Below are 56,539 nucleotides of genomic sequence, written 5' to 3'. Positions count from 1 at the left end.
AAGGACTCCCTCGTCCTGGAGAGCGCCGACGGCAACCCGTACGCCAACTTCCTCGCCGTCAAGGAAGGCAACGAGAAGGACGCCCGCGTCCAGAAGCTGGCGAAGCTCCTCAACTCCGACGAGGTCAAGAAGCACATCGAGGACACCTACCAGGGCTCGATCATCCCCGCCTTCGGCGAGCCCGCCAAGTCCTGACCTCCACAAGGCACTTGCCCGACGAGCCCCGTACACCCGCAGGACGGTGTGCGGGGTTCCGCCGTGCCGGACCCGGTCATGCACATCCCCGGCCCCATGCTGCATGCTGTGTGTTTACACGGTCTTCGGCATGGAGCTGCGCATGACTCACACCTTCCCGTCCATCTCCATCAGCACGGACAGGTTGGTGCTGCGCCCCTTCGACATGGCGGACGTCCCGGCGTACATCGAGATGATGAACGACGAACTCGTCACCGCCTGGATCGACGGACCGCACCCCTGCACCCAGGTCGACGCCGAACGGTGGGTCCGCAGGATCGCCCCCGCCGAACGCACCCAGGGCCACGGGATCGTCTTCGCCGTCACCGAATTCCTCACCCAGCGCCTCGTCGGCTCCGTCCGGCTCCTCAACACCGACTGGCGCACCCTGTCCACCGAGGTCGGCTACATCACCGCCCCCTGGGCGCGCGGCGAGGGATACGCCACCGAGTCCGTGCTCGCCGTCGCCGAGTGGCTCTTCCGTGACCAGAAGTTCGAGCGCATCGAGCTGCGTACCCCCGCGGACAACACCTCCTCCCAGCAGGTCGCCCAGAAACTGGGCTGCATCAGCGAGGGCGTCCTGCGCAACGCCCGGATAGCCCGGACCCGGACCGACAACGGCACGGACGGCGGCTGGACGGACATCAGGACCGACCTCATCGTCTGGGGACTCCTGCCCGAGGACCTGGAGGGCGTCGCCGAACAGCTGGCCGACGCGGGCGGCTACGGCTCCTACGACGACTGGAACTGAGCGCCTCCTCCTGGCTCCAGGAGCCCCTGGCCGGCCCCGGGTACGGACCGGATACGCTCACCCTGCTCCGCCCACCCCGCGGAGAGTCCCGCCTGCTACACCCCCAGGAGACTGACGAAGATGGCCGACCGGGTCACGGTGATCGGGTGGGACGGCTCGCCACTGACCGGAACGGCCACGGCGGCGCTCTCGGCCGCCACGCTCGTCGCCGGAGCCGCCCACCACCTTGCGCTCCCGGAGATCCCGGGAAGCGCCGAACGCATCCGCCTCGGCAGCGTCGACCTGGCGGCCCGCAGGATCGCCGGCCACCGGGGCAGCCCCGTGGTCCTCGCCGACGGCGACCCCGGCTTCTTCGGCGTCGTACGCGCCCTGCGCGCGCCCGAGCACGGCCTCGAGGTCGAAGTCGTCCCCGCCGTCTCCTCCGTGGCCGCCGCCTTCGCCCGCGCCGGAATGCCGTGGGACGACGCCCAGGTCGTCGTCGCCCACCCGCGTACCCTGCGCCGCGCCGTCAACGTCTGCCGCGCCCACCACAAGGTCGCCGTCCTCACCTCCCCGGGCGCGGGTCCCGCCGAACTCGCCCTCCTCCTCGACGACGTCCACCGCACCTTCGTGATCTGCGAGGAGCTCGGCACCGCACGCGAGAGGGTCACGGTCCTCACCTCCGACAAGACCGCCGACCACACCTGGCGCGACCCGAACGTCGTCATCGTCATCGGCAGCGGACCCGAGACCACCGCCACCGGTGCCTGGATCGCCGGGCGTACCCCCGCCTCCCCCGGAGGCGTCCGGGGCTGGGCCCTGCCCACCGGGGCGTACGGGGCGGAAGGCGGCGAGGGGGAGGCTCCAGGTCTGCGCGCCGCACAGCTGGCCCGTCTCGGACCGCGCGCCGGCGACCTGGTGTGGGACATCGGCTCCGGCGGCGGCGCCTTCGCGGTGGAGGCGGCCCGCTTCGGCGCGGCCGTGCTGGCCGTGGACAGCGATCCGGACGCCTGCGCCCGCACGACGGCCGCCGCCCGTACCTTCCAGGTGGCGGTCCAGGTGGTCCAGGGCCGGGCCCCGCATGTACTGGAGCGCCTGCCCGAACCCGATGTCGTACGGATCGGCGGCGGAGGTGCCCCCGTCGTGACGGCTGTCGCCGACCGGCGTCCGGAACGCATCGTCACCCACGCCTCCAACAGGGACGAGGCCGAGTCCCTGGGCGCGGCGCTCACCGAGAACGGCTACACCGTCGAGTGCGCGCTGCTCCAGTCGGTCGAACTGGACACCTCCGCCTGGGCGGAGCGGGAACGATCCGTCGTGTTCCTGCTCTCCGGGGTGCGTTCCGACCTCGCCCCCTGAGCCGCTCGCGGCCGAGCGCGAGGTAGGCTGACCGATTGTTGTACCGCGCCTGGCCGTTCGACGGTTCGTTCGTCAATGTCCGGAAAAGTGGACCGTTTTGGTCCGCGATGTGGTACAGCGCAACCGGGGGACGCGCAACGTGGCGCAGTCCACAGCGAGCCGTGGCGGAACTGTCTGTCGCGGCGGCGAACGACCGCGACAATGTATAGCTCCGCGCGCGTTTCGTGCCGCGCGGAGAGCCTGCTCGTTCTTGTTGACGAGCACCGGCGTGCCGTGGTTCGGGCATCCCGGCTAAGGGCCGAAGGAGCACTGACGATGGGCGAGGGGTACGCATGACTGACACCGGCCAGATCCCGGGCGAGGGACTGCCGGAGAACGCAGGCATGGTGGAGCAGCCGGGCGTCCCCGCCCTGGACTCCTACACCTTCCTCGACCCCTCCGAGCAGGCCCCCGCCCCCGAGGACGACGACCTCCTGCTGATGCCCGCGCCCCAGGGCGCCTGGAGCGACGCGCCGCTCGCGCCCGAGCAGCAGCCGCAGCCCTCCGCGCAGGGACCGGTCACGAGCGGGACGCACGAGTCCGGCTCCGTCGACCTCGGCGGAGTACGGGTCCCGGCGCACGCTTCCGCCCAGGTCCCGGTGGCCGCCCAGGCCGCCGCCCCGACACGGCGCCCGCTGCACCGCGGTCCCGCGTCCCCCGAGGCCCCTTCCTACGGAGGGACGCCGAGCGGCGGAGTGGTGCGTTCGCTCGCGGACCGGGGTCCGGCCGGGGCACCGCACAACCCGAGGCCCGTACGGCAGGCGGGGCCGCCGACGACCGGGCCCGAGTACTACGACATCCCGGCGGAGGACCCGGCCCGGCTTCCCGGCCCGCAGCTGGGGGAGATCCCGCCGCAGGGCGCCGCGCCGTGGGGCGCTCCGGCACCGGAGCCGGTGGTCCAGGCGGAACCTGCCGCTCAGGCGGAACCTGCCGTTCAGGCGGAGCCGGTGGTCCAGGCTGAACCTGCCGCTCAGGCCGAGCCCGTGGTCGCGCCCGTTCCCACCCCGGCGCCCGACCTCGTTCCCGAGCCGGTGGCCGACCTTCTTCCCGAGCCGGTGGCGCCCGCAGAAACGGTCGTCCCGGAGCAGGTCGCCGTGGAGGCGCCCGCAGAGCCCGCAGCGCCGGTGGAACCGCCCGTGGCGGAGCCGCTCGCGGAGGCAGTCGCGGAGGAGATTTCGGTGGAGGTACCGGCGGACGCTCCGACCGAGGCTGCCGTCGAGGCCCCCCTGGCGCCGCCCGTCGCCGAGACGCCCCTGAATCCGGACGTGCCCGCCGAGGCACCTGATCCGGCCGTGGCCGCAGGACAGTTTGTCCCGGAAGGCGCCCTACCGACCGTTCCGTACCTCGCCCCGGAACCTGTGTCCGAGGCACCGGCGGCTCCCGCCGAGGCCGCACAGCCGGAGGCGGCCGAGGTGGCCCCTGCCCAGCCGGAGCCGGTAGTGGTCGTCGCACCGGAACCGGAGCCGGAAGCGGTCGTCGTGCCCGAGCCCGAAACGGCTGCGGCCCCCGAGCCGGGTGCGGTCGTCGTGCCCGAGCCCGAAACTGCTGCGGCCCCCGAGCCGGATGCGGTCGTCGTGCCCGAGCCCGAGCCCGAGCCCGAGTCCGAGCCCTTGGTCGCGGCCCCGGTCTCCCCGGTCGTCGTCGAGCCCGAGCCCGCTCCGGCGGATCCGGAGCCGGTGGCAGCCGAGGCTCCTGAGACACCTGAGGTCCCGGAGTCCCCGGAGGGTGCCGCTCCCGTGGCGGTAGAGGCCCCGGCACAGCCCGGGCCCGAGCCCGGCCTCGTACCGCAGGCCGAGGCCCCCGCCGAGCCGGAGCCCGGCACCGGCCCCGAGATCATCGAGACACCCGAGGCCGTGGCACCGGTCCCGCCCGCCTCCCCGCCCGCCCCCGGTTACGACGACGTCGAGCGTGAAGCGGTCCTGCGGGTCATGCGTGAACGGCGCGACATCCGCAACGGCTTCCGCAGCGACCCCATCCCGCACGAGGTCCTCCTGCGCGTCCTCGAAGCCGCGCACACCGCCCCGAGCGTCGGCCACTCGCAGCCCTGGGACTTCGTCGTCATCCGCTCGGCGGAGACCCGGCGTTCCATGCACGAGCTGGCACAGCGCCAGCGTGAGGCGTACGCCAAGTCGCTCCCCAAGGCCCGGGCCAAGCAGTTCAAGGAACTGAAGATCGAGGCCATCCTCGACACACCGGTGAACATCGTCGTCACCGCCGACCCCACCCGCGGCGGCCGCCACACCCTCGGCCGGCACACCCAGCCGCAGATGGCCCCGTACTCCTCCGCGCTCGCCGTCGAGAACCTGTGGCTCGCAGCCCGGGCCGAGGGCCTCGGCGTCGGCTGGGTCAGCTTCTTCGACGAGCGCGAGATGGTCCGTGCGCTCGGCCTGCCCGAGCACCTGGAAGTCGTCGCCTACCTCTGCGTCGGCTACGTCGACGAGTTCCCCGACGAGCCCGAGCTGATGCAGGCGGGCTGGGCCAAGCGGCGCCCGCTGTCCTGGGTCGTCCACGAGGAGACGTACGGCCGCCGCGCCCTGCCCGGAGAGGAGCCGCACGACCTCCTCCAGGAGACCATCGCCAACATCCGGCCGCTGGACGCCAAGGCGCTCGGCGAGGCCTGGGAGCGCCAGAAGCGGATGACGAAGCCGGCCGGGGCGCTCGGCATGCTGGAGATCATCTCCGCCCAGCTGTCCGGCCTCTCCAGGAAGTGCCCGCCGCCGATCCCCGAGCCCGCGGCCGTCGCGGTGTTCGCCGGTGACCACGGGGTGCACGCCCAGGGTGTGACCGCGTGGCCGCAGGAGGTCACCGGCCAGATGGTCGCCAACTTCCTCGGTGGAGGCGCCGTCTGCAACGCCTTCGCCGCCCAGGTCGGCGCCGAGGTCTGCGTGGTCGACGTCGGTGTCGCGTCCGATCTGCCCGCGACGCCCGGCCTGCTGCCCCGGAAGGTCCGTGCCGGAACGGCCGACTTCACGACCGGCCCCGCACTCACCCGCCAGGAGGTGCTCGCCGCTGTCGAGGTCGGCATCGACACCGCCCGGGACCTGGTCGCGGCCGGCAACAAGGGGCTGCTCACCGGCGAGATGGGCATCGCCAACACCACTGCTTCGGCCGCGCTGATCTGCGTGTACACCGGCATGGACCCGGCGGAGGTGACCGGGCGCGGCACCGGGATCAACGACGAGATGCACGCCCGCAAGGTCGACGTGGTCCGCCGCGCCCTGGAGCTGCACCAGCCCGACCCCGCCGACCCGATCGGGGTCCTGTCCGCGGTCGGCGGCCTGGAGCACGCCGCCATGGCGGGCTTCCTGCTGGGCGGCGCGTCCCTCCGCACCCCCGTGATCCTGGACGGTGTGAGCGCGGGCGCGGCGGCCCTGGTCGCCCGGGCGATCGCACCCGAGGCGCTCGCCGCCTGCATCGCGGGGCACCGCAGCGCGGAACCCGGCCATGTCGCCGCCCTCAACAAGCTGGGCCTGCGCCCCCTGGTCGACCTGGACCTCAGGCTCGGCGAGGGCACCGGCGCGCTGCTCGCGCTCCCCATCGTGCAGAGCGCGGCCCGCGCGATGCACGACGTGGCGACCTTCGACTCGGCAGGAGTGACGGAGAAGTAGCGGGCACCGGGGTACGGGTGCGAGGGCACGAGATCAGGCCCGTCCGGCACGGGAGGGGGCGGGCAGGGGATCAGGCCCGCACCCGCCCCCGCCCCCACCACCCCGTATCGTGGTCCCACGCTTCACCCAGCCAGCCGTACGTCACCGCCGCTCCACCGCCGCAGCGGCCCGCAGCACACCGCACCCCGCACGAGGAGTCCGCGCGACCATGGCCGAGTACGACGATCACCCTGCCTACCCCGTCGGACTGCGCCTGAACGGGCGCCGCGTCGTCGTCGTCGGCGGCGGCCAGGTCGCACAGCGCCGGCTGCCCGCGCTCATCGCGGCCGGTGCCGACATCACCCTGGTCTCCCCGTCCGCGACCGCCTCCGTCGAGGCGATGGCCGACACCGGCGAGATCCGCTGGGAGCGCCGCAGGTACCAGGAGGGCGACCTCACCGACACCTGGTACGCCCTCGTCGCGTCCTCCGACGCCGAGGCCAACGACGCCGCCTCGGCCGAGGCCGAGCGCACCCGTACCTGGTGCGTCCGCAGCGACGACGCGGAGGCGGCTACCGCGTGGACGCCGGCCACCGGCCGCAGCGAGGGGATCACCGTCGCCGTCCTCACCACCACCTCGCAGGGCCGCGACCCCCGCCACTCCGCCGCGGTCCGCGACGCCATCGTGGAGGGCCTGCGCGACGGGACCCTCGCCGCCCCGCACCACCGCACCCGTGCCCCTGGCGTCGCCCTGGTGGGCGGCGGTCCGGGCGACCCCGACCTGATCACGGTCCGGGGCCGCCGCCTCCTCGCGGAGGCGGACGTGGTCATCGCGGACCGGCTCGGCCCGCGTGACCTGCTCGACGAGCTCCCCCCGCACGTCGAGGTGATCGACGCCGCGAAGATCCCGTACGGCCGCTACATGGCGCAGGAGGCGATCAACCAGGCGCTGATCGACCACGCCAAGGCGGGCAAGGCCGTCGTCCGGCTCAAGGGCGGCGACCCGTTCGTCTTCGGCCGCGGCATGGAGGAGGCCCAGGCACTGGCCGCCGAGGGCATCGCCTGCACCGTCGTGCCCGGGATCTCCAGCTCGATCTCCGTGCCGGGAGCGGCCGGAATCCCCGTCACCCACCGCGGCGTCGCCCATGAGTTCACCGTCGTCAGCGGACATGTCGCCCCCGACGACCCGCGCTCCCTGGTCGACTGGGCAGCCCTCGCACAGCTGCGCGGCACCCTGGTCCTCCTGATGGCCGTCGACAAGATCGGCGCCATCGCACGTGCCCTCATCGCGCACGGCAAGTCGCCGGACACCCCCGTGGCCCTGGTCCAGGAGGGCACCACGGCCGCCCAGCGCCGGGTCGACGCGACCCTCGCCACCGTCGGGGAACGTGCCGCCGCGGAAGACGTACGCCCCCCGGCCGTGATCGTCATCGGTGAGGTCGTGGCCGTCGGCACGGAGCCCTCCGGGCGCCCCGCCCAGTAGCCCCGGACAGCTGATATCCGCACCCCGGCAACCCGCACACCGGACAAGGCAGTGCCCCCCATGGCTGAACCCATCACCGTCGACGACCCCGACGACCCGCGTCTGGGCGACTACACCGGCCTGACCGACGTCGCACTCCGGCGCCGGCGCGAGCCCGCGGAAGGCCTGTTCATCGCCGAGGGCGAGAAGGTGATCAGGCGCGCGGCGAACGCCGGATACGCGATGAGGTCCATGCTGCTCTCCGCCAAGTGGACCGACGTGATGCGCGACGTGATCGACGAGGCCACGGCCCCGGTGTACCTGGTCGCACCGGAGCTCGCCGAGCGGGTCACCGGCTACCACGTGCATCGCGGAGCCCTCGCGTCCATGCAGCGCCAGCCGCTGCCCGACGTCCGTGCGCTGCTGTCCCCGGAGTCCGGGAACGTCCGCAGGGTCGCCGTGTTCGAGGACATCGTCGACCACGCCAACCTCGGCGCCGCCTTCCGCAACGCCGCCGCACTCGGCGTCGACGCCGTCCTGCTCACACCGCGCTGTGCCGACCCGCTGTACCGGCGGGCGGTGAAGGTCTCGATGGGCTCCGTCTTCCACGTCCCCTGGACCCGGCTCGATGCGTGGCCCGGAGACGTCGGGCTGCTCCGCGAGGCCGGCTTCACCACCGCGGCACTCTGCCTCAGCGATCAGTCGATCACCCTGGACGAACTCGTCGCACGGCAGCACGAGAAGCTGGCACTGGTCTTCGGTACGGAGGGCGACGGTCTCACCCCCGAGGCACTCGCCGCGGCCGACGAGCACGTCCGCATCCCGATGGACGCCGGAGTCGACTCGCTCAACGTCGCCGCCGCCTCCGCCGTCGCCTTCTACGCGACGCGCATCACGGCCGGCTGACGCCTACAGCCCCGGCCCGTGCGGATACTGCCCGGGCAGGTCGAGCGTCGTCCGGGAGGTGCCGGCGCCCAGCCCCTGCGCCGGTCCCTGGCAGCCCTGGGCGGCGGCGATCCCCAGCGCCACCAGCAGCGTCACCACGACGAAGACCACGAGCCGCTGACGCAGGAGCCGTGGATTCGCCGGGCGGGGAATCCCGCTCCGGCCCGCCGACGTCGTCCGTACCCCGGGACGGGTCCCCGGACGGCTGTTCGTCACGTTCGCGCCGTTCGTTCCGTGCGGGCGCTTCCCGGACCGTGCGGCCTGGGATCGCGAACCGCCGGTGCGGGGCGCGGCCGAGCGAGACGGGGAGGCACGCCTGGCCGAAGGACGCGGCGCGGGAGTGGGACCACCGGCCCGCCGGGTGTGCTGCTCGGCGTACGGCGGGCCTTCGAGCCGCCCGGTGGGCCGGTCCGGATCCGGCTCGGTCCGCTGCGCGGGAGGCCGGCGCTCCTGCAGTCCCTGCGCCTCGCGTGCCGCGATCTCCTTGAGCCGCATGGAGAGCTGAAGGGTGCTCGGCCGGTCCTCGGGATCCTTCGCCAGACAGGCCCGGACCAGCGGAGCGAGCGCATCGTGCACATCGAAGAGATGCGGCTCCTCGTGCACCACGCGGTAGAGCATCACCTCGGAACTGCCGTGCCCGAAAGGCGAGTCGGCCATCGCCGCGTACGCCAGGGTCGCGCCCAGCGAGAACACGTCCGTGGCCGGCGTCACGGCCGCGCCCCGCACCTGCTCCGGCGCCAGGAATCCGGGGGACCCGACCGCCGTACCGACATGGGTGAGCGTGCTGGCCCCGGTCGCCCAGGCGATGCCGAAGTCGATGATCCGGGGGCCCTTGGGCGAGAGCAGGATGTTCGACGGCTTCAGATCACGGTGGACGACACCGGCCTCGTGCACCGCCACCAGCCCCTCGGACAGTGCCGCGCCGATCGAGGCCACCTCGGCCGCCGACAGCGGACCCTCCTCGACGACCTTGTCGTGCAGCGACGGGCCGGGCACGTACTGCGTCGCGAACCACGGGCGGTCCGCCTCCAGGTCAGCGGCCACCAGGCGTGCCGTGCAGCCGCCACGGATCCGCCGGGCGGCGGACACCTCGCGCGCGAAACGCGAACGGAACTCCTGGTCCTCCGCCAGGTCCGGACGGATCACCTTGAGCGCGACCCGCTGGCCCCTGCGGTCGGAACCCAGATAGACGACACCCATGCCGCCCGCGCCGAGCCGGCGGTGCAGCCGGAACGAGCCGACGACACGCGGGTCCTCGCGCCGGAGCCGCATCATCGCCATCGTCTGCCCATCCCCGCTGCCTGGTCCGCCTGACGAGGCACAGCTTACGTACCCGCGGCGCGGCGCGCTCTCAGGCCGCGCCCTCGCCGGCCCTTCGATTGTCAGTGCCCGGTGGGAGAATTGAGGAGTGGTCAGAGAGCCGGGGATCCAGGCCCTGTGGCCCGTGCGAGATCTCAAAGGACCGTCGCAGAAGGGGGATTGGATCAGTGAAGGGCGATCGCGTGGAGATAGTGGTGGACGCGGGAGACACGACGCGGACGTACGAGGTGGTGGCCTCCAGGGCAGGCCGCCGGGTGGAGACAGCGGTCCGTCGCGGGGTGGTGGAAGTGAGTGAAGTCACCCGAAGTGGATCAGTTGTCCGCACCGCCCGCTTCATGGCGACCAGGGTGCTCGCCCTGGTCGAACAGCCGGTCCCCCGGGAGGACGCCTCCGAGCGCCCCCTACGGGTCGACCCCGAGGCCTGGACCGTGTCCGCGGAGTCCCGCCGGCCCGCGGCACCCTGACCCGCGCGCCCGGGACCTTCCCGGGCGCCGCTCCCCGCCGGAGCAGGGGAGGGGCCCGTGTTCCACCGCCCTCCAGCACCGGCCGGGCGCGTCCGGCACGGGACGGACAGCGCCCCTCGCGGCCGCGCACGCGGGACGCCGCTCCCTGACCGGACCGAGGTCTTCGGCGTCCTCCCCGCAGCGCGTCTCCACCCAGGGGAGTACGCCGGAGGCAGCCGGCTCATCCTCCGGGAGGCCCGGCAATCGGTACGCGGGCATGACGCCGGACGCCTCCCGCCTCCCTAATGTTGAAGTCAAGCGGCGGGCGCAGAACTCGTCCCCCGAGGTCACACGCCCGCCGCTCCGGAACAGGTCAGGAGAGGAACCATGGCGGACACGGCTGCGCGGACCATGATCCGTACGCGGGGACGCAGGGTGTACGCCTCGTTCGGCACCCGCCCGTCGCGTCGTCACCCCCTGGTGGCGACAGCCATGGTCCTTCCTCTGGCGGCCCTGCTCGTAGTCGTCTTCGGCGGCTGGGACGCGGTGGTCACACAGGCGTCGTCCGTGGGCGTGATGCTGGGGCGCTGAGCGGCGCCCCGGGTCCGGAAGAGCGGTCCGGACCGGGACATCCGGCCAACAGCCCCGTGGGGACGGGGGTGCGGCGGACGGCAGCGATTGTCCGGCCAGCTGGGGAGCTGGCCGGACATCGCGCTGTCCGGGGCAGATTCCCGGCGGGCGAGGCCGGGCGGTCCTCCCGGCGGGCGGGCCCTCCTGGCGGTGCCGCGTACGCTCGTCGCCAGGGCCGGCCGTGGAGTCGGCCGATCACCGCCGGGGGAGCAGAGCCGATGACCACCACCCCTGTCGTACGCGTGCTGGGCGAGCTCGCGCACGACAGCGCCCACGCGCGTACCGTCCGGTGCGACTGTGCCCCGCCCCTGGTCCTCGCGGACCGCCCCGACGGCACGGTGGTCCGCAGCGGCCCGGTGGTGGCCAAGGCCCACGCGCCGGACACCGACGCCCCGGCCCTGGCGGCCCGCCGGGCCCTCGCCGCCGCGCCCGGGCTCGCCGGCATCCTGCTCGCCCCGCTCGGCGCCGCAGCGCCGGCCGGCCGAGGGGGGCCTTCCGACGTGACCGGCCCCGGGACGGGTGGTGCGTACGCACCCAGCACCGACGCACACACGGCTGATGCCCGCACCGCCCACGGCCTCACGGCTGACGGCCGCACCGTGAGCCTCTGGCCGTACGGCGAACCCGTCGACCCCTCGGACCCCGATGCCGCCCCCTGGGAAGAGGCCGCACTCCTCCTCGCACGGCTGCACCGCACTCCGCCGCCCCATCCGCTCCCGCCGATGCGCGGACCGGCCAAGGCGGCCCGGGCCGTCGCGCGGATGTGCGAGGCCCGGCCCGGGGACCCGGACACCGCTCCCGTGCTCGCCGCCTGGCGCGGCCTGCCCGCCTGGGCGCGCGGAGAGGACGGAGCACCCCCGCACGCCCGGTCCGGCTTCCTCTGCCACGGCGACCTGCACCTCGGCCAGCTCGTGCGGCACCCCGCCCCGCACGGCCCCTGGGTGCTGATCGACATCGACGACGCGGGCCTCGGCGACCCGGCCTGGGACCTCGCGCGGCCCGCCGCCTGGTACGCGGCCGGACTCCTGGACCCCCAGGTCTGGCTGCGCTTCCTGGACGGCTACCGGAGCGCGGGCGGGCCCGCCGTGCGGGCCACGGGTGACCCCTGGCCCGACCTGGACGTCCCGGCGCGCGCCCTCACGGTGCAGACCGCCGCACTGGCTCTCGCCAAGTCCGCCGTGCAGGGGCGTGGTCCGGACGAGGTGGAGCAGATGATGATCGACGCCTGTGTCCGAATTGCGTCCCTCCCGCCCGAGTTGACGGCCGAACACGCGTCGTAGGGTGAACCGACGGCCGCCGGGCATGCATTCCGGCGACGCGTAACGACGGTGAGGAGCCGACCCGATGATCCAGTGTCCCAAGTGCCACGCCCAGATGAACACGTACAACCGCAACGGGGTCCAGATCGAGCAGTGCAGCGGCTGCCGGGGGATATTCCTCGACTACGGCGAGCTGGAGTCGCTGACCCGTCTGGAGTCGCAGTGGGCGCAGCAGGCCCCGCCCGCGCCGCCCGCCCCGCAGGCCTACCCCGGCCAGGCCCCGCAGGCCTATCCCGCCGCCCAGGCTCCGGCCTGGGGTGCGCCGCAGCACCAGGGCGGGCACTACGGGGGCCACCACCGTCAGAAGAGCTTCGGCCGGATGCTCTTCTCCTCCTGACCGGGGCGGGCCGCCCCCACCCCAGGGGGGCGGTCCGCGGGTCCCCCTCGTCCAGGAGTTCCCCGACCGCCCCCGTGACGACGGCCGGCATCGCCGCCCTCACTCCCGGTCGGTGGGCACGCCCGACCCACGGGGCACCGGTAGGAGTCCCGCGCACAGCACGACGAAGCCCCCGGTCGTCGAGACGACCGGGGGCTTCGGCTGGTGCGCGATACTGGGATTGAACCAGTGACCTCTTCCGTGTCAGGGAAGCGCTCTCCCGCTGAGCTAATCGCGCAGGGTGACCCTGCGTGTACTGCGTGCGCGATACTGGGATTGAACCAGTGACCTCTTCCGTGTCAGGGAAGCGCTCTCCCGCTGAGCTAATCGCGCGGGGGTCCTTGCGGACCGGTGGACGATACTGGGATTGAACCAGTGACCCCTTCCGTGTCAGGGAAGTGCTCTCCCGCTGAGCTAATCGTCCTTGGAGGTGGAGACGGGATTTGAACCCGTGTAGACGGCTTTGCAGGCCGTTGCCTCGCCTCTCGGCCACTCCACCAGGGATGGGGGTTCGGGAAGATCCCCCACCTTCTGCGAGCGGACGACCAGGTTCGAACTGGCGACCTCAACCTTGGCAAGGTTGCGCTCTACCAACTGAGCTACGTCCGCTTGTCATTCCCGATCGGCTTGCGCGTCCCGGCGACGTGTTGAACTCTAGCGGATTCCCGGGCCAGCACAAAAACGCGTTTGTGCAGCGTGCTGCGGTACCTCCGCCCCGCCGCAGGTCACCGCGTACCGTCCTAGACTCATCAGCGTGCACGACCTCGCCCCCATGGCCCGCTTCGGCGGCCTCGTCGCCTCCGGTCTGCAGGATGTGACCAGCGATCCTGCGGCGCTCGACTCATCCGGATTCTGGGCGGTATCCGCCGATTTCGAAGGGCGTCTCGTCTGCGCCCGCTTCGCCACCGTACGGACCGAGCGGGTTCCCCTCCCCGTGCCCGGCGCCTGGCAGGGGCCGATGCCGGGGGACTGGACGTCGTCCCTCGACGAAGCCGCCTACCTGGCCGGCGTACGGCGGATCCGTGAACACATCGCGGCGGGTGAGGTCTATCAGGCCAATCTCTGCCGGGTGCTGTCCGCGCCGCTGCCCGGCCCCGCCGCCGACGTGGACGCCCTCACCGCCCTGCTCGCCCGCGGCAACCCCGCCCCGTACGCGGGAACGATCCGGCTGCCGTCGCACGGGGTGGAGATCGCGACCGCGTCCCCCGAACTCTTCCTGCGGCGCGACGGCCGGACCGTCGAGTCCGGGCCGATCAAGGGCACCGGACGCACCGAGGCGGACCTGCTGGACAAGGACCACGCGGAGAACGTGATGATCGTGGACCTGGTCCGCAACGACCTGGGGCGCGTCTGCGCGACCGGCAGCGTGAGCGTCCCCGACCTCTGCGTGGTGGAGAAGCACCCCGGGCTCGTCCACCTCGTCTCCACCGTGCGAGGCCGTCTCGCCGATGGCGTCGGGTGGCCGGAACTGCTCGGTGCGGCGTTTCCGCCCGGATCCGTCACCGGCGCCCCCAAGGCCAGCGCGCTGCGGATCATCGAAGCGCTCGAGACATCGGCCCGCGGGCCCTACTGCGGAGGAATCGGCTGGGTGGACGCCGACCGGGCCACCGCCGGACTGGCCGTCGGCATACGGACGTTCTGGATCGACCGCACCGGCCCCGCGCCCCTGCTGCGCTTCGGAACCGGAGCCGGAATCACCTGGGGCTCCGACCCCCGGCGCGAGTGGGCGGAGACCGAGCTCAAGGCGTCCCGGCTGCTCGCGGTAGCGTCTGGTGCCTACGAGGACACCTACGGGGTGACAGGAAGGACCGCGTCATGAGGATTTGGGTCAACGGCGAACTGCGCGACGCCGATGACGCGCGGGTGTCCGTGCTCGATCACGGACTGACCGTGGGAGACGGCATCTTCGAGACGGTCAGGGTGTCCGGGGGCCGCCCCTTCGCCCTCACCCGGCATCTCGACCGGCTGACCCGCTCGGCCCGGGGCCTGGGGCTGCCCGACCCCGGCCTCGACGAGGTCCGCCGTGCCGTGGCCGCCGTCATCGAGGCCAACCCCATGCCCCTCGGCCGGCTGCGGATCACCTACACCGGCGGCCTCTCCCCGCTCGGCTCCGACCGCGGCGACGCCGGGCCCAGCCTGGTCGTCGCCCTGGGCGAGGCCCCGCGCCGCCCGGACAGCACCGCGGTGATCACCGTGCCCTGGACGCGCAACGAACGCAGCGCACTGGCCGGGCTCAAGACCACCTCGTACGCGGAGAACGTCGTCGCCCTCGCACGCGCCCACGAGCACGGCGCGACCGAGGCGCTCTTCGCGAACACGGTCGGGCAGCTCTGCGAGGGCACCGGCTCCAACGTCTTCGTCGTGCTGGACGGCCGGATCCACACCCCGCCCGTCACCTCCGGCTGCCTCGCCGGGATCACCCGTGCCCTGGCCGTGGAGTGGACCGGGGCACAGGAGACCGATCTTCCGCTGGACGTCCTGGAACGTGCCGAGGAGATCTTCCTGACCTCCACGCTCCGCGACGTCCAGGCCGTCCACCGGGTCGACGGACGGGAACTGCCGGGCGCACCCGGGCCGGTGACGGCGAAGGCCATGCGGATCTTCGACGAACGCGCCGACGACGACCTCGATCCCTGAACCCGATCCGCAAAAGCGGGTGACGGAGCGCCGCCCAGCGGATAGAACACCCGTGATGACCACGACCCTCCGGCCGACCGGGCCGATCCAGCAAGGCGCCGACGGCGCGCGGGCACGCACGTACGACGTGTGCGACAACGGGCGTGCCGTCGGCGCCGTCGGCATCAACACCGACCCGCTGTTCGGCCCGTCGGCGGGTGTCCTGCACTCGCTGCGGATCGAGGAGCCGGACCGCAGACGGGGCCGCGGCACCATCGCCGCCCTCGCAGCGGAGGAGGTGCTGCGCGACTGGGGCTGCACCCAGGTACGCCTGGTGGCGCCCGCGGACAACGAGGCCGCCCGGGCCCTCGCGGGCGTACTCGGCTACACCGAGCGCAGCCGGAACATGCTCAAGACGCTCCGCCGGACCGCCCCCGCACTGCCCGCCGGGTCCATCGGGCGCCCGATGTCGGAACAGGAGTTCGCCGCGTGGGAGGCCACCTGCGTCGAGGCGTACGCGCAGGACTGGATCGAGCAGGGTGTCCCGGAGGACCAGGCCCGGCGCAAGTCCGAGACGGACCACGCCGCGGAACTGCCGGACGGCCTCGCCACCGCGGGGATGCGCTTCGAGGTCCTCGTCCACGGCGGCGACGTCGTCGGCCATGTCTGGGTGGCCCGGCACGAGACCCCGGCGGGCCGGCCGACCGGCTACGTCTTCGACGTCGAGGTACGCGAGGAGCACCGGGGCCGCGGTCACGGGCGGGCGCTGATGCACCACGCGGAGGACCTCACGCTCGACGCGGGCCTCGGCCTGCTCGGCCTGCACGTCTTCGCGTCCAACACACCCGCGCTCCGGCTGTACGAGTCGCTCGGCTACCGGACGACCCAGTACAACCTGGCGAAGGCGCTCTAGGCGGTCTCCGCCCGCGCCGACCCCGCGGAGGTCAGTCCCGGCCGGCGAGCAGCCGGTCGGCGATCTCCTCGATCCGTCCGCGCAGCCCCACCTGGCTCTTCCCGCCGTCCAGCCGCTCGTCGCCGATCACGTACGTCGGCGTTCCGGTGACACCGATCGCCTTGCCCTCGGCCTGGTCCGCGTCGACGATCAGCAGATGCCGGCCGTCGATCAGCGCCGTGTCGAACTCCTCGGCGTCCAGACCCAGTTCGCGTGCCACATCGAGCAGGAACGGCTCACCGGCGCGGGAGAGGTCGGCGGTACGGGCCAGCACGGCCTCGATGTACGGCCATCCCTTGCCCTGCTCGACGGCCTCCTCGGCGGCCTGTGCCGCGGCGTACGCGTGCTTGTGCTTGTCCAGCGGGAAGTGGCGCAGCCGGACCTCCAGCCGGTCGCCGTAGCGGGCGCGCAGGGCGTGGACGTCGGAGAGGGCCTGATGGCAGTCGGGACATTCGAGCTCGCACCAGATGTCGAGGACGACCGGCGCTGCGGAGGTGGAATCGCTCATGGAATCAGTCTTTCAGGCCGGACCGGCGCGTCCCAATCGGCACCTGGGAAGGAGGACACCCCTGAAATGTCCCCGATGTGGCCCCCGGCCGTGGCCTCCGTGGCGGCGGCCGTGCAGGATGGAAGGGACACGTTCCGACTGCGGGAGGCCCCGATGCTCGCCGAGACCATCTGTTCCGCGGTGTCGGCCGCCGGCCTGGGCATCGCCGCGATCACCGCGTACCGCAGGCGTTTCCTCGCGGCCACGCGGATCGCCGCCTATTCGCTCGTGCCGGTCGGACTCGTGATGACGGGTGTCGTCGCGTGGGTGACCGACATCGCCTTCAAGCCGAGCGTCTGGATCGGGTTCGGCCTGCTGGCGTCGGCCTGGCTGCTCCTGGTGACCACCCGCGCCGTGGAGCGCCGCGGTGGTGGCACCCGGAAGGAACGGCGGGCCGCGCGGGCGGCGTCGCGGGATTCCGCCGTCGCCCCTGCGGCGTCGGCGCCCCTGCGGCGTCGGCGCCCCTGCCGGCACCCGGTGCCGCCGCAGCGGCCCCGCAGTCCGAGGGGAGGCCCGCGAAGAAGCGGCAGGCCGCGGCCGGCGACGACTTCAGCGACATCGAGGCCATCCTGAAGAAGCACGGCATCTGACGCCGTCCCGGTCCGGGCGGCTCGGCCGAGGCCTTGGGGTGAATCGATTCATGCCGATTCCCGCCCTGACCCGCGTGCCCGGGGGCGGCCCTCGGGTGTCGCGTCTCGGTATATTCGGTTCGCGTCCCCTCGATCTTGACGGTATCCCGGGGGCGGGGTTAGCGTCCCGGACGGATTGAAACAATTCAACCCGAGGCGTGGAGCCTGGAGGACGACGCGTGACGGACCTCGCCGGACGTCCGAACGGCTCCGTCCGTACGACCTGGGGACACGCCGTGCCGACGCGCGGCGGCCGAGTGCATCAGTGGGGCAGGGCAAGTGGCGCGTGTGGCAGGGATCAAGGACGTGGCCCGGCAGGCCGGAGTCTCGGTGGGCACGGTGTCCAACGTGATCAACCGCCCGGAGGCGGTGCTCCCGGACACCCGCGCCCGGGTGCTGGCGGCGATCGAGGAGCTCGGCTACGTACGCAGCGAGTCGGCCAGGCAGCTCAGGGCCGGCCGCAGCCGGATCATGGCCCTGCTCGTCCTCGACATGGGCAACCCCTTCTTCGTCGACATCGCCCGCGGCGCCGAGCGCGCGGCCCGGGAGGCCGGTCTCGGCGTCATGGTCTGCAACAGCGGTCAGAGCCAGGAGGAGGAGGCCGAATACCTCGGGCTGTTCGCCGAACAGCGGGTCTGCGGCGTCCTGGTCACTCCGGCCGACGCCACGGGGGGCAACCTCGAAGCCTTCGCCCGCCACCGCATCCCGTACGTGCTGGTGGACCGGGTCGCGGCGGGCACCGAGACCTGTGCCGTCTCCGTGGACGACGTGCGCGGCGGGATGCTCGCGGTCGGACACCTCGTCTCGGCGGGCCATCGCACGGTGGCCTTCGTGAGCGGCCCCGGAGACCTGCACCAGATCAGGGACCGCCGGCAGGGAGCCCTGGCCGCACTCGCCGGGGCCGGGCTCGGCCCCGAGGCCCTCGTCGAGATTCCCTCCGACCGTCTGGACGTGGCGGCGGGACGGGACGCCGGCGCCCGCCTGCTCGGGCTCGTGCCGCGGCCGACCGCCGTCTTCTGTGCCAACGACCTGCTGGCGCTGGGTGTCCTGCAGTCGCTGTACGCCGCGGGTGTACGGGTGCCGCAGGACGTCGCGATCGTCGGCTACGACGACATCGAGTTCGCCGCCGCCGCAGCCGTGCCGCTCACCTCCGTGCGGCAGCCCGCCATGGTGATGGGCAGGATGGCGGCGGAGCTCCTCCTGGAAGAGGCGGACGACGAGGACGGGACCCACCGGCACCGCAGCGTGGTGCTTCAGCCGGAGCTCGTCGTCCGCGCGTCCAGCGCCGCCCCGCGCTGACCCGGTGGGCCGAGGGCCCGGCCCGTGGCCGGGTCCGAGCCGAAAACGTGGGGGACGACCGGACGCCGGAGCGAATCCTTGCAGCCCACGGGGGGTGAACTCACCGCGCGAAAAGGAGTGTTGATCGCCAACAGGGGTGCCTCTGCGTCATGATCACTACGAGATGGTGGACGTATCCCGGGGCGAGGCCCCCGTATCCCCTGCCGAAGAGCCGCGTGGCTGCCTCTTCGCGCTGTCCCAGCCACCCCTGATGATCTTCCTGACGGTGATCGGCAGCCTGCTGCTGATGGCCGCGCTGCATGATCTGTTCCTGCTGTGAACGCGCGCCCGGCCCGGTGGACCGTGGCCCCGTGCCGCACAGGCCCCTCGCCGCCTCCCGCGTCCCCGTGGTCGGCCGTCAGCCGGCCGCCTCCTTGCGCCTGGCCCGGTACGCGGCGACGTGCAGGCGGTTCCCGCAGGTGCGGCTGGAGCAGTAGCGGCGGGAGCGGTTGCGCGACAGGTCGACGAAGGCGCGCCGGCAGTCCGGCGCCTCGCACCGCCGCAGCCGCTCCTGCTCGCCGGCCACGACGATGAAGGCCAGGGCCATGCCGCAGTCCGCGGCGAGGTGGTCCGCGATCGAGGCGTCCGGTGCGAAGTAGTGGACGTGCCAGTCGTAGCCGTCGTGGTTCGTGAGCTGCGGCGTGGTGCCCGCGGCGGCCACCAGCCCGTTGACGAGGTCCGCGGCGGTACGGGCGTCGGGCGCCGCGAATATGTCCGCGAAACGGCTCCGTACGTCCTTCACGGCGCTCAGGTCCTTCTCGCCGAGCACGCCCACGCCGCTGATGAGATGGCGCTCCGCGAAGGCGTAGAGCGCGCCGGTGTCGGCGAGTCCGTCGCCCGGCTCGCTCTCCGGCGCGGTGTTCACCAGATCGACCACCGTGTCGAGGGCGATCCGGGTGTCGTGTGGGATCAGCACGCTTCGCTCCCTGGCCTCCGGCGGACGGGTGCCCGCCGATGCCGGCTGACTCTACTGGCTCGGCGAAGGCGCCTGGGGCCGGGTGCGGGCTTATGGGGGAGAGGGTGGCACTTTGTCGGCTGGACGCATCGCTGGAGCTCGAGGTGGCCGCCTGGTGGCTCCTGTGGCTGTCCTGGCGTCCCCGCCCCGGTGCCCGTGGTGCGGATGAGGCACCTGTGGCATGACGTCATGCCACAGGCGGCGCGGTTCTACGCGTCGCCGAGCCGCGACGGGGGCCGGCCGCCGCCCCGCTTGCCGCGGGCGCGCCGACGCCGTCGCCGCGGTGGGTTCCGCGGCGACGGCGTCGGTGTCTGCCGTACGGGGTTTCCCGCGCGACGCCGTCTCCCCGAGTCGGACGGCGTCCCGCAGCTCTCGGCCTGGCTCAGCTCTCGGCCAGGATGTGTGAGAGCTCCGTATCGAGGTCGAAGTGACGGTGCTCGGTGCCGGGCGGGACCGCGGCGTCGGTCCTTTTCAGGAACGACTCCAGGGCCCTGGCCGGCGCTTCCAGCAGGGCTTCGCCCTCCGGGGAGCTCAGTGCGATACAGACGACGCCCTGGCCGTGACTACGTGATGGCCAGACGCGGACGTCTCCGGTGCCGGTGGGCCGGTGCAGCCCCTCGGCCAGGAGGTCACGGGCGAAAACCCACTCGACCGTTTCCTCCGCTCCGGTGTGGAAGGTGGCGTGCACGGCATAGGGGTCGGCCGTGTCATACCGCAGGCCCGCGGGTACAGGCAGTGAGGACTCGCTCGACACAACGAGGCGCAGGTGCAGCTCGCAGCTGACCGTGGTGTTCATAAGCGCCAGGGCCTTTCGCTCAGTGTGCGCTCGGGGATTCGCACGTCGGCGAAATCGACATGCCACCTACGGTGGTGTTGTAAACCCCTCTGACCTATTTGTGATGCTTCGGGTCGCTCGTGCGGCGGTGTGTAACTTTGGGTCATGCGTCCATTCCGGTGACGAACGCCGTTCGGGTAGGTTGGGCCCATGAATGCGGAGAGTGACGAGCGGGAAGGGGTCGCCGCATCGGTGGCCGCCGACTCCGCTACGGGGGACGGGCAGAAGGCGGAGCGGGAGCTGGGGTCGCGGGCGCCCGGGTTCATCCGGGCGTCCAGGGTGCTTCACCTGAGCTGGCAGGTCGGGATCTTCGTCGTCGGCCTCGCCGTGGTCGGGGCGGGCGTCGTGATGCTGCCGCTGCCCGGCCCCGGATGGCTGGTGATCTTCGGCGGCATGGCGATCTGGGCGACCGAGTTCGTGTGGGCGCAGCTCGTCCTGCGCTGGACCAGGCGCAAGGTCACCGAGGCCGCCCAGCGGGCCCTCGACCCCAAGGTCCGGCGGCGCAACATCATCCTCACCACGGTGGGGCTCGTGATCGTCGCCGTGCTGGTCGGGGTGTACGTCTGGAAGTTCGGGATCACCATGCCGTGGGCGATCGAGCAGTGACCCGGCGCTGACCCGGAAGTGGTCCGGACGCACCGCTGACATGGGGTAATGTTTGCGATGCGCCGGGGCGATTAGCTCAGTGGGAGAGCGCTTCGTTCACACCGAAGAGGTCACTGGTTCGAACCCAGTATCGCCCACCCCGAACCGATGGCCCGGAAGCTTCACCGAAGCTTCCGGGCCATCGGTGTTTTCGCGTGTCTCCGCCGTAGTCGGCAGCCACCCCCGCGCCGCGGCCCCGCTGCCAAATTTCGTCCGAACCGTTGACGTGCCCGGTGCGGCTCCTTAACTTTGCCCAGCAAGCGCTTTCTAAAACGATTCAATCGCGAATGGTGGGGCGAGCTATGTCTCGGAACAACGGCATCGACCGGCGGCAGATGCTGAAGGCGGGACGGCCAGAAGGTCGCCGGCGACGTCGGTCCGCACGGCGTGATGTACCTCTACGACCTGATCCTCCGCCAGAACGGCAAGGCCTTCTTCACCGAGGACGGCATGGGCTTCGGCGAGGCCGAGCTGCTGCCGTACTGGACCGAGGCCCTCGCCCGGGTGAAGTCCGGCATCTACGCCGACCCCAAGAAGGTCGAACAGATCAAGCCCGCCTCCGCCCTCGCCCGGGGCATCGCCTCCGGAGAGTTCACCTGGGACAACTTCTCCATCCGCTACAGCGCGGAGGGCAAGAGCCGCTACGGGCTCGCCCCCATCCCCAGCAGCGACGGCAGGCGCACCGGCCAGTACCTCGGGTCGCTGATGCTCAGCGGATCCGCCCGCACCAAGCACCCCGCCGAAGTGGCCACCTTCATCGGCTTCATGACGCACGAGCCCGAGGTCGCCCGGATCATGGGCTACGACCGCGGTGTGCCTGCCACCACCGCCCAGTTCGAGGCGTACCGGCCCACCGACGCGCCGAGCAAGGCCATCGAGGCGTACGAGACCGAGATCGCCGACGCGGGCGTCCTGGAGCCCATCACCCCGCATCCCGCGGGCGCGGACGTGATCGAGGCGGCGTTCCTGCGCATCGCCGGTGACCTGTCCCTGGGCAAGGCCTCGCCGAAGGACTCCGTGAAGCAGTTCTTCTCCGAGGCGAAGACCGCCCTCGCCTCGAACTGAGAGGAACGCGGTGACTCACATCCAGACCTCCCCGGGCGCTCTCGCCCCCGGGAGCGACCGTTGCGCCGAGCGGCGCAACGGTCCCGGGGACAGCGCGCCGCCCGTCGGCCCGAAGCGGTCCGGGCGCGGCGACAACCTGGCCGGCTATCTGTTCATGTCGCCGTGGATCGCGGGCTTCCTGTTCCTGATCGCCGGGCCCATGGTGTTCTCGCTGTACCTCTCGTTCACCGAGTACAACCTGTTCGACGCGCCACGCTGGATCGGCCTGCGGAACTTCACCGACATGTTCGCCGACCCCCGGTGGCGCCAGTCGGTCGAGGTCACCTCGTGGTACGTACTGATCGGCACCCCGGTCAAACTGGCCGCGGCGCTCGCCGTCGCGATGCTGCTCGCGCAGAAGCGGTGGGGCCAGTCCTTCTACCGGGCGGCCTTCTACGCCCCGTCGCTGATCGGCGCGAGCGTGTCGGCGGCCATCGTCTGGCGCGCCCTCTTCTCCGACGACGCCGTCGTCGACCGTACGCAGAAGCTGTTCGGCGTCGGGTCCGGGGGCTGGATCGGCGACCCCGAGATGATCATCTATGCGCTGGTCGCCCTCACCGTCTGGCAGTTCGGCGCCCCGATGGTCATCTTCCTGGCCGGCCTCAAGCAGGTCCCGCGGGAACTGTACGAGGCGGCCGAGGTGGACGGAGCCGGGCGCTGGCGCAGGTTCTTCCACATCACCCTGCCGATGATCTCGCCGGTGCTGTTCTTCAACGTCCTGCTGGAGACCATCCACTCCTTCCAGATCTTCGGCTCGGCCTACATCGTCAGCAACGGCTCCTGCGGACCGGCCGACGCCACGCTCGTCTACACCTGCTACCTGTACGACCAGGGCTTCGTGAACAGCCGCATGGGCTTCGCCTCCGCCATGGGATGGCTGCTGCTCGTCGCGGTGGGCCTGGTCACCGCCGTGCTGTTCCGGTCCCAGAAGCGCTGGGTGCACTACGAGGAGGGCGGCCGATGAGTCTCCTGGCAGCTGCTGTACGACGCCGGGGTCCCGGCGCACTGGCCTGGCACCTCGGGGCCCTGGTCCTCCTCGTGGTGGTCCTCTACCCGGTGGTGTGGACGTTCGGGGCGTCCTTCAAGCCGAGCGCGGAGATCGTCGGCGCCCTGGACCTGTTCCCGGCCGACCCGGTGACCGACAACTACACCCGGCTCACCGAGGGCATCGCCGACATCCCGATCTCGACGTTCTTCCTGAACTCCACGTACATCGCCGTCGGTTCGGTGGTCGGAGTGGTGCTGTCCTGCTCGCTGACGGCCTACGCCTTCGCGAAGGTCCGCTTCGCCGGCCGCAACGCCATGTTCACCATCATGATCGGCACCCTGCTCCTGCCGTACCACGTGCTGATCATCCCGCAGTACGTGCTGTTCCAGAAGCTGGAGCTGATCAACACCTTCACCCCGCTGCTGATCGGCAAGTACCTCGCCACCGACGCGTTCTTCGTCTTCCTGATGGTGCAGTTCATGCGCGGCCTGCCCAAGGAGCTCGACGAGGCGGCGAGGCTCGACGGCTGCGGGCACCTGAGGATCTACTGGTCGATCGTCATGCCGCTCTGCCGGCCGGCGCTCATCACCAGCGCGATCTTCACCTTCATCAACGCCTGGAACGACTTCATGGGCCCGCTGCTCTATCTGAACGAGCCCGACAAGTACACCGTCTCGATGGGCCTGAAGATGTTCATCGACCAGGACACCGTGGCCGACTACGGCGGGATGATCGCCATGTCGCTGGTGGCCCTCCTGCCGGTGCTGGCCTTCTTCCTGGCCTTCCAGCGCTACCTGATCGACGGCATGGCCACCTCCGGCCTGAAGGGCTGAGGCGCGCCGTGACGACGAAGACCCGTACCGCGAAACGGCGTTCGCATGCCATGGACCGTTTCGGTCTGTTCTCCGAATGCCTGCTCACCGGCGTGTGGATCGCCGTCGCGGCCCTGCCGCTCCTCACGTTCCCCGCCGCGTTCGCCGCGGGGACACGGCACCTGCGCCGCCATCTGGCCGGTGAGCGCGGCGGCGTGCGGGAGTTCTCCGCCGACGTCCTCGCCGCGGCCCGCGGCGGCTGGCTCGTCGGCGTCTTCGTGTGGGCCGCCGGCGCGCTGCTCCGGCTGGACCTGGCGGCGGTACGGGCCGGACTGCCCGGAGGCCCGCTCGTGGGTGCCGTCGGCATCCTCGCCCTGATCGGCTTCCTGGTCGCCGTGGCACGCGCCGCCGCGTGCTGGGAACCCGGCGCCACCTGGCGTTCGCTCCTGGCCGACGCCGGCCGGCGCACGGTCCTCGACCCGGCCGGCTCGCTCCTGCTGGTCTGCGGAATGGCCGTCGTCGTGCTCTCCGGAGCTCTGGTGCTGCCGTTGGCCGTACCGGTCATCGGGGCCGTCGCGGCCGCCGCCACCGCCGTAGAGGCGCGCCGGCCCGCCCGCTGATCCCCTCGCACCACCTTCTCGCTGTCCCCGATCCGTACGGAGAGAGGCACAACCATGTCCAGGATGCCCCGCAGAACACTCCTGAAGGCAGCAGCTGCGGCCGGCGCGGCCGCACAGCTCAGCTGGTCCCTCGGCTCCACCACCGCCACGGCCGCCCGGAACGCGGACGGCGCCGTCGGCCCCGTCCCGCTCACCTGGCTCGAGCCGGGCGGCCTCGGCGCCGCCCCCGGATCCACCCTCGGCGTGCCCTGGCCCCAGGGGCAGCACGCCAAGGACCAGACCTTCGCACTGGCCACCGAGGACGGCAAGGACGTCCCCGTGCAGACCTGGCCGATCGGCTACTGGCCGGACGGCTCGCTCAAGTGGACCGCGCACGCGGTCGGCCCCGAGGTCACCGCCGAGAAGTTCGTCCTCACCGCCGGGAGCCCCGCCGCCCCGAAGAACAAGGTCACCGCCACACGCTCGGGCGGCCACATCACCGTCTCCACCGGCGTGATCACCGCGAAGCTCGGCACGAGCGGCTCCGCCCTCGTCAGGACCGTCACCCGGGGCTCCACCGAGATCGCCGGCAACGGCCGGCTCGTCCTGCTCCGCCAGAACGAGATCGAGGACGGCGACCAGGGCTACGAGAAGTACGAGCGTTTCGAGAGCGTCATCGACGAGGCCGCGATAGAACAGGACGGTCCCGTCCGCGCCGTCGTCCGCATCGACGGCAAGCACCGCAAGGGCTCCCGCTCCTGGATGCCCTTCTCCGTGCGCTTCTACTTCTACGCGGGCGCCGACTCCTTCCGGATGATGCACACCGTCACCTACGACGGGACCCAGGAACCCGGCAAGGCGAGCGGCGACTTCATCCGCGGCCTCGGCGTCCGCTTCACCGTCCCGATGCGCGACGCCGCCCACGACCGCCACATCCGTATCGGCGGCGACGGCACCGGGCTCCTGCGCGAAGCGGTGAAGGGCGTCACCGGACTGCGCCGCGACCCCGGCGCCGCGGTCCGCGAGGCCCAGTTCGCCGGCCGGAAGCTCCCCGACCCGGCCACCTGGGACCAGCGGGTCACCACGCGGCTCCAGTACATCCCCGAGTGGGGCGACTACACCCTCTCGCAGCTGTCCGCCGACGGCTTCGGACTGCGCAAGCGCACGAAGAAGGGCCACGGCTGGATCCCCGCCGGAGGCGGCAGGCGCGCCTCCGGCTTCGGATACGTCGGCGGGCCCACCGGCGGACTCTCCTTCGGGCTCCGCGACTTCTGGGAGAAACACCCCGCCCAGCTCGACATCCGCGACGCCCACACCGACACGGCCCAGGTCACCCTCTGGCTCTGGTCACCCGAGGCCCGGCCCATGGACCTGCGCTTCTACCACGACGGCATGGACCAGGACACCTACGCCGAGCAGCTCGAAGGCCTCAACATCACCTACGAGGACTACGAACCCGGCTTCGGCACCCCGTACGGCATCGCCAGGACCAGCGAACTCCTCTTCTGGGCCAACGCGTCCACCCCCGCCCCGGAGACACTCGCCCGGCAGGTCGACGCCGTCCGCACACCGCCCCAGCTCGCCGCCCCGCCCAAGCAGCTCGTCAAGGCAAGGGTCTTCGGCGGGCTCTTCGCCGAACCCGACCGGTCCACCGCCGCCAAGTCGAAGATCGAGGACCACCTGGACTTCCTCTTCACGTACTACAAGGACCAGGTGGAGATGCGCCGCTGGTACGGCTTCTGGGACTACGGCGACATCATGCACACCTACGACCCCAGCCGGCACCAGTGGTGCTACGACGTCGGGGGCTACGCCTGGGACAACTCCGAACTCTCGCCCGACCTCTGGCTCTGGTACGCGTACATGCGCTCCGGCCGTGCCGACATCTACCGCTTCGCCGAGGCCATGACCCGGCACACCGGTGAGGTGGACGTCTACCACCTCGGCAGATGGGCCGGGCTCGGTACCCGCCACGGTGTCCAGCACTTCGCCGACAGCGCCAAGCAGCAGCGCATCGCCAACACCACCTACCGCCGCATGTTCTACTTCCTCACCGCGGACGAGCGCGTCGGCGACCTCATGCACGCCAACGTCGACTCCGACGAGACCTTCCTGGCACTCGACCCCATCCGCAAGATCCGGACCGCGCCGTACACCCCGGACCGCCACGCCCTGTCCATCGGCTTCGGCACGGACTGGAGCGGCCTCGTCTCCGCGTGGCTCACCGAGTGGGAGCGCCGCGGACCCAAGTGGGAGAAGGCCCGGGACCGGGTGCTCTCCACCATGGAGACCATCGCCGCGCAGCCCAACGGCTTCGTCCAGGGCGTCGGCCTCTACGACCTCGACACCGGGAGGTTCGCCATCGCCGACAAGCCGGAGGTCGGAGTCTCGCACCTGTCGGCCATGTTCGGCCTCGTCGAACTCAACGCCGAACTCATCGACATGATCGACATGCCGGCCTTCAAGGCCGCCTGGATCGACTACTGCCGCTACTTCAACGCCACCAAGGCCGAACAGGCCGCACGCTACGGAAGCAACTTCGGCACCCTGCTGCTGTTCCAGGGCCACTCACGGCAGGACGCCTACGCGGCCGCCCAGACCGGCGACGTCACCCTCGCTACCCGGGCCTGGAAGCAGTTCTACAGCAGCAACGACGCCTGGGACTACAAGGAGAGCACCGACTGGAGCACCAAGAAGATCGAGGGCCCGACCGGGCTCGTCGAGGGCGGTGAAGCGGCCTGGGTGAGCACCAACTCCACCGCCCTGTACGGACTCGCCGCGATCCAGAACCTCGCGCTCGTCGGCGACAGGATGCCCTAACGCATCCGGCTCAGGGTCTCCCGCACCCGGCGCGCGTCGCGCAGCCGCTGCTCGTACGTGGCGCCGACCGCGAGCAGCAGCAGCCCGGCGAGCGCCGGGAACGCCCACCGGGGGAGCGCGTCGAACACCTGGACCACATGCGGCGCCAGCTCGTGCAGCCCGTCCAGCGCCAGGACCGCACCGCCCAGCACCAACGGGGCCTGAAGCCGGAGACGGGCGCCCACCAGCGTGACCACCAGCGCCGCCGCGCCCAGCAGCAGGGGCCGCAGCCAGCCGGGATCGTTCCACGCCACCATCAGGCTCGGCACCAACGTCATCGACAGGGCCGGGCCGTACGCCACCCAGGAGGACGCGGCCGGGTCCCTGCGGCGCCGCAGATGCCCCACCGCGAACGCGGCCACCGACACGGGCAGGGTGTACGCCTCCGGGTCCGACACCTCCGAGGCCGCCAGCCGCACCCACGCCGCCAGCACGAACAGCGCCCCCGCCAGGTACCCCGCGGCCGGCCGGCGCTCGGGCCGCACCGCGGTCCCCGCGGCCAGTACCCCGCACGACGCCAGCACCAGCGCGAGGAACGGCGCGTCCGTCACCGCGAGCCCCACGGCCACCAGCGCACCGAACGCCCCGGCCACCTCCAGCGACAACGCCACCGCCGCCACCCGCAGCCGGGCCCCGAGCAGCACGGTCACCGCCGGGACGACCAGCACCACCGGAGCAGACTGGTGCGCGCTCCACCCCAGCGACGCCCCGGCCGCCCACGCCATCACGATCGCGCACAGTACCGAGCCGACGGCGAGCACCGACTGCGCCACGACCGCCCTCGACCGCGACGCCGCACCCGCGAACAGCACCAGCAGACCCCCGAACACCGCGTACGTGGCCGGCTCGGCGGCCAGCGCGAGCAGCCCCGCACTCACCGCACCCACGAGCCCGCACACCAGGGCGGTCAGCGAGACGCCACCGGACCCCCGCCGCACGGCGAGCCCCAGCAGCCCCGCCACCAGCAGCAGCTCCACGCCCACCGCCACCCCGTACGGCACATCCGCCACCGCGAGCAGCGCCAGCACCGCACCCCAGGCCAGGACCGGCGCGCCGGCCCCCACGGCGACCCGCCACCCCGGCCGGGGCGACACGAACGTCCCCCGGACCCCCGCCCACCCGAGACGGAGCCCGGCCGACACACCCGCCACCACCACGAGCACCATCGGGGACGCGACCGACGCCGGCCACGACATCGACGGTCCCAGCGCGGCCCGGAACCCCTCCGGCGCACCGGACCACACATCGGTCAGCACGGACACCGGCCCCAGCAGCACCGCGGCCACCACAGGCAGCGCCCACACCAGCGCACCCGCCGTGACCGCGGCGGACGCCCCCAGCACACCCCGGCCCACCGGCCGCGGGACCCGGAGCCGCAGCACCGGCAGCAACGCGATGCCGCACAGCAGATACACCACGACCGACCAGTTCCAGGGCAGCCCCGTACGCAGCACACCACCCACCGCGGCCACCGAGGCCAGACCCGCCACGGCACCCGCGGCCACGGCCCACTCCTTCGGCGCGCGCCACGCCCCGGCCAGGGCCACCGCCGCACCCGCCAGCAGCAGCGCCCCCGGGCCCACGGCCGCGAGCGGACCACCGGCCGACACGGACAGCCCCAGACCGATCAGCAGTGCGAACGCCCCGGTCGCCGACGCCCCGACAGCCGCTGTCACCCGCACCGCGAGCCCCCGGCCCCACAGCGCCACCGCCACATCCGCCGCCGCCGTCACCAGCAGCGCCCACCCGAAGCCCTCCGCGGGCGCACCCGCGGCCCACGCCCCCAGCAGCAGCGGCAACTGGCCCGCCGCCACGGCCGCGGGCAGCGGCAGCCGCAGCCGCCCGAGCCACAGGCCGTACGCCGCCCACACCGACGCGAGCACGGCGGACGCGACGGCCGCGAACCCCAGCCCGTCCGTGTCCGGCGCCGCCACCGCGTGCAGCGCGTACGCGTCCAGCACCGTGAGCACCAAGGCCAGCGCGGCCAGCGCCTCGGCCGTCGAGGACAGCCCCCGGCGCAGCAGCGGAGCGGGCGCCACGAGCGCACCCACCGTCACCGCCGCCAGCACTGCCGAACGCCCCCCGATCCCCATCTCGCCCCAGCTGAACAGGGTGAACGCGATCGCCGCGATCGTCAGCAGCAGACCACCGAGGAGCAGCAGCACGTTCTGCACACCGGACGAGGCGGCGGCGGGCGCGGCGGCCCCGCCCGGCGGTCCCCAGGCGAACGGCCCGGCAGGGGGCCGCGCGGCAGGAGCCGCGACCGGCGGCCGCAGCACGCTCAGCAGCCAGGCACGACGGTTCAGCAGCTGCAGCCTGCGGGCGTCCAGCCGGACCAGTTCTTGGTCGAGGAGCGCCAATTCCTCGGCGGGTGGCGGCACATGTTCCATGTACGGGAGTGTGGCGGCGACCACACGCTCGTACATGCGCTCGGATACTCAGTTCCGGTACTGAGTAGGTCCGGCCCTGTACGGGGGCCGACGTCCGCGCACCGCTCCCGCGCCGCCTCGCCGGGCCCGGACGCCTCGGCTTCCGCGCCCGCCACACGCTCAGGATGCGCGCCGGAGGCCGCGGGCAGGGTTCCCGGCAGTTTGAACGTACCCCGCCGGGCCCTGTATGGTTCAACCCGTTCCCGGGCGATTAGCTCAGTGGGAGAGCGCTTCGTTCACACCGAAGAGGTCACTGGTTCGAACCCAGTATCGCCCACCCGGGAGAGGCCGGTCCGTCAGCATCACCGACGGACCGGCTTTCGCGTACCCGCCCTGGATCAGGCCGCCGCCGGCAGCTCAGGACGCAGCGGCCACGCCGGATCCACCGCTTCCGGCGTACCGCCCTCCTCGAACCACGCCTGCGGACCCCGTGCCTGCGCCGCGTGCCACACCGCCTGCAGCGAGTGCAGCTCCGCCGGACTCAGCCGCTCCAGCCGGGCGGAGAACCGCCGCCCCACCGCGCGCACCAGCTCCAGCGAGGCCGCCGCCTCGGCTGCCGCGTCACGCGTCCCGTCCCGCACCACCCCGTACAGCTCGCAGAGATCCGTCAGTGTGCGAGGGCCACTGCGGCAACGGTCCAGATGCTTGTCCAGGACTCGCGGATCCAGCACGCACAGCGGCGCGTTCACCAGATACGCGGCCAGCGACGACGCCCGGTGGCGCTTCAGCTCCCGGTCCAGCAGCGTCAGATCGAACGGCGCGTTCATCACGACGAGCGGACGCCCCTTCGCGCACTGCTCGGCCAGGGCCCGGGCCATCTCCTCGACGACCGGCGCGGGCCACCGGCCGTTGCGCTGCAGATGGTCGTCGGTCAGACCGTGGATCTCGGTGGCCCCGACGGGCACGGGAATCCCCGGACTGACCAGCCAGCGGGTGACGCGGGGCCGTCCGCCCGCGGTGTCCTGGACGACGAGAGCCGCCGAAACGATCCGGTCCTCCTCGACATCCACGCCTGTTGTCTCGGTGTGAAAAGCGGCCAGTGGCCCCTCGAACCAGTGCATCATCCCTGAACTCCTCGCACCAGCTTGGCAGATGGCGGTACCCTCTGCCCGATTCGGTGATACCCGCGCCCTTTGCCTGATACGCCGTTTGCGGCCTCCCTCCTGGAGTGAACGACGGAGTCGGCGGGAAACGAGGCCGGCCGGCCCGTCGGCGGACACCGGGCCACCGAGGCGTTCGGCAGCGCCGTCGCCGCCTGGGGCCGGCCGCGAGAGGACCGAGGCGTTCGTCGCCCCGGGCCGGGGACCGGAAGGCACCAGGACCACGCCGGACCGGGGCGCTCCCGCCGGAACCCCCGAGGCCCGCCCCGCACGGCCCGAACCCGCCGGATCCGCTCCCGGCGACCCGCCCGTCCCGCGCCTGGCAGGGGTGCGCCACCTCGAAGACGAGCCCGCCGTCCCGGTACGGGCCCGCACGTACGGACGGAGCCGGACGAGGAGGCGTACCGGACCGCGGGCCACGTCCGCCTCGCCGGTCTGTCGCCGGGGGCGGAGGGCCGGCTGGAGAACAGCAGCGGCCCGAGGCGTCCCGCCGGCGCCTCGGAGCCGGCGCCCGTCCGGGTCGGCGAGGCGGAGCGGCACCGGCTCATGGAGCCGCTCCCGCAGAACGTGGGCGCCTTCGAGGAGGCCCGCGCGGGGGCGAGGGGTGGCCCCCCGCGGTATCCCTTTCGCGTCCGGGGCCTCCGGCTCGGTACGATTCCTCTTGCGCGCGCAGAGGAAAGCGACGCACCCCCTCAGTCAGGAGAGACCGGTGTCAGACGTCCGTGTGATCATCCAACGCGATTCCGAGCGGGAAGAGCGCGTGGTGACGACGGGCACGACGGCCGGCGAGCTCTTCCCCGGACAGCGCACCGTCGTCGCCGCACGGGTCGAGGGCGAGCTGCGGGACCTCGCGTACGAGCTCAAGGACGGCGAAGTCGTCGAGCCGGTCGAGATCTCCTCCGAGGACGGGCTCAACATCCTGCGGCACTCCACCGCGCATGTGATGGCCCAGGCCGTGCAGGAGCTGCACCCCGACGCCAAGCTGGGCATCGGCCCGCCGGTCAAGGACGGTTTCTACTACGACTTCGACGTCGAGAAGCCGTTCACGCCCGAGGACCTCAAGGCCATCGAGAAGAAGATGCAGGAGATCCAGAAGCGCGGGCAGCGGTTCTCGCGCCGGGTCGTCACCGACGACGCGGCCCGCGAGGAGCTCGCGGACGAGCCGTACAAGCTGGAACTCATCGGCATCAAGGGCTCCGACTCCGTCGCGAGCGCCGGCGACGGCGCGGACGTCGAGGTGGGCGGCGGCGAGCTGACCATCTACGACAACCTGGACGCCAAGACCGGCGAGCTGTGCTGGAAGGACCTCTGCCGGGGCCCGCACCTTCCCACCACCCGCTTCATCCCCGCGTTCAAGCTGATGCGGAACGCGGCGGCGTACTGGCGGGGCAGCGAGAAGAACCCGATGCTCCAGCGCATCTACGGCACCGCCTGGCCCACCAAGGACGAGCTCAAGGCGCACCTGGAGTTCCTGGAGGAGGCCGCCAAGCGCGACCACCGCAAGCTCGGCAACGAGCTGGACCTCTTCTCCTTCCCCGACGAGATCGGCCCCGGCCTCGCCGTCTTCCACCCCAAGGGCGGCGTCATCCGCCGTGCCATGGAGGACTACTCGCGGCGCCGCCACGAGGAGGAGGGCTACGAGTTCGTCTACAGCCCGCACGCCACCAAGGGCAAGCTGTTCGAGAAGTCCGGCCACCTGGACTGGTACGCCGACGGCATGTACCCGCCCATGCAGCTCGACGACGGGGTGGACTACTACCTCAAGCCGATGAACTGCCCGATGCACAACCTGATCTTCGACGCGCGTGGCCGCTCGTACCGTGAACTGCCGCTGCGCCTCTTCGAGTTCGGCACGGTGTACCGGTACGAGAAGTCGGGTGTCGTCCACGGGCTGACCCGCTCGCGCGGCTTCACGCAGGACGACGCGCACATCTACTGCACCAAGGAGCAGATGGCCGAGGAGCTCGACAGGACGCTCACCTTCGTCCTGAACCTGCTCCGCGACTACGGTCTGACCGACTTCTACCTGGAGCTGTCCACCAAGGACCCGGAGAAGTTCGTCGGCTCGGACGAGGTCTGGGAAGAGGCCACCGAGACGCTGCGCCACGTAGCCGAGAAGCAGGGCCTGCCGCTGGTCCCGGACCCGGGCGGCGCCGCGTTCTACGGCCCGAAGATCTCGGTGCAGTGCAAGGACGCCATCGGCCGTACCTGGCAGATGTCGACCGTGCAGCTCGACTTCAACCTCCCGGAGCGCTTCGACCTGGAGTACACCGGTCCGGACGGCACCAAGCAGCGCCCGGTCATGATCCACCGCGCGCTGTTCGGCTCCATCGAGCGCTTCTTCGCGGTGCTCCTCGAGCACTACGCGGGCGCGTTCCCGGTGTGGCTGGCCCCGGTCCAGGCGATCGGTATCCCGATCGGCGACACCCACATCCCGTACCTCCAGGAGTTCGCCGCCAAGGCGCGCAAGCAGGGGCTGCGGGTCGATGTGGACGCCTCCTCGGACCGGATGCAGAAGAAGATCCGCAACCAGCAGAAGCAGAAGGTGCCCTTCATGATCATCGCGGGTGACGAGGACATGGCCAACGGTGCCGTCTCCTTCCGCTACCGCGACGGTTCGCAGGAGAACGGCGTCCCGGTCGACGAGGCCATCGCCAAGATCGCGAAGGCCGTCGAGGACCGCGTCCAGGTCTGACCCGCAGGAAGGAGGAGGTCCCCGGAGAGCTACCCGCTCCCCGGGGGCCTCCTCTCGTCCTCCCGGGCGAACACCTGCACCAGCCACGAGGAGAACGACCCCGTCACCGCCCCCAGCAGGGCGAGGCCGCACACCATCAGCAGCGCCGCGATCACCCGCCCCGCCGGCGTGACCGGTACGGCATCCCCGTACCCCACCGTCGTGAGCGTCGCGCACGCCCACCACGCCGCGTCGCCGAACGTGCGGATCGAGGTGCCGGGCGCCCCGTTCTCCTGCTGGTACACCGCGAGCGCGGCGCAGAAGCCGAGGAGCAGGGCCGAGAGGCCCGCGTACGACATCACCCGGGCGTACAGGCTCAGCCGTGGCCGTTCCTGGCGCTTCTGGACCGCCGCGTAGACCTGCACCACGCGCAGCGGGCGCAGCAGGGGGAGCACGAGGACGACCGTGTCCAGCCAGTGGGTGCGCACGAAGCGTCCGCCCAGACCGCTCAGGCGGAGCCGTACGCAGTAGTCCACGACGAAGACCGACCAGGTGCCCGCGACGAGGCCGAGGGCGACGTCCCGCCAGGGCTCGGTGTCGTGGGCGGCGAGGACGCGGACCGCGTAGCCGAGGATGAAGAGCAGCGACGCCGCGAGGAGCGGTACTTCCGTGCGCTGCTCCCATCGCGTGAGCCGGAGGGGTACGGGATCGGTGGGGCGGTCGCTCATGGCGTCAGCATCGCGGTGTGCCGCCGGGTGAGGACCCGGCGACACGCGCGGCGGGAGCGAAGCAATATGCTGACGGACATGACGAGTGAGCCGGAGCAGCAGATCGGAGTGGGGACGCCCGACGCGTTCCAGCGCCTGTGGACACCTCACCGGATGGCCTACATCCAGGGTGAGAACAAGCCGAGCGGCCCGGAGTCCGGGGACGGCTGTCCGTTCTGCGTGATTCCCTCGAAGTCGGACGAGGACGGGCTCGTCGTCGCGCGTGGCCGGAAGGTCTACGCGGTGCTGAATCTGTATCCGTACAACGGCGGGCACCTGATGGTGGTGCCGTACCGGCACGTCGCCGACTACACGGAGCTGGACGGTCCGGAGACGGCCGAGCTGGCCGATCTCACGAAGCGGGCGATGGTCGCGCTGCGTGCTGCCTCCGGGGCGCACGGTTTCAACATCGGGATGAACCAGGGCGCCGACGCCGGCGCGGGGATCGCCGCCCACCTGCACCAGCACGTGGTGCCGCGCTGGGGCGGGGACACGAACTTCATGCCGGTGGTCGGGCACACGAAGGTGCTGCCGCAGTTGCTGGGGGACACCCGGGCGATGCTGGCCGACGCGTGGCCGGCGGAGTCGCCGGCCGTCTGAGCGGATCATCGCGGCGGGTGGGCGGCCCTGGACGGGGCGGCCCACCCGCTGTGTCATGCGTCGTAGACGTCGGCCTTCTTCGGTGCGGCGTCCTGGACCATGCCGCTGAGGGCCATGGAGCGGCTGTTGAAGCGTTCGGTGTCGACGCCGTGGTCCTCCAGGACCCGCATGGCCGCGGAGTGCACCACGCGCAGGACGGGGGTGGCCGCCCGCATGGCGTCGTCGGCCATGAAGCGGTGGCCCCAGGGCTTGGCGGCCCAGGCGTGGCGCAGTCCGAAGGGTTCGGGCAGGACGATCTTGCCGCCGAAGTAGTCCAGCAGCGGCGGGTACCAGGTGAGGGGCGCGCGCAGCGAGAGCCTGACGACCTCGTTCGCCTTGACGAGGGGGAGTGTGATGGTGCGGGTCTCCCAGAAGCGGACGGACTTCTTCACGGTCTTCGTCTCGGCGGCGGGCTTGGACAGGAAGAGCGAGTGGACGGGGCCGAGCGCGTGTCCGGTGACCTCGACGCGCAGGGTCTCGTGGAGCACCGTGACGGTGATCAGCATGGTGATGACCAGCTGGCCGTCCCAGAGGGTGAACTGGACGCCGAGGTAGTGCCGGTCACCGCTGCTGAACTGCTGGTGGTTGCAGATGCGCTGTATCTCGTGGGGCTTGATCTGGAAGGTCGCCACGTCCTCGCCGGAGGGGCGGGAGACCGAGTCCGCGTTCTCCCCGACGGGTGAGACGATCCAGTGCTTGACGGAGGGGGTGGGGAAGCCGCCGGTGTTCAGGGGGCCGCGTTCCAGCATCTTCAGCTGGTCGTGGATGGCACGCACCACGTCCCAGCTGCGGAACTGGTGGATCTCCTTGGTGGGGTCCTTGGGCACCAGTTCCTCGGCGAGCTGCCAGCTGCCCCAGCGGGTGCCCATGCCGAGGACGCCCTTGGCGCCCGCGTAGAAGACCGAGTTCGACTGCTGTTCGGCGGAGAGCTTCTCCAGGCCCTGGCGCAGGGCCTCGCGGGCGGTCTCGTTGGGGTTCTTCGGGACGGCCTCGGGGATCTTGGCGCTGACGCCGCTGCCGGAGAGGAGACCTTCCCAGCGGGCCCGCATGTCCTTGGCGGAAGCCTCCGCGACGCGTTTGGCGAGCACCCATCCGATCAGCGGGGCCACGACCATGGCGCGCAGGTACAGGGCCAGGAATCCGGTGAGGGGCATGGTGATCAGGAAGAAGGCGGCGACGCCGCCGACGGCCACGAGCAGGACCCCGCCCAGGGCCTGGAAGGCCTTGTCCGTGGAATTGTTGAGGAAGTCACGCAGCCGGAACGCCAGGACCCAGAGGATGAGCCCGGGCAGGAACAGAATGCCGAACACCGCGGTGATCATGGTCAGCTTGCTGTCGCGCGCCTTGCGGAGCCGGGTCGCGGAGAGGCAGTGCTCGACGACGGTCTGCGGGTCGCTGCCGAAGGACTGGATGAGGGCGCCGCGGCCGCCGCCGAGCGTGCGTTCCTGGACGGCGCGGGAGAACGCCTCGCCGAGATTCGGCTTGAAATAGTCGGACTTGAAGAGCTTGGAGCTGCCCGGCTTCACTTCCGACTTGTGCCACTCACTGTTGGCCTTGAGGATCTCCGCCACGTCGCTGTCCCGGTACGCGGCGGAGGCGAGGGCGTTGGTCGCCACCGCCTGCCCGCCGGAACCCTGGAGCGGGATCTGCGCTCCAGGAGAGAAATCGAATCCGTCGTTGGCCACTGTCGCCCCCACTCGCCCGCACGGTCTGCTCCTGCGGCTGTTCCCAACTACCGTACGTCGCACACCTTCTGAGCTGGGGCCACAGCTTATCGTCCGCAGCGCGGCGCCGCCCGCCGTCGGGCTCCCGGGCGGGCGGCGGGTGTCAAATCCGGACAACTAGGTTCCGTTCGTGTGGTTTTCCTCCGCTTCGCGCAGGCGGTCGGCGAGCTGGGGAGGCATGGGTTCGTGCCGGGCGTACGCCCGGTCGAACCGTCCGGTGCCGTGCGTCAGGGAGCGCAGATCGACGGTGTACCTGCCGATCTCCATCTCGGGTACCTCGGCGTGTATGCGTGTGCGATCCCCGGATTCCTGCTCGGTGCCGACCACCCGGCCGCGGCGCCCCGCGAGATCGCTCATCACGGCACCCACGTAGTCGTCCGGCACCAGCACACGGATCTCGGCCACCGGTTCGAGCAGCTGGACGCGGGTGTCGGCGGCGGCCTCGCGCAGGGCGAGTGCGCCGGCGGTCTGGAAGGCGGCGTCGGAGGAGTCCACCGAGTGCGACTTCCCGTCGAGCAGGGTGACCCGCACGTCGACGAGCGGGTGGCCGGCCGCGACGCCCCGGGCCGCCTGGGCGCGTACGCCCTTCTCGACGGAGGGGACGAACTGCCGGGGCACCGATCCGCCGACCACCTTGTCGACGAATTCGATGCCCGTGCCGGACGGCAGGGGCTCGACCTCGATCTCGCAGATGGCGTACTGGCCGTGGCCGCCCGACTGCTTGACGTGCCGGCCACGCCCCACGGTCCGGGAGGCGAACGTCTCGCGGAGGGGGACGAGGTGGGGCACGGCGTCGACCTGGACGCCGTACCGGTTGCGCAGCCGCTCCAGCGCGACGTCGGTGTGTGCCTCGCCCATGCACCACAGGACGACCTGGTGGGTGTCCGGGTTCTGTTCCAGCCGCATGGTGGGGTCCTCGGCGGCCAGCCGCGCCAGGCCGTGGGAGAGCTTGTCCTCGTCGGCCTTGCTGTGGGCGCGCACCGCCAGGGGCAGCAGCGGATCGGGCATGGTCCAGGGCTCCATCAGCAGCGGGTCACCGGCGGGGGAGAGGGTGTCCCCGGTCTCGGCTGCGCCCAGCCTCGACACGCAGGCCAGGTCTCCGGCGACGCATGCGTCCACGGGGCGCTGCCGCCCGCCGAAGGGGGAGGAGAGCGCTCCGACGCGCACGTCGGCGTCGTGGAAGGGGCGTGCCGGGTGTCCGGGGTCGGCGAGGCCGTGGCCGCGGACGTGCACGGTGTCCTCGGGGTGCAGGGTGCCGGAGAAGACGCGGACCAGGCAGACCCGCCCGACGTAGGGGTCGGACGACGTCTTCACGACCTCGGCGACCAGCGGGGCCTTCGGGTCGCAGACCGGGGCGGGGCGCGGGGAGCCGTCGGGGGTGGTGACGTCGGGGAGGGTGCGCTCCAGGGGAGAGGGGAAGCCGCGGGTGACGAGGTCCAGGAGTTCGACGGTGCCGACACCCTGGCGGGCGCCGTCGGGGGCGGGTGCGGCGGTGAGCACGGGATGGAAGGAGCCGCGTGCGACGGCGCGCTCCAGGTCCTCGACGAGGGTCCCGACGGCGATGTCGCCGCCGCCGAGGTAGCGGTCCATCAGGGTCTCGTCCTCGCTCTCGGCGATGATCCCCTCGATGAGCCGGTCGCGGGCCTCCAGGAGTGGGGCCCGCCGGTCGCCGACGGGCGGGTGCTCGGTCCGTTCCCCGGAGGAGTAGTCGGAGATCCGCCCCGTGAGGAGGCCGGCGAGACCGGTGAGCCGGGCGTGCCCGTCCGGGCCCTCGGGGCCCCGCACCGGCAGGTGGAGGGGGAGCACGGCGTCCGGGTCGTCGCCCCCGAAGATCCGGCCGCAGACCCTGGTCATCTCGTCGAAGGACGTGCGCGCGGTGTCCAGATGCGTCACGACCACGGCGCGTGGCATCCCCACGGCCGCGCACTCCTCCCACACGGGGCGGGCGGTGACCGCCACGGCGTCGGCCTCCTGGGCGGCCGAGACGACGAAGAGGGCCGCGTCCGCCGCCCGCAGACCGGCCCTGAGTTCCCCGACGAAGTCGGCGTAGCCGGGGGTGTCCAGCAGATTGATCTTGTAGCCGCCCCATTCGACGGGTACGAGGGAGAGCTGTACGGAGCGCTGCCGCCGCTGCTCGATCTCGTCGTGGTCGGAGACGGTCCCGCCGTCCTCGACCCGGCCGGCCCTGTTGAGTGCCCCGGCCGTCAGTGCGAGGGCCTCGACCAGGGTGGTCTTGCCGGAGCCGCTGGGGCCGACCAGCACCACGTTCCGTACGGAAGCGGGCCCGTCGGCCGTCGTCGCCCTGCCGGCGGCCCCGGTGTGTGCGTGTGTCCTGTCGCCCATGATGCGTGCCTCCCGGTGGGTGGCGCGGTGCCGGACGGACACCGGCGCGGTGGGGGAGAAAGGTGTACGGGCGACGGGGAGCCGCCCCGGCGGCTCCGGCGACGCCCGCGGTCATTCGAGCTTTCCACCGACGCCCGGTGCCGTCCACACGTGGTGTACGGCCGGGCATGACTTCCGGGACATCCGCCGGGACGGGGGTGCCCGCCGTGGGAGCGTCCGGCTCGTGACTACGATGGGCCAGCCGGTGACCGACGGGGTCGCGCGGCCCGCCGAACCTCGGGAAGGCCATGCTGAACAAGTACGCGCGTGCATTCTTCACGCGTGTCCTCACACCGTTCGCCGCTCTGCTGCTCCGGCTCGGGGTCAGCCCCGACGCGGTCACCCTCGTCGGCACGGCCGGGGTGATGGCAGGTGCGCTGGTCTTCTTCCCGACGGGGGAGTTCTTCTGGGGCACGATCGTGATCACGGTGTTCGTCTTCTCCGACCTGGTCGACGGCAACATGGCCCGGCAGGCAGGGATCTCCAGCCGGTGGGGCGCGTTCCTGGACTCGACGCTCGACCGGGTCGCGGACGGGGCGATCTTCGCCGGGTTCGCGCTCTGGTACGCGGGCGGCGGCGACGACACCATGATGTGCGCCGTGTCGATCTTCTGCCTGGCCAGCGGCCAGGTGGTCTCGTACACGAAGGCGCGCGGTGAGTCGATCGGCCTGCCGGTCGCGGTGAACGGGCTGGTGGAACGCGCCGAACGGCTGGTGATCTCGCTGGTCGCGGCAGGGCTGGCCGGGCTGCACGCCTTCGGCGTGCCCGGGATCCAGGTCCTGCTGCCGATCGCGCTGTGGATCGTCGCCGTGGGCAGCCTGGTGACGCTGGTCCAGCGGGTGGTGACCGTGCGCAGGGAGTCGGCCGAGGCCGACGCGGCGGCTGCCGCCTCCGCGGGCGGCATCGCGGAACAGGGGAGCGAGGCCGCGCGGTGAGCGGCACCGGAGCGGATCTGAGGGGACGGCTGACCGACGGGCTCTACGGGCTCGGCTGGGGCGCGGTCAAGAAGCTGCCCGAGCCGGCGGCCCGGGCGCTCTTCCGCACCCTGGCCGACCAGGTGTGGAAGCGGCGCGGGAAGGCCGTGCTGCGGCTGGAGTCGAATCTGGCCCGGGTGGTGCCCGACGCGAGCCCGGCCCGTCTCGCCGGACTGTCGAAGGCCGGCATGCGCTCGTACATGCGCTACTGGATGGAGTCGTTCCGGCTGCCGACGTGGACCCCGGAGCGGATCAAGGCCGGTATCGACGTCCAGGACGTCCACCGGCTCACGGAGGGCATGGACGCCGGGCGCGGCGTCATCGTCGCGCTGCCGCACCTGGGGAACTGGGACCTGGCGGGCGCCTGGGTCACCACCGACCTGAAGGTGCCGTTCACCACCGTCGCCGAGCGGCTCAGACCGGAGACCCTGTACGACCGGTTCGTGGCCTACCGCCGGAGTCTGGGCATGGAGGTCCTGCCGCACAGTGGCGGGGCCGCCTTCGGGACCCTCGCACGGCGGCTGCGCGCGGGCGGGCTGGTCTGCCTCGTCGCCGACCGGGACCTGTCGGCCTCCGGCGTCGAGGTGACGTTCTTCGGCGACACCGCGCGGATGCCCGCGGGGCCGGCGCTGCTGGCCCAGCAGACCGGCGCGCTGCTGCTGCCCGTCACGCTCTGGTACGACGGCACCCCGGTGATGAAGGCGCGGATCCATCCGCCGGTCCCCGTACCACGGACAGGGAGCCGCGCCGAGAAGACGTCCTCCATGACACAGGCGCTGGCCGATGCCTTCGCCACCGGGATCGCCGAGCATCCGGAGGACTGGCACATGCTGCAGCGGCTCTGGCTCTCCGATCTGGAACCCCAGGGGGAAGCTCCGTGAAGATCGGCATCGTCTGTCCCTACTCCTGGGACGTCCCCGGCGGCGTGCAGTTCCACATCCGGGACCTGGCCGAGCACCTGATCCGGCTCGGGCACCACGTCTCGGTCCTGGCGCCCGCCGACGACGAGACGCCCCTGCCGCCGTACGTGGTCTCCGCGGGCCGGGCCGTGCCCGTCCCGTACAACGGCTCCGTGGCCCGGCTGAACTTCGGGTTCCTGTCCGCCGCGCGGGTACGCCGCTGGCTGCACGACGGCACCTTCGACGTGATCCACATCCACGAACCCACCGCGCCCTCGCTCGGGCTGCTCACCTGCTGGGCGGCGCAGGGGCCGATCGTCGCCACGTTCCACACGTCCAACCCGCGCTCCCGGGCGATGATCGCCGCGTACCCGATCCTCCAGCCGGCGCTGGAGAAGATCAGCGCGCGGATCGCGGTGAGTGAGTACGCGCGGCGGACGCTGGTCGAACACCTCGGCGGGGACGCCGTGGTCATCCCCAACGGTGTGGACGTGGGCTTCTTCGCCGGGGCGGAGCCGAAGGCGGAGTGGCAGGGCGGCACGCTCGGCTTCATAGGGCGCATCGACGAGCCGCGCAAGGGGCTGCCCGTCCTCATGAAGGCGCTCCCCGCGATCCTGGCCGCCCGCCCGGACACCCGGCTGCTCGTCGCGGGCCGCGGTGACGAGGAGGAAGCGGTCGCCTCGCTGCCCGAGGAGCTGCGCGAGCGCGTCCAGTTCCTCGGCATGGTGAGCGACGAGGACAAGGCACGGCTTCTGTGCAGCGTCGACGTGTACGTCGCGCCGAACACCGGCGGCGAGAGCTTCGGCATCATCCTGGTCGAGGCCCTGTCGGCAGGGGCCCCCGTGCTGGCCAGCGACCTGGACGCGTTCGCGCAGGTGCTGGACCAGGGTGCGGCGGGCGACCTCTTCGCCAACGAGGACGCGGACGCGCTGGCCGCGGCCGCGATCCGGCTGCTCGGCGACCCGGAGCGGCGAGCGGGTCTCCGGGAGCGGGGCAGCGCGCACGTGCGGCGCTTCGACTGGGCGACGGTCGGTGCGGACATCCTCGGGGTGTACGAGACGGTGACGGAGGGGGCCGCGTCCGTGGACACCGACGAACGCACGGGCCTGCGGGCCCGCTTCGGCCTCGCCAAGGACTGAGCCGGGGGCCCGCGGCCCCCCGGCGGTGGACCGGGGCCCGGCGGCACTCCCGCCGACGGTAGCCTTGCCGCCCGTGATCGAAACCCTCATCTGGATTGCCGTCGCGCTCCTCGCGATCGGCCTGTATCTCAGCTGGACCGCCGGGCGGCTCGACCGGCTCCACGCCCGTATCGACGCGTCCCGCGCGGCCCTGGACGCGCAGCTGCTGCGCCGAGCCTCGGTCACCCAGGAACTGGCCACGTCCGGAGTCCTGGACCCCGCCGCCTCCATCGTGCTGTACGAGGCGGCGCACGCGGCCCGGCAGGCCGAGGAGGAGCAGCGCGAGGTCGCCGAGAGCGAGCTGAGCACCGCGCTGCGGGCCGTGTTCGGCGAGACGGCGCAGGTCGAGGCGGTGAAGCAGTTCCCCGGAGGCGAGGACGCGGCCGGGGAACTCGCCGCCGCCGTACGACGCGTGCCGATGGCGCGCCGCTTCCACAACGACTCGGTGCGCGCCGCCCGGGCACTGCGCAGGCACCGGACGGTGCGGTTGTTCCGGCTCGCCGGGCACGCGCCCTTCCCGCTCGCGTTCGAGATGGACGACGAGCCGCCGGTGGCCCTGGCGGACCGGCCCGGTACCTGAGGCGGCGGCGCCCCGAGGGGTGCCGGCGCCCGCGGGCGGGCGGGCAGAACGATCCACGGGGTGTCCATTGGCCCTTGCTGTGGACTGGTTCCGGAGCGTTTGCTCAGGGCTGCAGTGTCCCAGCGTCTTTTCACCCCAGTGAGGTCGATCCGTGTCCACGCTTCCCAGCAACCAGTCCACCGAGTCCCCGGCCACCGGCACCGCCCGAGTGAAGCGCGGCATGGCCGAGCAGCTCAAGGGCGGCGTGATCATGGACGTCGTCGACGCCGAGCAGGCGAAGATCGCCGAGGACGCGGGCGCCGTGGCCGTCATGGCCCTGGAGCGGGTCCCGGCCGACATCCGCAAGGACGGCGGCGTGGCCCGGATGTCCGACCCCAACATGATCGAAGAGATCATCGGGGCCGTCTCCATCCCCGTCATGGCCAAGTCCCGCATCGGCCACTTCGTCGAGGCGCAGGTCCTGCAGTCCCTCGGCGTCGACTACATCGACGAGTCCGAGGTCCTCACCCCGGCCGACGAGGTCAACCACAGCGACAAGTTCGCCTTCACCACCCCCTTCGTCTGCGGCGCCACCAACCTCGGCGAGGCCCTGCGGCGCATCGCCGAGGGCGCCGCGATGATCCGCTCGAAGGGCGAGGCCGGCACCGGCAACGTCGTCGAGGCCGTCCGGCACCTGCGCCAGATCAAGAACGAGATCGCCCGGCTGCGCGGCTACGACAACAACGAGCTCTACGCCGCCGCCAAGGACCTCCGTGCCCCGTACGAGCTGGTCAAGGAGGTCGCCGAGCTCGGCAAGCTGCCCGTCGTCCTGTTCTCCGCCGGTGGCGTGGCCACCCCCGCGGACGCGGCCCTGATGCGTCAGCTCGGCGCCGAGGGCGTCTTCGTGGGCTCCGGCATCTTCAAGTCCGGCGACCCCGCCAAGCGCGCCGCCGCCATCGTGAAGGCCACCACCTTCTACGACGACCCGAAGGTCATCGCGGACGCCTCCCGCAACCTGGGCGAGGCCATGGTCGGCATCAACTGCGACACGCTGCCCGAGGCCGAGCGCTACGCCAACCGCGGCTGGTAACCACTGATGACCGACACCCCTGTCATCGGAGTCCTGGCTCTCCAGGGCGACGTACGGGAACACCTGATCGCCCTGGCCTCGGCGGACGCCGTGGCCAGGCCGGTCCGGCGGCCCGAGGAGCTCGCCGAGGTCGACGGGCTCGTCATACCCGGTGGCGAGTCCACCACGATGTCCAAGCTGGCGGTCCTGTTCGGCATGCTGGAGCCCCTGCGCGAGCGGGTGGCCGCCGGGATGCCGGTCTACGGCACCTGCGCCGGGATGATCCTGCTCGCCGACAAGATCCTGGACCCGCGCTCCGGCCAGGAGACCGTGGGCGGCATCGACATGATCGTGCGACGTAACGCTTTCGGACGGCAGAACGAGTCCTTCGAGGCCTCCGTCGAGGTCGACGGAGTGCCCGGCGGACCCGTCGAGGGCGTCTTCATCCGGGCTCCCTGGGTGGAGTCGGTGGGCGCCGGGGCGGATGTCATCGCGGTGTACGGCGGCCATGTCGTGGCCGTACGCCAGGGAAACGCCCTCGCCACCTCGTTCCACCCCGAACTGACCGGGGACCACCGGGTGCACGCCCTCTTCGTCGACATGGTGCGCGCCGTGGGCTGACCCGATCCCGGTAGGATCTCTCGGGTTCGGATCGATTCTGGTGACGCGAAGGAGAAGGCAGATGTCCGGCCACTCTAAATGGGCTACGACGAAGCACAAGAAGGCCGTGATTGACGCCAAGCGCGGCAAGCTCTTCGCGAAGCTGATCAAGAACATCGAGGTCGCGGCCCGCACCGGCGGTGTGGACCCCGAGGGGAACCCGACCCTCGTCGATGCCATTCAGAAGGCGAAGAAGAGCTCCGTCCCGAACAAGAACATCGACTCCGCGGTCAAGCGCGGTGGTGGTCTCGAAGCGGGCGGCGTCGATTACCAGACGATCATGTACGAGGGTTACGGCCCGAACGGTGTCGCGGTGCTCATCGAGTGCCTCACCGACAACCGCAACCGTGCCGCGTCCGACGTACGCGTCGCGATGACCCGCAACGGCGGTTCGATGGCCGACCCGGGTTCGGTCTCGTACCTCTTCAACCGCAAGGGCGTCGTCATCGTCCCCAAGGGCGAGCTGTCCGAGGACGACGTCCTCGGCGCGGTGCTCGACGCGGGTGCCGAGGAGGTCAACGACCTCGGTGAGACCTACGAGGTCGTCAGCGAGGCCACCGACATGGTCGCGGTCCGTACCGCGCTCCAGGAGGCCGGCATCGACTACGACTCGGCCGAGGCCAACTTCCTGCCCACCATGCAGGTGGACCTCGACGAAGAGGGCGCGCGCAAGATCTTCAAGCTGATCGACGCGCTGGAGGACAGCGACGACGTGCAGAACGTCTTCGCCAACTTCGACGTCTCCGACGAGGTCATGGAGAAGGTCGACGCCTGAGGCGAACGGCACGGCCGCGGCGGGCCGACGGGGACACACCCCGTCGGCCCGCCGCATTGTCGGTGGGAGCCGATAGCCTGCGGGAACAGTTGACCGAGCGGTGCGGGCAGTGAGGACAAGGGGGGCTCCATGCGGGTACTCGGCGTGGACCCGGGGCTGACCCGGTGCGGTGTCGGAGTCGTCGAGGGCGTCGCGGGCCGGCCGCTCACGATGCTCGGTGTCGGCGTCGTACGCACCCCCTCCGACGCGGAGCTCGGCCACCGGCTGGTCGCCATCGAGCAGGGCATCGAGCGGTGGCTCGACGAGCACCGCCCCGAATTCGTCGCCGTGGAGCGGGTGTTCGCCCAGCACAACGTGCGAACGGTGATGGGGACCGCCCAGGCCAGCGCGGTCGCCATGCTCTGCGCGTCCCGCCGGGGAATTCCGGTCGCCCTCCACACCCCCAGCGAGGTCAAGGCGGCCGTCACCGGCTCCGGGCGCGCCGACAAGGCACAGATCGGCGCCATGGTGACCCGGCTCCTGCGGCTCGACGCGCCGCCCAGACCGGCCGACGCCGCCGACGCCCTCGCCCTCGCCATCTGCCACATCTGGCGCGCACCCGCGCAGAACCGACTGCAGCAGGCCGTCGCCGCCCACCGCACGCTGAAAGGCCGTACCGCATGATCGCCTTCGTCTCCGGCCCGGTGGCCGCCCTCGCTCCGACCACGGCCGTGATCGAGGTCGGCGGCATCGGGATGGCCGTCCAGTGCGCCCCCGGCACGCTGGCGGGCCTGCGGATCGGCCAGGAGGCCAAGCTGGCCACCTCCCTCGTCGTACGGGAGGACTCGCTCACGCTCTACGGCTTCGCCGACGACGACGAGCGGCAGGTCTTCGAGCTCCTCCAGACCGCCAGCGGCGTCGGCCCGCGGCTCGCCCAGGCCATGCTCGCCACCCACAGCCCGGACGCCCTGCGCATCGCGGTCGCCACCGGGGACGAGAAGGCGCTCACCGCCGTCTCCGGGATCGGCAAGAAGGGCGCCCAGAAGCTCCTCCTGGAGCTCAAGGACCGGCTCGGCGAGCCGGTGGGGGCGCACATCGGACAGCAGGGCGTCGGCACGGCGGTCAGCTCCTCCTGGCGCGACCAGCTGCAGGCAGCCCTGATCGGCCTCGGCTACGCGACGCGCGAAGCCGACGAAGCGGTGACCGCCGTGGCGCCGCAGGCCGAGGCGGCGATCGCCTCGGGCGCCCAGCCGCCCGTGCCGCAGCTGCTGCGCGCGGCCCTGCAGACCCTCAACCGCGCACGCTGACCGCAGGGGCATGACGCCCCGTACGCCGGCCGGAGCACGCCACGGCCCGGCACCGAAACACCCGAGGCGGGACTGACGAGATGAACTGGGACGAGACCGGAGCCGGTACGGGCGACCTGGCGGACGAACTGCTGGAGGACCGGCTGGTCGCCGCCGGCGTGGACGGGGAGGACACGGCCGTCGAGGCCGCCCTGCGCCCGAAGGACCTCCATGAGTTCGTCGGCCAGGAGAAGGTCCGCGAACAGCTCGACCTGGTGCTCAAGGCGGCGCGGGCCCGCGGCGCCACGGCCGACCACGTCCTGCTCTCCGGCGCCCCCGGCCTCGGCAAGACGACCCTCTCCATGATCATCGCGGCGGAGATGAACGCGCCGATCAGGATCACCTCGGGCCCCGCCATCCAGCACGCCGGAGACCTCGCCGCCATCCTCTCCTCCCTCCAGGAGGGCGAGGTCCTCTTCCTCGACGAGATCCACCGCATGTCACGGCCCGCCGAGGAGATGCTCTACATGGCCATGGAGGACTTCCGGGTCGACGTGATCGTCGGCAAGGGCCCCGGAGCCACGGCGATCCCGCTGGAACTGCCGCCGTTCACCCTGGTCGGCGCCACCACCCGGGCCGGACTGCTGCCGCCCCCGCTGCGCGACCGCTTCGGCTTCACCGGCCACATGGAGTTCTACGCCCCCACCGAGCTGGAGCGCGTCATCCACCGCTCCGCGGGCCTCCTCGACGTGGCCATAGACACGGAGGGCGCGGCCGAGATCGCGGGGCGCTCCCGGGGCACGCCCCGTATCGCCAACCGGCTGCTGCGCCGCGTCCGGGACTACGCCCAGGTCAAGGCCGAGGGACGGATCGACCGGGACATCGCCGCCGCCGCCCTCCGGGTGTACGAGGTCGACGCCCGCGGCCTGGACCGTCTGGACCGCGCGGTGCTCGGGGCCCTGCTGAAGCTCTTCGGCGGGGGCCCCGTCGGCCTGTCCACCCTCGCGGTCGCGGTGGGGGAGGAGCGCGAGACGGTCGAGGAGGTCGCCGAGCCCTTCCTCGTACGGGAAGGACTGCTCGCCAGGACCCCGCGGGGCAGGGTCGCCACCCCCGCGGCGTGGGCCCACCTCGGCCTCGTACCGCCGCAGCACGGCGCAAAGGGACAACAGGGCCTGTTCGGGGCGTGACGCGTCACATGTTGGCGCCGAGGGGAACCACGGTGCCATGCTGGGCGTTGTTCCAATGATGCGGACTCGCTTAGACTCCGCCGATGCCGCCCGTACAGGTCGGTGTGCCCACCCCCGTAGACCAGGCCGCTTGTCAGCGCGGTCGTGCGAAGGAAGTTCCGTCCCGTGAGTCTCGTGACCCTCCTCCCCTTCATCGTGCTCATCGGGGCCATGTTCCTGATGACCCGGTCCGCCAAGAAGAAGCAGCAGGCGGCTGCGCAGATGCGCAACGACATGCAGCCGGGCACCGGCGTCCGCACGATCGGGGGCATGTACGCCACCGTCAAGGAGATTCAGGACGACACGGTTCTCCTCGAGGTCGCGCCCGGCGTCCACGCCGTCTACGCCAAGAACTCGATCGGTGCCGTCCTCGACGACGCGGAGTACAACCGCATCGTCCACGGTGACGACGGCCTGGACGTCGACGGCGCGGTCGTGCCCGACGACGCCTCCTCGCTCACCGCCGCCGAGGCCGCGGACAAGGACGGCGAAGTGGCCGACGACGCGAAGATCGACCTGGGCAAGAAGGCCGAGGGTGACGCCGAGCCGAAGGACGCCGAGACCAAGGACGGCAAGGGCGACACCAAGTAGTTCCACGATCCATGAGACGCCGGACACCCGCAGGGGTCCGGCGTCTCATGGGCCGTGAGGTCCTCTGCGGGGGCGGGTCCCCACTACACTTCATGGCCGCTCGGGCGTGTACCCGGCGCGGGGCGGTTGGACAGGGAGAAGCAAAAAGGTGGCAGCACCGAAGAAGGGCCGGGGATCTTCCGGTGGACAGAGCAAGCCGGGCCGTGCCCTGGCTCTGATCCTCATTGCCATGGTCGCGCTCACCGGCGGGATGTTCCTGTCCGGTCACACCACGCCCCGGCTTGGTATCGACCTGGCAGGCGGCACGTCGATCACCCTGAAGGCGAAGAGCCAGCCCGGCAAGCCCGAGGCGATCAACGAGACCAACATGAACACCGCGGTCAGCATCATCGAACGCCGTGTCAATGGTCTGGGTGTCTCCGAGGCCGAGGTCCAGACCCAGGGCAAGTCCAACATCATCGTCAACATCCCCAAGGGGACGAACTCGAAGCAGGCGCGGGAACAGGTCGGCACGACCGCCCAGCTCTACTTCCGGCCCGTACTCACCGTCACCGGCGGCGCACCCACGCCCGCCGGTTCCGCGAGTCCCACCGCGAGCGGTTCCGGGGAGCCGAGCGCCACGCCCAGTGTGAAGGCGAGCAGCCCGGACACCGCTTCCGACGGGGACAGCACGCCTTCGGCGAGCGCCACCACCCAGGGCCGCGCGGTCACCGGCGCCCTGAAGAAGGACGCGACGCCCACCCCCAGCGGTTCCGGAGCAGCGGAGACCCCCGCGGCCACCGGGACGCCCGACGCGGCCACCGCGGCGCTGGAGAAGAAGTTCACGGCGCTGGACTGCACCGACCCGGCCGCCCGCGCCAAGGCCGGCGACGGCGTCAAGCCCGAGGATTCCACGGTCGCGTGCAGTTCCGAGGGCGACGCCAAGTACCTCCTCGGCCCGGCCGAGGTCTCCGGCACGGACGTCGACGACGCCAAGGCGCAGTTCGACCAGCAGCGCGGCATCTGGCTCGTCTCGATGGAGTTCACCGACAAGGGCTCCAAGAAGTTCCAGGCGATCACCAAGAAGCTGTCGGCGCAGCAGTCCCCGCAGAACCAGTTCGCGATCTCACTCGACGGCGAGGTCGTCTCCGCACCCCAGGTGAACGAGACCCTCAGCGGCAGCGCCGAGATCTCCGGCAGCTTCACGCAGCAGTCCGCCGAGGACCTGGCCAACGTCCTCTCGTACGGTGCGCTCCCGCTGTCCTTCAGCGAGGACACGGTCACCACCGTCACCGCCGCCCTCGGCGGCGAGCAGCTGGAGGCCGGCCTCATCGCCGGCGCCATCGGACTGGCCCTGGTCGTCATCTACCTGGTGGCCTACTACCGCGGTCTGGCGTTCATCGCACTCCTGAGCCTCCTGGCCTCCGGCATCCTGACCTACACGATCATGTCGCTCCTCGGCCCGGCCATCGGCTTCGCGCTGAACCTGCCGGCCGTCTGCGGCGCCATCGTGGCGATCGGTATCACGGCGGACTCGTTCATCGTGTACTTCGAACGCATCCGGGACGAGATCCGCGAAGGCCGTACGCTCCGCCCGGCCGTCGAGCGCGCCTGGCCCCGGGCCCGGCGCACCATCCTCGTCTCCGACTTCGTGTCGTTCCTCGCCGCAGCCGTGCTGTTCCTCGTCACGGTCGGCAAGGTCCAGGGCTTCGCCTTCACGCTGGGTCTCACGACCCTGCTCGACGTGGTGGTGGTGTTCCTCTTCACCAAGCCCGTCATGACGATGATGGCCCGCACGAAGTTCTTCGCGAGCGGCAACGCCTGGTCCGGTCTGGACCCGACGCGGCTCGGCGCCAAGCCGCCGCTGCGCCGCACGCGCCGTGTCAACGCCCCCACCGACCACCCGAAGGAGGCGTGAGATGTCGCGACTCGGCAATCTCGGCGCCCGGCTCTACCGAGGCGAGGTCGGCTACGACTTCATCGGCAAGCGCAAGATCTGGTACGGCGTCTCCATCCTGATCACGATCACGGCCATCCTCGGTGTGGTGGTCAGCGGCCTCAACATGGGCATCGAGTTCAAGGGCGGCGCGGTCTTCACGACCGACACCAAGGCCAAGATCTCGGTCTCGCAGGCCCACGAGGTGGCGGTCGAGGCCTCCGGCCACGAGGCCATCGTCCAGGAGCTCGGAAACGGCGGGCTCCGGATCCAGATCACCGAGGTCGACACGGCCAAGGCCGACCAGATCAAGACCGAGCTCTCCGACGAGCTCGGCATCCCCGAGGCGAAGATCAACGCGGACCTGGTCGGCCCCAGCTGGGGTGAGCAGATCGCCAACAAGGCCTGGACGGGCCTCGGCATCTTCATGGTCCTCGTGGTGGTCTACCTGGCCATCGCCTTCGAATGGCGCATGGCCATCGCCGCCCTCATCGCGCTGATCCACGACATCACCATCACGGTCGGTGTCTACGCGCTCGTCGGCTTCGAGGTCACCCCGGGCACCGTGATCGGTCTGCTGACCATCCTCGGTTACTCCCTCTACGACACGGTCGTCGTCTTCGACAGCCTGAAGGAGGGCACGAAGGGGATCACCAAGCAGACCCGGTGGACGTACAGCGAGATCGCCAACCGGTCCATCAACGGCACGCTGGTGCGCTCCATCAACACCACCGTCGTGGCGCTGCTGCCGGTCGCCGGTCTGCTCTTCATCGGTGGCGGTGTGCTCGGCGCGGGCATGCTGAACGACATCTCGCTGTCGCTCTTCGTCGGCCTCGCGGCCGGTGCGTACTCCTCGATCTTCATCGCCACGCCGCTGGTCGCCGACCTCAAGGAACGCGAGCCGCAGATAAAGGCACTGAAGAAGCGGATCCTCGCCAAGCGGGCCGCCGCGGCGGCCAAGGGCGAGTCCGTCGAGGAGGACGAGCGCGACGACCGTGCGCAGGACCTCGCCGAGGACACCGAGACCGCCGGAGCCGTCGTCGGTCGGCCCCGGCAGCCCAGGGGCCACGGCCGGACCCCGGGAAACCGCCGATGACCCGCACCGCCGAATCGACCCGGGAACTCCTGCTCAGCCGCATCCGCGACGTGCAGGACTACCCGAAGCCCGGGGTGCTGTTCAAGGACATCACCCCGCTCCTCGCGGACCCGGTGGCCTTCACCGCGCTCACCGACTCCCTCGCGGAGCTGTGCGTGCGGCACGGAGCCACCAAGATCGTCGGTCTCGAGGCACGCGGCTTCATCCTGGCGGCACCCGTGGCCGTCCGGGCCGGGCTCGGTTTCGTACCCGTCCGCAAGGCCGGGAAGCTGCCCGGCGCGACTCTCGGGCAGGCGTACGAGCTGGAGTACGGCACGGCGGAGATCGAGATCCACGCCGAGGACCTGTCCTCGGACGACCGGATCATGGTCATCGACGACGTGCTGGCCACCGGAGGGACCGCGGAGGCATCGCTGGAGCTGATCCGGCGGGCCGGCGCCCAGGTCGCGGGGGTGTCGGTCCTCATGGAGCTCGGCTTCCTCGCGGGCCGGACCAGGCTCGAGGCAGCACTGCGGGGCGCTCCGCTGGAGGCTCTGATCACCCTCTGACCTGCGCCGCGTCGCGGCAGCGGCGACGTGAGGCCGTACAGGACGGGCACCCGGGAACATCCGGGTGCCCGTCCCGTGTTGTCGGGGGTTCACCCGTCCCCGGGCGAGGACCTGCCGGGGGATCGATACCATGGGTTCTCCGGGTAGCCCGGATCCGCACGAGGAGCGCACTTGCCAGACGAGGCCCAGCCAGTCGCCGCCCCGCAGCCCGACGAGCCCGCGGCGGTCCCCGCCACGCCCGGGAAGGCGCAGCCCGCACGGGCGGGTGGGTCCGGTGCCCGCGAGCCTGCGGACGGCCCGGACAAGGCTTCCGCCTCCGCCTCCGAGGCACCGGGCGCGTCCGGGCCCACGAAACCGGCACCCGCTCCCGCCGCTGCTCCGTCTCCGGCCAGGCCGACGCCGCCGCCCGGGACGAAGCAGGCCCCCGCGACCCCGGCCGGGCCGGCGCCGGAATCCGCCACCCCGGTGAGCCCCGCGCCGCAGGCGGCGCCGAAGCCTCCGGCTCCCGCCGCGAAGCCCCCGGCCAGGCCCGCCGCCACACCGCCGGCCCCGGCCGCCCGGACCGGCGGCTCCTCCAACCGGGTCAGGGCCCGCCTCGCCCGGCTCGGCGTGCAGCGCTCCAGCCCGTACAACCCGGTCCTCGAACCGCTGCTGCGCACCGTCCGCGGCAACGACCCCAAGATCGAGACCGCCACGCTGCGCCAGATCGAGCGCGCCTACCAGGTCGCGGAACGCTGGCACCGCGGGCAGAAGCGCAAGAGCGGCGACCCCTACATCACCCATCCGCTCGCCGTCACGACGATCCTCGCCGAGCTCGGCATGGACCCCGCGACGCTGATGGCCGGACTGCTGCACGACACGGTCGAGGACACCGAGTACGGCCTCGACACGCTGCGCAAGGACTTCGGCGACCAGGTCGCGCTGCTGGTCGACGGGGTCACCAAGCTCGACAAGGTCAAGTTCGGCGAGGCCGCGCAGGCCGAGACCGTGCGCAAGATGGTCGTCGCCATGGCCAAGGACCCCCGGGTCCTGGTCATCAAGCTCGCCGACCGGCTGCACAACATGCGCACCATGCGCTACCTCAAGCGGGAGAAGCAGGAGAAGAAGGCCCGCGAGACCCTCGAGATCTACGCGCCGCTGGCCCACCGCCTGGGCATGAACACCATCAAGTGGGAGCTGGAGGACCTCGCCTTCGCGATCCTCTACCCCAAGATGTACGACGAGATCGTCCGTCTCGTCGCCGAGCGCGCGCCCAAACGCGACGAATACCTCGCCATAGTGACCGACGAGGTCCAGTCCGACCTGCGCGCCGCCCGGATCAAGGCCACCGTCACCGGGCGCCCGAAGCACTACTACAGCGTGTACCAGAAGATGATCGTGCGGGGTCGCGACTTCGCCGAGATCTACGACCTGGTGGGCATCCGGGTCCTCGTCGACACCGTCCGCGACTGCTACGCGGCGCTCGGGACCGTGCACGCCCGGTGGAACCCGGTGCCGGGGCGGTTCAAGGACTACATCGCGATGCCCAAGTTCAACATGTACCAGTCGCTGCACACCACGGTGATCGGCCCCAGCGGCAAGCCCGTCGAGCTCCAGATCCGCACGTTCGACATGCACCGCCGCGCCGAGTACGGCATCGCCGCGCACTGGAAGTACAAGCAGGAGGCCGTCGCGGGCGCCTCCAAGGTGCGCACGGACGTCCCCAGGAACACGGGCGGCCGCGGCCAGGACACCGTCAACGACATGGCGTGGCTGCGCCAGCTCCTGGACTGGCAGAAGGAGACCGAGGACCCCAGCGAGTTCCTGGAGTCCCTGCGCTTCGACCTGTCGCGCAACGAGGTCTTCGTGTTCACGCCGAAGGGCGACGTGATAGCGCTGCCCGCCGGTGCGACGCCGGTGGACTTCGCGTACGCCGTCCACACGGAGGTCGGCCACCGGACGATAGGAGCACGGGTCAACGGGCGGCTCGTACCGCTGGAGTCGACGCTCGACAACGGCGACCTGGTGGAGGTCTTCACCTCCAAGGCGGCCGGAGCCGGACCCTCCCGTGACTGGCTCCAGTTCGTCAAGTCGCCCCGGGCGCGGAACAAGATCCGTGCGTGGTTCTCCAAGGAACGCCGCGACGAGGCGATCGAGCAGGGCAAGGACGCCATCGCGCGGGCCATGCGCAAGCAGAACCTGCCGATCCAGCGCATCCTCACCGGCGACTCCCTGGTCACCCTCGCCCACGAGATGCGCTACCCCGACATCTCGTCGCTGTACGCGGCGATCGGTGAGGGGCACGTCGCCGCGGCGGGCGTCGTCCAGAAGCTCGTCCAGGCACTCGGTGGCGAGGACGCCGCGAACGAGGACCTGGCGGAGAGCTCGCCGCCCTCGCACGGACGCAACAAGCGCCGGGCCAAGGCGGACCCGGGCGTCGTCGTCAAGGGCGTCGAGGACGTGTGGGTCAAACTGGCCCGCTGCTGCACACCCGTTCCCGGTGACCCGATCATCGGATTCGTCACCCGTGGCAGCGGAGTCTCCGTGCACCGCGCGGACTGCGTCAACGTCGACTCGCTCTCGCAGCAGCCGGAGCGGATCCTCGAGGTCGAGTGGGCGCCCACCCAGTCGTCGGTCTTCCTCGTCGCCATCCAGGTCGAGGCACTGGACCGGTCGCGGCTGCTCTCCGACGTCACCCGGGTCCTGTCCGACCAGCACGTGAACATCCTGTCGGCGGCCGTGCAGACCTCCCGTGACCGGGTGGCCACCTCGCGCTTCACCTTCGAGATGGGCGACCCCAAGCACCTCGGACACGTCCTGAAGGCCGTACGCGGCGTGGAGGGCGTCTACGACGTCTACCGGGTCACCTCGGCCCGCCGGCCGTAGCACGGGTCCGAGCCCGCCCCGCCGAGGACGTGGTGATCCCGGCGGCGCGCGGCAGGTCACGACTCCTCATCACCGTCCGCACGCTCCTGCGCCCCTGTCCGGCCGGGCACGCGCGAGGGGCTCCCCTGCGCGGTACGCAGCGAAGCCCCTCGCGGGAATCAGGAGGGTGTCAGCCGCCGAACTCCTCCAGGCCCTTCAGCGCCTGGTCCAGCAGCGCCTGCCGCCCCTCCAGCTCGCGGGACAGCTTGTCCGCCCTGGCGTTGTTGCCCGACGCGCGTGCCGTGTCGATCTGCGTACGCAGCTTGTCCACGGCCGCCTGGAGCTGGCCGGTCAGACCCTCGGCGCGGGCCCGCGCCTCCGGGTTCGTCCGGCGCCACTCGGACTCCTCGGCCTCCTGGAGCGCCCGCTCCACCGCATGCATCCGGCCCTCGACCTTCGGGCGGGCGTCACGCGGCACGTGGCCGATGGCCTCCCAGCGCTCGTTGACGGCGCGGAACGCGGCCCGGGCCGCCTTCAGATCCGTCACCGGAACCAGCTTCTCGGCCTCGACGGCGAGCTCCTCCTTCAGCTTGAGGTTCTCGCCCTGCTCCGCGTCACGCTCGGCGAAGACGCCGCTGCGAGCCTCGAAGAACACGTCCTGGGCGCCGCGGAAGCGGTTCCACAGGTCGTCCTCGGACTCGCGCTGGGCCCGGCCCGCCGCCTTCCACTCCGTCATCAGGTCGCGGTAACGGGCAGCGGTCGTGCCCCAGTCCGTCGACCCGGAGAGGGACTCGGCCTCGGCGACCAGCTTCTCCTTGACCTTGCGGGCCTCCTCGCGCTGGGCGTCCAGCGAGGCGAAGTGGGCCTTGCGGCGCTTGGAGAAGGCGGAACGTGCGTGCGAGAAGCGGTGCCACAGTTCGTCGTCCGCCTTGCGGTCGAGGCGCGGCAGACCCTTCCACGTGTCGACGAGCGCCCGCAGACGCTCACCCGCGGAACGCCACTGCTCGCTCTGCGCCAGCTCCTCCGCCTCGACGACGAGCGCCTCCTTGGCCTGCCGGGCCTCGTCCGTCTGCTTCGCCTTCTGGACCTTGCGCTCCTCGCGCCGGGCGTCGACCGTCGCGACCAGCGCGTCCAGCCGCTCGGCGAGCGCGGCGAGGTCGCCGACGGCGTGGTGCTCGTCGACCTGCCGGCGAAGGTGCTCGATCGCCGCCGTCGCGTCCTTGGCGGACAGATCGGTGGTCTTCACCCGCCGTTCGAGGAGGCCGATCTCGACCACCAGGCCCTCGTACTTGCGCTCGAAATAGGCCAGAGCCTCTTCGGGGGAACCGGCCTGCCACGATCCGACGACCTGCTCGCCCTCGGCCGTACGCACGTACACGGTGCCCGTCTCATCGACACGGCCCCACGGGTCGCTGCTCACAGCGCCTCCTCCACCTGATGCCGAGGGGGGTTCACCCCCTCGTGCATCGTCCACAGTTTCCTGGGGCGGGCAGCGCCCGCCCTGCACAACGCCAATCTAGGCGACCGGCCACCCGGCTGTCCGCACTCCGCGCGGCCGAGATTCTCCGGTCCGCACCGGGTGCCCGCGGCGGACCGGCCGCCCGGCCCGTCAGGCCTTGTCGACCGCGGCCTTCTCGACCGTGACGGCCTTCTTCGGAGCACCGTCGGCCGCCCCACCGGTGACACCCGCCGCGGCGATCTTCTCGACCGCCTTCAGGCCCGCGTCGTCCATGGTGCCGAACGGCGTGTAGCTGGGCGGCAGTTTGGTGTCCTTGTAGACCAGGAAGAACTGGCTGCCGCCGGTGCCGGGCTGGCCGGTGTTCGCCATCGCGACCGTGCCCGCCGGATACGTCACCGCGCCGTCGTCGCCCGGCTTGCCCAGCGCGGTCAGGTTCTCGTCCG

General features: G+C 71.7%; 48 protein-coding genes, 7 tRNA genes and 3 pseudogenes (2 of these 58 only partly in view). 42 read left to right on the top strand and 16 right to left on the bottom strand.

Going from position 1 to position 56,539, the window contains the following annotated elements; translation table 11 throughout:
* From AB0F38_RS17310 to AB0F38_RS17285, 6 genes are all read left to right on the top strand, one after another.
* Nucleotides 1-195: the final stretch of a MetQ/NlpA family ABC transporter substrate-binding protein gene (locus tag AB0F38_RS17310; protein ID WP_361893317.1), read on the top strand. Its footprint begins 669 nt before the window's first position; 195 of the gene's 864 nt are visible here — the last part of the coding sequence; its start codon lies off the left edge, out of view; its stop codon occupies nt 193-195.
* A gap of 103 nt (nt 196-298) precedes the next feature.
* On the top strand, nt 299-985 hold the full coding sequence (locus tag AB0F38_RS17305; protein WP_361893314.1) for a GNAT family N-acetyltransferase: 687 nt from the start codon (nt 299-301) through the stop codon (nt 983-985).
* Nucleotides 986-1,105: 120 nt separating this feature from the next.
* Entirely contained in the window at nt 1,106-2,323 is a 1,218-nt protein-coding gene (gene cbiE / locus AB0F38_RS17300; protein WP_361893311.1) for a precorrin-6y C5,15-methyltransferase (decarboxylating) subunit CbiE, read from the top strand.
* A gap of 332 nt (nt 2,324-2,655) precedes the next feature.
* On the top strand, nt 2,656-5,970 hold the full coding sequence (gene cobT, locus AB0F38_RS17295) for a nicotinate-nucleotide--dimethylbenzimidazole phosphoribosyltransferase (protein WP_361893309.1): 3,315 nt from the start codon (nt 2,656-2,658) through the stop codon (nt 5,968-5,970).
* 208 nt (nt 5,971-6,178) lie between these two features.
* Nucleotides 6,179-7,432, top strand: a complete 1,254-nt coding sequence (gene cobA / locus AB0F38_RS17290) for a uroporphyrinogen-III C-methyltransferase (protein WP_361893306.1) — start codon at nt 6,179-6,181, stop codon at nt 7,430-7,432.
* Between the two features lie 60 nt (nt 7,433-7,492).
* Nucleotides 7,493-8,317, top strand: a complete 825-nt coding sequence (locus tag AB0F38_RS17285) for an RNA methyltransferase (protein WP_361893303.1) — start codon at nt 7,493-7,495, stop codon at nt 8,315-8,317.
* 3 nt (nt 8,318-8,320) lie between these two features.
* Here AB0F38_RS17285 and AB0F38_RS17280 read toward each other — a convergent pair whose 3' ends face one another.
* Nucleotides 8,321-9,637 carry a serine/threonine-protein kinase gene (locus AB0F38_RS17280; protein WP_361893300.1) on the bottom strand — a complete coding sequence of 439 codons (1,317 nt, stop codon included), beginning with the start codon at nt 9,635-9,637 and terminating at the stop codon, nt 8,321-8,323.
* Nucleotides 9,638-9,843: 206 nt separating this feature from the next.
* On the opposite strand from AB0F38_RS17280, the gene AB0F38_RS17275 reads away from it, so the two are divergent.
* From AB0F38_RS17275 to AB0F38_RS17260, 4 genes are all read left to right on the top strand, one after another.
* Nucleotides 9,844-10,140, top strand: a complete 297-nt coding sequence (locus tag AB0F38_RS17275) for a hypothetical protein (protein WP_361893297.1) — start codon at nt 9,844-9,846, stop codon at nt 10,138-10,140.
* 366 nt (nt 10,141-10,506) lie between these two features.
* Nucleotides 10,507-10,710 (top strand): hypothetical protein, encoded by a 204-nt coding sequence (locus AB0F38_RS17270; RefSeq protein ID WP_361893294.1) that lies wholly within the window; start codon nt 10,507-10,509, stop codon nt 10,708-10,710.
* Between the two features lie 257 nt (nt 10,711-10,967).
* Entirely contained in the window at nt 10,968-12,029 is a 1,062-nt protein-coding gene (locus AB0F38_RS17265; RefSeq protein ID WP_361893292.1) for an aminoglycoside phosphotransferase family protein, read from the top strand.
* 64 nt (nt 12,030-12,093) lie between these two features.
* Nucleotides 12,094-12,405, top strand: a complete 312-nt coding sequence (locus AB0F38_RS17260; protein WP_361893290.1) for a zf-TFIIB domain-containing protein — start codon at nt 12,094-12,096, stop codon at nt 12,403-12,405.
* A 202-nt stretch (nt 12,406-12,607) separates the two neighbouring features.
* Here the strand turns inward: AB0F38_RS17260 and AB0F38_RS17255 are convergent.
* The 5 genes from AB0F38_RS17255 to AB0F38_RS17235 all read right to left on the bottom strand — a co-directional run bounded on the left by AB0F38_RS17255 (nt 12,608) and on the right by AB0F38_RS17235 (nt 13,053).
* Nucleotides 12,608-12,682, bottom strand: a tRNA-Val gene (locus AB0F38_RS17255).
* A gap of 23 nt (nt 12,683-12,705) precedes the next feature.
* Nucleotides 12,706-12,777: transfer RNA gene (locus AB0F38_RS17250), tRNA-Val, on the bottom strand.
* Nucleotides 12,778-12,796: 19 nt separating this feature from the next.
* Nucleotides 12,797-12,868 (bottom strand) — tRNA-Val (locus tag AB0F38_RS17245).
* A 1-nt stretch (nt 12,869) separates the two neighbouring features.
* A tRNA-Cys gene (locus tag AB0F38_RS17240) sits at nt 12,870-12,943 on the bottom strand.
* 37 nt (nt 12,944-12,980) lie between these two features.
* Nucleotides 12,981-13,053: transfer RNA gene (locus tag AB0F38_RS17235), tRNA-Gly, on the bottom strand.
* Between the two features lie 163 nt (nt 13,054-13,216).
* Here AB0F38_RS17235 and AB0F38_RS17230 point away from each other — a divergent pair.
* Genes AB0F38_RS17230 through AB0F38_RS17220 form a run of 3 tightly spaced genes read left to right on the top strand, consistent with a single transcriptional unit; the run spans nt 13,217 to nt 15,973 of the window.
* Nucleotides 13,217-14,263: a chorismate-binding protein gene (locus AB0F38_RS17230; RefSeq protein ID WP_361893633.1), complete on the top strand. Its 1,047-nt coding sequence runs from the start codon at nt 13,217-13,219 to the stop codon at nt 14,261-14,263.
* Nucleotides 14,260-15,081 carry an aminodeoxychorismate lyase gene (locus AB0F38_RS17225; RefSeq protein WP_361893287.1) on the top strand — a complete coding sequence of 274 codons (822 nt, stop codon included), beginning with the start codon at nt 14,260-14,262 and terminating at the stop codon, nt 15,079-15,081. The genes AB0F38_RS17230 and AB0F38_RS17225 overlap by 4 nt, the downstream gene beginning before the upstream one ends.
* 55 nt (nt 15,082-15,136) lie before the next feature.
* The gene (locus AB0F38_RS17220) at nt 15,137-15,973 is read left to right on the top strand and encodes a GNAT family N-acetyltransferase (protein WP_361893284.1); all 837 of its coding nucleotides are present in this window, start codon (nt 15,137-15,139) and stop codon (nt 15,971-15,973) included.
* 31 nt (nt 15,974-16,004) lie between these two features.
* Here AB0F38_RS17220 and AB0F38_RS17215 read toward each other — a convergent pair whose 3' ends face one another.
* Nucleotides 16,005-16,520 carry a DsbA family protein gene (locus tag AB0F38_RS17215; protein ID WP_361893281.1) on the bottom strand — a complete coding sequence of 172 codons (516 nt, stop codon included), beginning with the start codon at nt 16,518-16,520 and terminating at the stop codon, nt 16,005-16,007.
* A gap of 153 nt (nt 16,521-16,673) precedes the next feature.
* Between AB0F38_RS17215 and AB0F38_RS17210 the strand changes: the two are divergent.
* From AB0F38_RS17210 to AB0F38_RS17200, 3 genes and pseudogenes are all read left to right on the top strand, one after another.
* Nucleotides 16,674-17,149, top strand: a pseudogene (locus tag AB0F38_RS17210) (hypothetical protein).
* Between the two features lie 318 nt (nt 17,150-17,467).
* Nucleotides 17,468-18,487 (top strand): LacI family DNA-binding transcriptional regulator, encoded by a 1,020-nt coding sequence (locus AB0F38_RS17205; protein WP_361893280.1) that lies wholly within the window; start codon nt 17,468-17,470, stop codon nt 18,485-18,487.
* A 163-nt stretch (nt 18,488-18,650) separates the two neighbouring features.
* Complete coding sequence (locus tag AB0F38_RS17200) at nt 18,651-18,806, top strand: hypothetical protein (protein ID WP_361893277.1); 156 nt, start codon at nt 18,651-18,653, stop codon at nt 18,804-18,806.
* A gap of 78 nt (nt 18,807-18,884) precedes the next feature.
* Here AB0F38_RS17200 and AB0F38_RS17195 read toward each other — a convergent pair whose 3' ends face one another.
* Entirely contained in the window at nt 18,885-19,442 is a 558-nt protein-coding gene (locus AB0F38_RS17195; RefSeq protein WP_361893274.1) for a CGNR zinc finger domain-containing protein, read from the bottom strand.
* Between the two features lie 421 nt (nt 19,443-19,863).
* The gene (locus AB0F38_RS17190) at nt 19,864-20,277 is read right to left on the bottom strand and encodes an SsgA family sporulation/cell division regulator (protein ID WP_003959770.1); all 414 of its coding nucleotides are present in this window, start codon (nt 20,275-20,277) and stop codon (nt 19,864-19,866) included.
* Nucleotides 20,278-20,466: 189 nt separating this feature from the next.
* Here AB0F38_RS17190 and AB0F38_RS17185 point away from each other — a divergent pair, with 189 nt between their 5' ends.
* From AB0F38_RS17185 to AB0F38_RS17155, 7 genes and pseudogenes are all read left to right on the top strand, one after another.
* Nucleotides 20,467-20,922: a TIGR02611 family protein gene (locus AB0F38_RS17185; protein ID WP_361893272.1), complete on the top strand. Its 456-nt coding sequence runs from the start codon at nt 20,467-20,469 to the stop codon at nt 20,920-20,922.
* A 65-nt stretch (nt 20,923-20,987) separates the two neighbouring features.
* Nucleotides 20,988-21,059 (top strand) — tRNA-Val (locus tag AB0F38_RS17180).
* A 262-nt stretch (nt 21,060-21,321) separates the two neighbouring features.
* Nucleotides 21,322-22,026 (top strand): annotated as a pseudogene (locus tag AB0F38_RS17175) (sugar ABC transporter substrate-binding protein); the annotation flags it as partial.
* 10 nt (nt 22,027-22,036) lie between these two features.
* Nucleotides 22,037-23,029: a sugar ABC transporter permease gene (locus AB0F38_RS17170; RefSeq protein ID WP_361893269.1), complete on the top strand. Its 993-nt coding sequence runs from the start codon at nt 22,037-22,039 to the stop codon at nt 23,027-23,029.
* The gene (locus AB0F38_RS17165; RefSeq protein WP_361893266.1) at nt 23,026-23,886 is read left to right on the top strand and encodes a carbohydrate ABC transporter permease; all 861 of its coding nucleotides are present in this window, start codon (nt 23,026-23,028) and stop codon (nt 23,884-23,886) included. The genes AB0F38_RS17170 and AB0F38_RS17165 overlap by 4 nt, the downstream gene beginning before the upstream one ends.
* Before the next feature lie 50 nt (nt 23,887-23,936).
* The gene (locus AB0F38_RS17160) at nt 23,937-24,485 is read left to right on the top strand and encodes a hypothetical protein (protein WP_361893630.1); all 549 of its coding nucleotides are present in this window, start codon (nt 23,937-23,939) and stop codon (nt 24,483-24,485) included.
* A gap of 54 nt (nt 24,486-24,539) precedes the next feature.
* On the top strand, nt 24,540-27,284 hold the full coding sequence (locus AB0F38_RS17155) for a Tat pathway signal sequence domain protein (RefSeq protein ID WP_361893264.1): 2,745 nt from the start codon (nt 24,540-24,542) through the stop codon (nt 27,282-27,284).
* On the opposite strand, the gene AB0F38_RS17150 is transcribed toward AB0F38_RS17155, so the two are convergent.
* Nucleotides 27,281-29,713, bottom strand: a complete 2,433-nt coding sequence (locus AB0F38_RS17150; RefSeq protein WP_361893627.1) for a hypothetical protein — start codon at nt 29,711-29,713, stop codon at nt 27,281-27,283. The genes AB0F38_RS17155 and AB0F38_RS17150 overlap by 4 nt on opposite strands.
* An 89-nt stretch (nt 29,714-29,802) precedes the next feature.
* Between AB0F38_RS17150 and AB0F38_RS17145 the strand changes: the two are divergent.
* Both AB0F38_RS17145 and AB0F38_RS17140 read left to right on the top strand, forming a co-directional pair.
* A pseudogene (locus AB0F38_RS17145) lies at nt 29,803-29,967 on the top strand (polyketide cyclase); the annotation flags it as partial.
* Nucleotides 29,958-30,029 (top strand) — tRNA-Val (locus AB0F38_RS17140). The pseudogene AB0F38_RS17145 and the gene AB0F38_RS17140, both read left to right, overlap by 10 nt.
* A 61-nt stretch (nt 30,030-30,090) precedes the next feature.
* On the opposite strand, the gene AB0F38_RS17135 is transcribed toward AB0F38_RS17140, so the two are convergent.
* On the bottom strand, nt 30,091-30,816 hold the full coding sequence (locus AB0F38_RS17135; protein ID WP_361893262.1) for a 3'-5' exonuclease: 726 nt from the start codon (nt 30,814-30,816) through the stop codon (nt 30,091-30,093).
* Between the two features lie 745 nt (nt 30,817-31,561).
* Here AB0F38_RS17135 and thrS point away from each other — a divergent pair.
* Nucleotides 31,562-33,547 carry a threonine--tRNA ligase gene (gene thrS, locus AB0F38_RS17130; RefSeq protein ID WP_361893259.1) on the top strand — a complete coding sequence of 662 codons (1,986 nt, stop codon included), beginning with the start codon at nt 31,562-31,564 and terminating at the stop codon, nt 33,545-33,547.
* Nucleotides 33,548-33,576: 29 nt separating this feature from the next.
* On the opposite strand, the gene AB0F38_RS17125 is transcribed toward thrS, so the two are convergent.
* Complete coding sequence (locus AB0F38_RS17125; protein ID WP_361893256.1) at nt 33,577-34,254, bottom strand: potassium channel family protein; 678 nt, start codon at nt 34,252-34,254, stop codon at nt 33,577-33,579.
* A gap of 66 nt (nt 34,255-34,320) precedes the next feature.
* Between AB0F38_RS17125 and AB0F38_RS17120 the strand changes: the two genes are divergently transcribed.
* Nucleotides 34,321-34,893 carry an HIT domain-containing protein gene (locus AB0F38_RS17120; protein WP_361893253.1) on the top strand — a complete coding sequence of 191 codons (573 nt, stop codon included), beginning with the start codon at nt 34,321-34,323 and terminating at the stop codon, nt 34,891-34,893.
* Between the two features lie 53 nt (nt 34,894-34,946).
* Here AB0F38_RS17120 and AB0F38_RS17115 read toward each other — a convergent pair whose 3' ends face one another.
* A complete protein-coding gene (locus AB0F38_RS17115; RefSeq protein WP_361893624.1) occupies nt 34,947-36,617 on the bottom strand; it encodes a hypothetical protein in 1,671 nt (556 codons plus the stop codon).
* A gap of 156 nt (nt 36,618-36,773) precedes the next feature.
* The gene (locus AB0F38_RS17110; protein ID WP_361893250.1) at nt 36,774-38,999 is read right to left on the bottom strand and encodes an elongation factor G-like protein EF-G2; all 2,226 of its coding nucleotides are present in this window, start codon (nt 38,997-38,999) and stop codon (nt 36,774-36,776) included.
* 287 nt (nt 39,000-39,286) lie between these two features.
* On the opposite strand from AB0F38_RS17110, the gene pgsA reads away from it, so the two are divergent.
* The 15 genes from pgsA to AB0F38_RS17035 all read left to right on the top strand — a co-directional run bounded on the left by pgsA (nt 39,287) and on the right by AB0F38_RS17035 (nt 54,658).
* Nucleotides 39,287-39,973 carry a phosphatidylinositol phosphate synthase gene (pgsA, locus tag AB0F38_RS17105; RefSeq protein ID WP_361893247.1) on the top strand — a complete coding sequence of 229 codons (687 nt, stop codon included), beginning with the start codon at nt 39,287-39,289 and terminating at the stop codon, nt 39,971-39,973.
* A complete protein-coding gene (locus AB0F38_RS17100) occupies nt 39,970-40,893 on the top strand; it encodes a phosphatidylinositol mannoside acyltransferase (RefSeq protein WP_361893244.1) in 924 nt (307 codons plus the stop codon). Before pgsA ends, AB0F38_RS17100 begins: the two co-directional genes overlap by 4 nt.
* Nucleotides 40,890-42,050: a glycosyltransferase family 4 protein gene (locus AB0F38_RS17095; RefSeq protein ID WP_361893241.1), complete on the top strand. Its 1,161-nt coding sequence runs from the start codon at nt 40,890-40,892 to the stop codon at nt 42,048-42,050. Before AB0F38_RS17100 ends, AB0F38_RS17095 begins: the two co-directional genes overlap by 4 nt.
* A gap of 73 nt (nt 42,051-42,123) precedes the next feature.
* A complete protein-coding gene (locus AB0F38_RS17090) occupies nt 42,124-42,669 on the top strand; it encodes a hypothetical protein (RefSeq protein WP_361893238.1) in 546 nt (181 codons plus the stop codon).
* A gap of 151 nt (nt 42,670-42,820) precedes the next feature.
* Nucleotides 42,821-43,738: a pyridoxal 5'-phosphate synthase lyase subunit PdxS gene (gene pdxS / locus AB0F38_RS17085; protein WP_361893235.1), complete on the top strand. Its 918-nt coding sequence runs from the start codon at nt 42,821-42,823 to the stop codon at nt 43,736-43,738.
* A gap of 6 nt (nt 43,739-43,744) precedes the next feature.
* Entirely contained in the window at nt 43,745-44,338 is a 594-nt protein-coding gene (gene pdxT / locus AB0F38_RS17080; RefSeq protein WP_361893232.1) for a pyridoxal 5'-phosphate synthase glutaminase subunit PdxT, read from the top strand.
* 61 nt (nt 44,339-44,399) lie between these two features.
* A complete protein-coding gene (locus AB0F38_RS17075) occupies nt 44,400-45,152 on the top strand; it encodes a YebC/PmpR family DNA-binding transcriptional regulator (RefSeq protein WP_024492903.1) in 753 nt (250 codons plus the stop codon).
* 129 nt (nt 45,153-45,281) lie between these two features.
* On the top strand, nt 45,282-45,815 hold the full coding sequence (ruvC, locus tag AB0F38_RS17070; RefSeq protein WP_361893229.1) for a crossover junction endodeoxyribonuclease RuvC: 534 nt from the start codon (nt 45,282-45,284) through the stop codon (nt 45,813-45,815).
* On the top strand, nt 45,812-46,438 hold the full coding sequence (ruvA, locus tag AB0F38_RS17065; protein WP_361893226.1) for a Holliday junction branch migration protein RuvA: 627 nt from the start codon (nt 45,812-45,814) through the stop codon (nt 46,436-46,438). Before ruvC ends, ruvA begins: the two co-directional genes overlap by 4 nt.
* 80 nt (nt 46,439-46,518) lie before the next feature.
* Nucleotides 46,519-47,604 (top strand): Holliday junction branch migration DNA helicase RuvB, encoded by a 1,086-nt coding sequence (gene ruvB, locus AB0F38_RS17060; protein ID WP_361893223.1) that lies wholly within the window; start codon nt 46,519-46,521, stop codon nt 47,602-47,604.
* A gap of 165 nt (nt 47,605-47,769) precedes the next feature.
* Nucleotides 47,770-48,234: a preprotein translocase subunit YajC gene (gene yajC, locus AB0F38_RS17055; protein WP_361893220.1), complete on the top strand. Its 465-nt coding sequence runs from the start codon at nt 47,770-47,772 to the stop codon at nt 48,232-48,234.
* Between the two features lie 148 nt (nt 48,235-48,382).
* The gene (secD, locus tag AB0F38_RS17050; RefSeq protein ID WP_361893217.1) at nt 48,383-50,131 is read left to right on the top strand and encodes a protein translocase subunit SecD; all 1,749 of its coding nucleotides are present in this window, start codon (nt 48,383-48,385) and stop codon (nt 50,129-50,131) included.
* Nucleotide 50,132: 1 nt separating this feature from the next.
* Complete coding sequence (gene secF, locus AB0F38_RS17045) at nt 50,133-51,245, top strand: protein translocase subunit SecF (protein WP_361893214.1); 1,113 nt, start codon at nt 50,133-50,135, stop codon at nt 51,243-51,245.
* Complete coding sequence (locus tag AB0F38_RS17040) at nt 51,242-51,793, top strand: adenine phosphoribosyltransferase (protein WP_361893211.1); 552 nt, start codon at nt 51,242-51,244, stop codon at nt 51,791-51,793. Before secF ends, AB0F38_RS17040 begins: the two co-directional genes overlap by 4 nt.
* Nucleotides 51,794-51,964: 171 nt before the next feature.
* Nucleotides 51,965-54,658, top strand: coding sequence for a bifunctional (p)ppGpp synthetase/guanosine-3',5'-bis(diphosphate) 3'-pyrophosphohydrolase (locus AB0F38_RS17035; RefSeq protein WP_361893209.1), 2,694 nt, complete (start codon nt 51,965-51,967; stop codon nt 54,656-54,658).
* Between the two features lie 169 nt (nt 54,659-54,827).
* Here the strand turns inward: AB0F38_RS17035 and AB0F38_RS17030 are convergent, their stop codons facing one another.
* Both AB0F38_RS17030 and AB0F38_RS17025 read right to left on the bottom strand, forming a co-directional pair.
* The gene (locus AB0F38_RS17030) at nt 54,828-56,057 is read right to left on the bottom strand and encodes a DUF349 domain-containing protein (RefSeq protein WP_361893206.1); all 1,230 of its coding nucleotides are present in this window, start codon (nt 56,055-56,057) and stop codon (nt 54,828-54,830) included.
* Between the two features lie 189 nt (nt 56,058-56,246).
* Nucleotides 56,247-56,539, bottom strand: partial view of a peptidylprolyl isomerase gene (locus AB0F38_RS17025; RefSeq protein ID WP_361893204.1) — the final stretch only. Its footprint extends 490 nt past the window's final position; the window shows 293 of its 783 coding nt (coding positions 491-783); the start codon falls outside the window, past its right edge — the gene reads right to left on this strand; it ends in the stop codon at nt 56,247-56,249.

Origin of the sequence: Streptomyces sp. NPDC025273 (assembly GCF_040638585.1) — a bacterium.
GTDB classification, from domain to species: domain Bacteria; phylum Actinomycetota; class Actinomycetes; order Streptomycetales; family Streptomycetaceae; genus Streptomyces; species Streptomyces cinereorectus.
The sequence above is the reverse complement of the archived record's forward strand: the minus strand, read 5'-3'. Positions and strand labels throughout refer to the sequence as shown.

Coding starts and splice junctions, on each gene's coding strand:
- AB0F38_RS17265 (WP_361893292.1), top strand. CDS start 10,968: ATGACCACCACCCCTGTCGTACGCGTGCTGGGCGAGCTCGCGCACGAC.
- AB0F38_RS17280 (WP_361893300.1), bottom strand. CDS start 9,637: ATGGCGATGATGCGGCTCCGGCGCGAGGACCCGCGTGTCGTCGGCTCG.
- AB0F38_RS17220 (WP_361893284.1), top strand. CDS start 15,137: ATGACCACGACCCTCCGGCCGACCGGGCCGATCCAGCAAGGCGCCGAC.
- AB0F38_RS17270 (WP_361893294.1), top strand. CDS start 10,507: ATGGCGGACACGGCTGCGCGGACCATGATCCGTACGCGGGGACGCAGG.
- cobA (WP_361893306.1), top strand. CDS start 6,179: ATGGCCGAGTACGACGATCACCCTGCCTACCCCGTCGGACTGCGCCTG.
- AB0F38_RS17075 (WP_024492903.1), top strand. CDS start 44,400: ATGTCCGGCCACTCTAAATGGGCTACGACGAAGCACAAGAAGGCCGTG.
- pgsA (WP_361893247.1), top strand. CDS start 39,287: ATGCTGAACAAGTACGCGCGTGCATTCTTCACGCGTGTCCTCACACCG.
- ruvA (WP_361893226.1), top strand. CDS start 45,812: ATGATCGCCTTCGTCTCCGGCCCGGTGGCCGCCCTCGCTCCGACCACG.
- AB0F38_RS17190 (WP_003959770.1), bottom strand. CDS start 20,277: ATGAACACCACGGTCAGCTGCGAGCTGCACCTGCGCCTCGTTGTGTCG.
- cbiE (WP_361893311.1), top strand. CDS start 1,106: ATGGCCGACCGGGTCACGGTGATCGGGTGGGACGGCTCGCCACTGACC.
- AB0F38_RS17260 (WP_361893290.1), top strand. CDS start 12,094: ATGATCCAGTGTCCCAAGTGCCACGCCCAGATGAACACGTACAACCGC.
- AB0F38_RS17165 (WP_361893266.1), top strand. CDS start 23,026: ATGAGTCTCCTGGCAGCTGCTGTACGACGCCGGGGTCCCGGCGCACTG.
- AB0F38_RS17135 (WP_361893262.1), bottom strand. CDS start 30,816: ATGATGCACTGGTTCGAGGGGCCACTGGCCGCTTTTCACACCGAGACA.
- AB0F38_RS17155 (WP_361893264.1), top strand. CDS start 24,540: ATGTCCAGGATGCCCCGCAGAACACTCCTGAAGGCAGCAGCTGCGGCC.
- ruvC (WP_361893229.1), top strand. CDS start 45,282: ATGCGGGTACTCGGCGTGGACCCGGGGCTGACCCGGTGCGGTGTCGGA.
- AB0F38_RS17150 (WP_361893627.1), bottom strand. CDS start 29,713: ATGGAACATGTGCCGCCACCCGCCGAGGAATTGGCGCTCCTCGACCAA.
- cobT (WP_361893309.1), top strand. CDS start 2,656: ATGACTGACACCGGCCAGATCCCGGGCGAGGGACTGCCGGAGAACGCA.
- AB0F38_RS17120 (WP_361893253.1), top strand. CDS start 34,321: ATGCTGACGGACATGACGAGTGAGCCGGAGCAGCAGATCGGAGTGGGG.
- AB0F38_RS17230 (WP_361893633.1), top strand. CDS start 13,217: ATGGCCCGCTTCGGCGGCCTCGTCGCCTCCGGTCTGCAGGATGTGACC.
- AB0F38_RS17125 (WP_361893256.1), bottom strand. CDS start 34,254: ATGAGCGACCGCCCCACCGATCCCGTACCCCTCCGGCTCACGCGATGG.
- AB0F38_RS17200 (WP_361893277.1), top strand. CDS start 18,651: ATGGTGGACGTATCCCGGGGCGAGGCCCCCGTATCCCCTGCCGAAGAG.
- AB0F38_RS17040 (WP_361893211.1), top strand. CDS start 51,242: ATGACCCGCACCGCCGAATCGACCCGGGAACTCCTGCTCAGCCGCATC.
- secF (WP_361893214.1), top strand. CDS start 50,133: ATGTCGCGACTCGGCAATCTCGGCGCCCGGCTCTACCGAGGCGAGGTC.
- ruvB (WP_361893223.1), top strand. CDS start 46,519: ATGAACTGGGACGAGACCGGAGCCGGTACGGGCGACCTGGCGGACGAA.
- AB0F38_RS17225 (WP_361893287.1), top strand. CDS start 14,260: ATGAGGATTTGGGTCAACGGCGAACTGCGCGACGCCGATGACGCGCGG.
- AB0F38_RS17305 (WP_361893314.1), top strand. CDS start 299: ATGCTGTGTGTTTACACGGTCTTCGGCATGGAGCTGCGCATGACTCAC.
- AB0F38_RS17215 (WP_361893281.1), bottom strand. CDS start 16,520: ATGAGCGATTCCACCTCCGCAGCGCCGGTCGTCCTCGACATCTGGTGC.
- AB0F38_RS17110 (WP_361893250.1), bottom strand. CDS start 38,999: ATGGGCGACAGGACACACGCACACACCGGGGCCGCCGGCAGGGCGACG.
- AB0F38_RS17285 (WP_361893303.1), top strand. CDS start 7,493: ATGGCTGAACCCATCACCGTCGACGACCCCGACGACCCGCGTCTGGGC.
- pdxT (WP_361893232.1), top strand. CDS start 43,745: ATGACCGACACCCCTGTCATCGGAGTCCTGGCTCTCCAGGGCGACGTA.
- AB0F38_RS17160 (WP_361893630.1), top strand. CDS start 23,937: ATGGACCGTTTCGGTCTGTTCTCCGAATGCCTGCTCACCGGCGTGTGG.
- AB0F38_RS17185 (WP_361893272.1), top strand. CDS start 20,467: ATGAATGCGGAGAGTGACGAGCGGGAAGGGGTCGCCGCATCGGTGGCC.